General features: G+C 48.8%; 61 protein-coding genes (2 of these 61 cut by a window edge). 41 read left to right on the top strand and 20 right to left on the bottom strand.

Going from position 1 to position 57,010, the window contains the following annotated elements; genetic code table 11:
- On the top strand, positions 1-850 hold the 3' portion of the coding sequence (gene lpxB / locus ACJJI4_RS13900; protein WP_444925541.1) for a lipid-A-disaccharide synthase. It extends 320 nt beyond the left edge of the window; the window shows 850 of its 1,170 coding nt (coding positions 321-1,170); its start codon lies beyond the left edge, outside the window; its stop codon occupies positions 848-850.
- A gap of 6 nt (positions 851-856) precedes the next feature.
- Entirely contained in the window at positions 857-1,474 is a 618-nt protein-coding gene (rnhB, locus tag ACJJI4_RS13895; RefSeq protein WP_444925540.1) for a ribonuclease HII, read from the top strand.
- 15 nt (positions 1,475-1,489) lie between these two features.
- Here the strand turns inward: rnhB and ACJJI4_RS13890 are convergent, their stop codons facing one another.
- Positions 1,490-2,752, bottom strand: coding sequence for an HlyC/CorC family transporter (locus ACJJI4_RS13890; RefSeq protein WP_413662809.1), 1,263 nt, complete (start codon positions 2,750-2,752; stop codon positions 1,490-1,492).
- Positions 2,753-2,831: 79 nt separating this feature from the next.
- Positions 2,832-3,632 (bottom strand): cytochrome C assembly family protein, encoded by an 801-nt coding sequence (locus ACJJI4_RS13885; RefSeq protein ID WP_444896543.1) that lies wholly within the window; start codon positions 3,630-3,632, stop codon positions 2,832-2,834.
- Between the two features lie 205 nt (positions 3,633-3,837).
- Here ACJJI4_RS13885 and ffh point away from each other — a divergent pair, with 205 nt between their 5' ends.
- The 6 genes from ffh (at position 3,838) to ACJJI4_RS13855 (ending at position 8,480) form a co-directional block, all read left to right on the top strand.
- Complete coding sequence (gene ffh / locus ACJJI4_RS13880) at positions 3,838-5,247, top strand: signal recognition particle protein (protein WP_444896544.1); 1,410 nt, start codon at positions 3,838-3,840, stop codon at positions 5,245-5,247.
- Between the two features lie 155 nt (positions 5,248-5,402).
- On the top strand, positions 5,403-5,642 hold the full coding sequence (gene rpsP, locus ACJJI4_RS13875; RefSeq protein WP_108733998.1) for a 30S ribosomal protein S16: 240 nt from the start codon (positions 5,403-5,405) through the stop codon (positions 5,640-5,642).
- 22 nt (positions 5,643-5,664) lie between these two features.
- Positions 5,665-6,204, top strand: coding sequence for a ribosome maturation factor RimM (gene rimM / locus ACJJI4_RS13870; protein WP_444925539.1), 540 nt, complete (start codon positions 5,665-5,667; stop codon positions 6,202-6,204).
- 12 nt (positions 6,205-6,216) lie between these two features.
- Complete coding sequence (trmD, locus tag ACJJI4_RS13865; RefSeq protein ID WP_444925538.1) at positions 6,217-6,981, top strand: tRNA (guanosine(37)-N1)-methyltransferase TrmD; 765 nt, start codon at positions 6,217-6,219, stop codon at positions 6,979-6,981.
- 73 nt (positions 6,982-7,054) lie between these two features.
- Positions 7,055-7,411 carry a 50S ribosomal protein L19 gene (rplS, locus tag ACJJI4_RS13860; RefSeq protein ID WP_282934563.1) on the top strand — a complete coding sequence of 119 codons (357 nt, stop codon included), beginning with the start codon at positions 7,055-7,057 and terminating at the stop codon, positions 7,409-7,411.
- A gap of 319 nt (positions 7,412-7,730) precedes the next feature.
- Entirely contained in the window at positions 7,731-8,480 is a 750-nt protein-coding gene (locus ACJJI4_RS13855; RefSeq protein ID WP_444925537.1) for a DsbC family protein, read from the top strand.
- Between the two features lie 53 nt (positions 8,481-8,533).
- Here the strand turns inward: ACJJI4_RS13855 and aspA are convergent, their stop codons facing one another.
- From aspA to ACJJI4_RS13840, 3 genes are all read right to left on the bottom strand, one after another.
- A complete protein-coding gene (aspA, locus tag ACJJI4_RS13850) occupies positions 8,534-10,000 on the bottom strand; it encodes an aspartate ammonia-lyase (RefSeq protein ID WP_444907653.1) in 1,467 nt (488 codons plus the stop codon).
- Between the two features lie 106 nt (positions 10,001-10,106).
- Positions 10,107-10,922, bottom strand: a complete 816-nt coding sequence (locus ACJJI4_RS13845) for a helix-turn-helix domain-containing protein (protein ID WP_413662803.1) — start codon at positions 10,920-10,922, stop codon at positions 10,107-10,109.
- A 105-nt stretch (positions 10,923-11,027) separates the two neighbouring features.
- A complete protein-coding gene (locus tag ACJJI4_RS13840; protein WP_444914359.1) occupies positions 11,028-12,041 on the bottom strand; it encodes an asparaginase in 1,014 nt (337 codons plus the stop codon).
- Positions 12,042-12,445: 404 nt separating this feature from the next.
- On the opposite strand from ACJJI4_RS13840, the gene ACJJI4_RS13835 reads away from it, so the two are divergent.
- The 17 genes from ACJJI4_RS13835 to ACJJI4_RS13755 all read left to right on the top strand — a co-directional run bounded on the left by ACJJI4_RS13835 (position 12,446) and on the right by ACJJI4_RS13755 (position 28,280).
- Positions 12,446-13,768 carry a homoserine dehydrogenase gene (locus tag ACJJI4_RS13835; protein WP_444928233.1) on the top strand — a complete coding sequence of 441 codons (1,323 nt, stop codon included), beginning with the start codon at positions 12,446-12,448 and terminating at the stop codon, positions 13,766-13,768.
- Between the two features lie 86 nt (positions 13,769-13,854).
- Positions 13,855-15,255, top strand: coding sequence for a threonine synthase (gene thrC / locus ACJJI4_RS13830; RefSeq protein WP_444925536.1), 1,401 nt, complete (start codon positions 13,855-13,857; stop codon positions 15,253-15,255).
- Between the two features lie 60 nt (positions 15,256-15,315).
- The gene (gene recJ / locus ACJJI4_RS13825) at positions 15,316-17,043 is read left to right on the top strand and encodes a single-stranded-DNA-specific exonuclease RecJ (protein ID WP_444925535.1); all 1,728 of its coding nucleotides are present in this window, start codon (positions 15,316-15,318) and stop codon (positions 17,041-17,043) included.
- A 79-nt stretch (positions 17,044-17,122) separates the two neighbouring features.
- Positions 17,123-18,034 carry a DMT family transporter gene (locus ACJJI4_RS13820; RefSeq protein ID WP_444893194.1) on the top strand — a complete coding sequence of 304 codons (912 nt, stop codon included), beginning with the start codon at positions 17,123-17,125 and terminating at the stop codon, positions 18,032-18,034.
- An 8-nt stretch (positions 18,035-18,042) separates the two neighbouring features.
- Positions 18,043-18,669 carry a LysE family translocator gene (locus tag ACJJI4_RS13815; protein WP_444925534.1) on the top strand — a complete coding sequence of 209 codons (627 nt, stop codon included), beginning with the start codon at positions 18,043-18,045 and terminating at the stop codon, positions 18,667-18,669.
- A gap of 33 nt (positions 18,670-18,702) precedes the next feature.
- Positions 18,703-19,161, top strand: a complete 459-nt coding sequence (locus tag ACJJI4_RS13810) for a hypothetical protein (protein ID WP_444925533.1) — start codon at positions 18,703-18,705, stop codon at positions 19,159-19,161.
- A gap of 24 nt (positions 19,162-19,185) precedes the next feature.
- On the top strand, positions 19,186-19,578 hold the full coding sequence (locus ACJJI4_RS13805; protein WP_444893197.1) for a MerR family transcriptional regulator: 393 nt from the start codon (positions 19,186-19,188) through the stop codon (positions 19,576-19,578).
- A gap of 103 nt (positions 19,579-19,681) precedes the next feature.
- Positions 19,682-20,777 (top strand): peptide chain release factor 2 gene (gene prfB / locus ACJJI4_RS13800; RefSeq protein WP_413662795.1). Its coding sequence is split into 2 segments (ribosomal slippage): positions 19,682-19,753 and positions 19,755-20,777, totalling 1,095 coding nucleotides; the frame shifts between segments, so codons are not numbered across the junction.
- Between the two features lie 72 nt (positions 20,778-20,849).
- On the top strand, positions 20,850-22,334 hold the full coding sequence (gene lysS / locus ACJJI4_RS13795; RefSeq protein ID WP_108733981.1) for a lysine--tRNA ligase: 1,485 nt from the start codon (positions 20,850-20,852) through the stop codon (positions 22,332-22,334).
- 151 nt (positions 22,335-22,485) lie between these two features.
- Positions 22,486-23,376, top strand: a complete 891-nt coding sequence (locus ACJJI4_RS13790; RefSeq protein WP_444925532.1) for a hypothetical protein — start codon at positions 22,486-22,488, stop codon at positions 23,374-23,376.
- A gap of 663 nt (positions 23,377-24,039) precedes the next feature.
- Positions 24,040-24,399, top strand: coding sequence for a hypothetical protein (locus tag ACJJI4_RS13785; protein WP_444925531.1), 360 nt, complete (start codon positions 24,040-24,042; stop codon positions 24,397-24,399).
- A gap of 107 nt (positions 24,400-24,506) precedes the next feature.
- Positions 24,507-24,740: a hypothetical protein gene (locus tag ACJJI4_RS13780; RefSeq protein WP_444925530.1), complete on the top strand. Its 234-nt coding sequence runs from the start codon at positions 24,507-24,509 to the stop codon at positions 24,738-24,740.
- A 405-nt stretch (positions 24,741-25,145) separates the two neighbouring features.
- On the top strand, positions 25,146-25,463 hold the full coding sequence (locus tag ACJJI4_RS13775) for a hypothetical protein (RefSeq protein ID WP_444925529.1): 318 nt from the start codon (positions 25,146-25,148) through the stop codon (positions 25,461-25,463).
- A 98-nt stretch (positions 25,464-25,561) separates the two neighbouring features.
- On the top strand, positions 25,562-25,849 hold the full coding sequence (locus ACJJI4_RS13770) for a hypothetical protein (RefSeq protein ID WP_444925528.1): 288 nt from the start codon (positions 25,562-25,564) through the stop codon (positions 25,847-25,849).
- 531 nt (positions 25,850-26,380) lie between these two features.
- The gene (locus tag ACJJI4_RS13765) at positions 26,381-26,971 is read left to right on the top strand and encodes a TrmH family RNA methyltransferase (RefSeq protein WP_444925527.1); all 591 of its coding nucleotides are present in this window, start codon (positions 26,381-26,383) and stop codon (positions 26,969-26,971) included.
- Between the two features lie 234 nt (positions 26,972-27,205).
- The gene (locus ACJJI4_RS13760) at positions 27,206-27,643 is read left to right on the top strand and encodes a GNAT family N-acetyltransferase (RefSeq protein ID WP_444925526.1); all 438 of its coding nucleotides are present in this window, start codon (positions 27,206-27,208) and stop codon (positions 27,641-27,643) included.
- 58 nt (positions 27,644-27,701) lie between these two features.
- A complete protein-coding gene (locus tag ACJJI4_RS13755) occupies positions 27,702-28,280 on the top strand; it encodes a dienelactone hydrolase family protein (protein ID WP_444925525.1) in 579 nt (192 codons plus the stop codon).
- Between the two features lie 166 nt (positions 28,281-28,446).
- Here ACJJI4_RS13755 and csrA read toward each other — a convergent pair whose 3' ends face one another.
- Positions 28,447-28,611, bottom strand: coding sequence for a carbon storage regulator CsrA (gene csrA, locus ACJJI4_RS13750; RefSeq protein WP_282933640.1), 165 nt, complete (start codon positions 28,609-28,611; stop codon positions 28,447-28,449).
- 633 nt (positions 28,612-29,244) lie between these two features.
- Positions 29,245-30,126: a LysR family transcriptional regulator gene (locus tag ACJJI4_RS13745; RefSeq protein ID WP_444925524.1), complete on the bottom strand. Its 882-nt coding sequence runs from the start codon at positions 30,124-30,126 to the stop codon at positions 29,245-29,247.
- Positions 30,127-30,602: 476 nt separating this feature from the next.
- Between ACJJI4_RS13745 and ACJJI4_RS13740 the strand changes: the two genes are divergently transcribed.
- The 4 genes from ACJJI4_RS13740 to ACJJI4_RS13725 all read left to right on the top strand — a co-directional run bounded on the left by ACJJI4_RS13740 (position 30,603) and on the right by ACJJI4_RS13725 (position 33,487).
- On the top strand, positions 30,603-31,685 hold the full coding sequence (locus ACJJI4_RS13740) for an NAD(P)/FAD-dependent oxidoreductase (RefSeq protein ID WP_444925523.1): 1,083 nt from the start codon (positions 30,603-30,605) through the stop codon (positions 31,683-31,685).
- Between the two features lie 451 nt (positions 31,686-32,136).
- Positions 32,137-32,514, top strand: a complete 378-nt coding sequence (locus ACJJI4_RS13735; RefSeq protein ID WP_282931931.1) for a MerR family transcriptional regulator — start codon at positions 32,137-32,139, stop codon at positions 32,512-32,514.
- 36 nt (positions 32,515-32,550) lie between these two features.
- Entirely contained in the window at positions 32,551-33,123 is a 573-nt protein-coding gene (locus ACJJI4_RS13730) for an NAD(P)H-dependent oxidoreductase (protein ID WP_444925522.1), read from the top strand.
- A 142-nt stretch (positions 33,124-33,265) separates the two neighbouring features.
- A complete protein-coding gene (locus tag ACJJI4_RS13725) occupies positions 33,266-33,487 on the top strand; it encodes an MOSC domain-containing protein (protein ID WP_444925521.1) in 222 nt (73 codons plus the stop codon).
- Positions 33,488-33,894: 407 nt separating this feature from the next.
- Here the strand turns inward: ACJJI4_RS13725 and ACJJI4_RS13720 are convergent, their stop codons facing one another.
- The 3 genes from ACJJI4_RS13720 to ACJJI4_RS13710 are packed head-to-tail and all read right to left on the bottom strand — an operon-like array spanning position 33,895 to position 37,252.
- Positions 33,895-35,157, bottom strand: coding sequence for a sensor histidine kinase (locus tag ACJJI4_RS13720; protein WP_413662778.1), 1,263 nt, complete (start codon positions 35,155-35,157; stop codon positions 33,895-33,897).
- On the bottom strand, positions 35,150-35,833 hold the full coding sequence (locus ACJJI4_RS13715; RefSeq protein ID WP_444925520.1) for a response regulator transcription factor: 684 nt from the start codon (positions 35,831-35,833) through the stop codon (positions 35,150-35,152). Before ACJJI4_RS13715 ends, ACJJI4_RS13720 begins: the two co-directional genes overlap by 8 nt.
- 9 nt (positions 35,834-35,842) lie before the next feature.
- Positions 35,843-37,252 carry a S41 family peptidase gene (locus tag ACJJI4_RS13710; protein ID WP_444925519.1) on the bottom strand — a complete coding sequence of 470 codons (1,410 nt, stop codon included), beginning with the start codon at positions 37,250-37,252 and terminating at the stop codon, positions 35,843-35,845.
- A gap of 894 nt (positions 37,253-38,146) precedes the next feature.
- On the opposite strand from ACJJI4_RS13710, the gene ACJJI4_RS13705 reads away from it, so the two are divergent.
- Complete coding sequence (locus ACJJI4_RS13705) at positions 38,147-39,016, top strand: TolB-like translocation protein (protein ID WP_444925518.1); 870 nt, start codon at positions 38,147-38,149, stop codon at positions 39,014-39,016.
- Positions 39,017-39,550: 534 nt separating this feature from the next.
- Positions 39,551-39,952 carry a GFA family protein gene (locus ACJJI4_RS13700; protein ID WP_444925517.1) on the top strand — a complete coding sequence of 134 codons (402 nt, stop codon included), beginning with the start codon at positions 39,551-39,553 and terminating at the stop codon, positions 39,950-39,952.
- Between the two features lie 171 nt (positions 39,953-40,123).
- Here the strand turns inward: ACJJI4_RS13700 and ACJJI4_RS13695 are convergent, their stop codons facing one another.
- From ACJJI4_RS13695 to ACJJI4_RS13670, 6 genes are all read right to left on the bottom strand, one after another.
- Positions 40,124-41,422, bottom strand: coding sequence for a HupE/UreJ family protein (locus tag ACJJI4_RS13695; RefSeq protein WP_444925516.1), 1,299 nt, complete (start codon positions 41,420-41,422; stop codon positions 40,124-40,126).
- 27 nt (positions 41,423-41,449) lie between these two features.
- A complete protein-coding gene (locus ACJJI4_RS13690; RefSeq protein ID WP_444925515.1) occupies positions 41,450-43,177 on the bottom strand; it encodes a hypothetical protein in 1,728 nt (575 codons plus the stop codon).
- Between the two features lie 115 nt (positions 43,178-43,292).
- Complete coding sequence (locus ACJJI4_RS13685; RefSeq protein WP_444925514.1) at positions 43,293-43,778, bottom strand: hypothetical protein; 486 nt, start codon at positions 43,776-43,778, stop codon at positions 43,293-43,295.
- Between the two features lie 151 nt (positions 43,779-43,929).
- Positions 43,930-44,541 carry a TPM domain-containing protein gene (locus ACJJI4_RS13680; protein ID WP_444911226.1) on the bottom strand — a complete coding sequence of 204 codons (612 nt, stop codon included), beginning with the start codon at positions 44,539-44,541 and terminating at the stop codon, positions 43,930-43,932.
- Positions 44,541-45,287, bottom strand: a complete 747-nt coding sequence (locus tag ACJJI4_RS13675) for a TPM domain-containing protein (RefSeq protein WP_444925513.1) — start codon at positions 45,285-45,287, stop codon at positions 44,541-44,543. Before ACJJI4_RS13675 ends, ACJJI4_RS13680 begins: the two co-directional genes overlap by 1 nt.
- Positions 45,288-45,329: 42 nt before the next feature.
- Entirely contained in the window at positions 45,330-46,190 is an 861-nt protein-coding gene (locus ACJJI4_RS13670; RefSeq protein ID WP_444925512.1) for a LemA family protein, read from the bottom strand.
- Between the two features lie 86 nt (positions 46,191-46,276).
- On the opposite strand from ACJJI4_RS13670, the gene ACJJI4_RS13665 reads away from it, so the two are divergent.
- The 8 genes from ACJJI4_RS13665 to ACJJI4_RS13630 all read left to right on the top strand — a co-directional run bounded on the left by ACJJI4_RS13665 (position 46,277) and on the right by ACJJI4_RS13630 (position 52,292).
- Positions 46,277-46,813 carry a YaeQ family protein gene (locus ACJJI4_RS13665; protein WP_282931942.1) on the top strand — a complete coding sequence of 179 codons (537 nt, stop codon included), beginning with the start codon at positions 46,277-46,279 and terminating at the stop codon, positions 46,811-46,813.
- A 14-nt stretch (positions 46,814-46,827) separates the two neighbouring features.
- Positions 46,828-47,310, top strand: a complete 483-nt coding sequence (locus ACJJI4_RS13660) for a YajQ family cyclic di-GMP-binding protein (RefSeq protein ID WP_108733959.1) — start codon at positions 46,828-46,830, stop codon at positions 47,308-47,310.
- An 11-nt stretch (positions 47,311-47,321) separates the two neighbouring features.
- Positions 47,322-48,266, top strand: a complete 945-nt coding sequence (locus ACJJI4_RS13655; RefSeq protein WP_444925511.1) for an esterase-like activity of phytase family protein — start codon at positions 47,322-47,324, stop codon at positions 48,264-48,266.
- A 246-nt stretch (positions 48,267-48,512) separates the two neighbouring features.
- Positions 48,513-49,451 carry a hypothetical protein gene (locus tag ACJJI4_RS13650; RefSeq protein WP_444898016.1) on the top strand — a complete coding sequence of 313 codons (939 nt, stop codon included), beginning with the start codon at positions 48,513-48,515 and terminating at the stop codon, positions 49,449-49,451.
- Positions 49,452-49,515: 64 nt separating this feature from the next.
- Complete coding sequence (locus tag ACJJI4_RS13645) at positions 49,516-50,451, top strand: SdiA-regulated/phytase-like domain-containing protein (protein ID WP_444925510.1); 936 nt, start codon at positions 49,516-49,518, stop codon at positions 50,449-50,451.
- Between the two features lie 13 nt (positions 50,452-50,464).
- Positions 50,465-51,055 carry a uracil-DNA glycosylase family protein gene (locus ACJJI4_RS13640; protein ID WP_444925509.1) on the top strand — a complete coding sequence of 197 codons (591 nt, stop codon included), beginning with the start codon at positions 50,465-50,467 and terminating at the stop codon, positions 51,053-51,055.
- A gap of 2 nt (positions 51,056-51,057) precedes the next feature.
- On the top strand, positions 51,058-51,780 hold the full coding sequence (gene ung / locus ACJJI4_RS13635; protein WP_444925508.1) for a uracil-DNA glycosylase: 723 nt from the start codon (positions 51,058-51,060) through the stop codon (positions 51,778-51,780).
- 272 nt (positions 51,781-52,052) lie between these two features.
- Positions 52,053-52,292: a DUF1059 domain-containing protein gene (locus ACJJI4_RS13630; RefSeq protein ID WP_444925507.1), complete on the top strand. Its 240-nt coding sequence runs from the start codon at positions 52,053-52,055 to the stop codon at positions 52,290-52,292.
- A 143-nt stretch (positions 52,293-52,435) separates the two neighbouring features.
- Here the strand turns inward: ACJJI4_RS13630 and ACJJI4_RS13625 are convergent, their stop codons facing one another.
- The 3 genes from ACJJI4_RS13625 to ygfZ all read right to left on the bottom strand — a co-directional run bounded on the left by ACJJI4_RS13625 (position 52,436) and on the right by ygfZ (position 54,962).
- Positions 52,436-52,987, bottom strand: coding sequence for a hypothetical protein (locus ACJJI4_RS13625; protein WP_413662757.1), 552 nt, complete (start codon positions 52,985-52,987; stop codon positions 52,436-52,438).
- Positions 52,988-53,173: 186 nt separating this feature from the next.
- Positions 53,174-53,725, bottom strand: coding sequence for a hypothetical protein (locus ACJJI4_RS13620; RefSeq protein WP_282931950.1), 552 nt, complete (start codon positions 53,723-53,725; stop codon positions 53,174-53,176).
- 196 nt (positions 53,726-53,921) lie between these two features.
- Positions 53,922-54,962: a CAF17-like 4Fe-4S cluster assembly/insertion protein YgfZ gene (gene ygfZ, locus ACJJI4_RS13615; protein ID WP_444925506.1), complete on the bottom strand. Its 1,041-nt coding sequence runs from the start codon at positions 54,960-54,962 to the stop codon at positions 53,922-53,924.
- 112 nt (positions 54,963-55,074) lie between these two features.
- Here ygfZ and ACJJI4_RS13610 point away from each other — a divergent pair, with 112 nt between their 5' ends.
- Entirely contained in the window at positions 55,075-55,320 is a 246-nt protein-coding gene (locus ACJJI4_RS13610; protein WP_444925505.1) for an FAD assembly factor SdhE, read from the top strand.
- Positions 55,295-55,747 (top strand): protein YgfX, encoded by a 453-nt coding sequence (locus tag ACJJI4_RS13605; protein WP_444925504.1) that lies wholly within the window; start codon positions 55,295-55,297, stop codon positions 55,745-55,747. Before ACJJI4_RS13610 ends, ACJJI4_RS13605 begins: the two co-directional genes overlap by 26 nt.
- Before the next feature lie 46 nt (positions 55,748-55,793).
- Here ACJJI4_RS13605 and nadB read toward each other — a convergent pair whose 3' ends face one another.
- Positions 55,794-57,010, bottom strand: partial view of an L-aspartate oxidase gene (gene nadB, locus ACJJI4_RS13600; protein WP_444925503.1) — the 3' portion only. It continues 391 nt past the right edge of the window; 1,217 of the gene's 1,608 nt are visible here — the last part of the coding sequence; its start codon lies off the right edge, out of view — the gene reads right to left on this strand; it ends in the stop codon at positions 55,794-55,796.

Here is a 57,010-nt window from a genome sequence, read left to right as displayed (position 1 = left end):
TGAGGCTGCGCTCAAGGCTGAGGGTATCCCCACCGTCCATTATGTCAGTCCTTCGGTTTGGGCCTGGCGGCAGGGTCGAATTAAAAAGATTGCGCGGGCTGTCGACCACATGTTGACCCTGCTTCCATTTGAAGCGAATTTCTACCGAGATAACCAAGTACCGGTGACCTTTGTTGGCCATCCTTTGGCTGATGAAATTCCCCTGCAAGTGGATGTCGCCGGCGAGCGCAAAGCATTGGGCTTTGAGAAAGACGAGCGGGTAATTGCGCTTTTGCCGGGCAGCCGTGGGGGCGAAGTTCGCATGTTGGGGCCGTTGTTTCTGCAGACGGCCCGATGGTGCCACCAGCGTCACTCGGATGTTAAATTTGTTATTCCCGCTGCCAACAAGCAGCGTATGGGTGAGATTCAAGAGCAGCTAAAAGATTACCCGGAGCTCCCTATTACTTTACTTGAGGGGCAATCGAGACGGGCCGTTTCAGCGGCAGACTGTGTGCTTATTGCATCGGGTACAGCAACCCTTGAAACAATGCTCCTTAAAAAGCCCATGGTCGTTACCTACAAGCTGGGCAGATTGACGTCTATGATCGTCTCGCGGATGTTGCATACCCCATGGGTTTCGCTACCAAATTTACTAGCCCAAAAAGAACTGGTGCCGGAAATTTTGCAGAATGATGCTATTCCGGAGAATCTTGGTGCGGCGGTGATGCAGTACTTTGAAGATCCGCTTCTTGGGGATCATTTAGAGCGCGAGTTTTTCGAAATGCATCAACAGTTGAGACGCAATGCTTCTGAGCGGGCTGCCGATGCCGTGGTGGGGCTGCTGGAAGCTAAGCCTGAATCTGCCGAGTAGTAAGTTATGAGTAGTAAAACAGAATTGCCCCCCTATGTTTGCCCTTTCAAGGGTGATTTGATTGCAGGTGTCGATGAGGTTGGGCGCGGCCCCTTAGCTGGTGATGTGGTTGCCGCAGCCGTGATTCTTGATCCTAACAAGCCAATTGCCGGGCTTGCCGACTCTAAAAAGCTGACTGAAAAAAAGCGCGAGCAGTTATTTGATGAGATTTGTGAGCAAGCACTCAGTTACTCCATAGCTCGTGCAACAGTTGAGGAAATTGACCAGCTAAACATTTTGCAGGCAAGTTTACTGGCGATGCATCGTGCAGTTGCACAGCTACCCGTGCAGCCTGAATTTGTGTTGGTGGATGGCAATAAAAAACCGAACTGGGATTACCCTTGCGATACCGTAGTAAAGGGCGATGGTCGTGTCGCTGCAATTGGGGCGGCATCTATTTTGGCTAAGGTGACCCGTGATAGGGAAATGGTGGTGCTGGACTCTGAATATCCCGGTTACGGCCTTGCAGGTCATAAAGGGTATCCCACCAAGGCGCATATGGAAGCTTTACAGTTGCAGGGTCCCACTCCAATACACCGCACCAGCTTTGCACCGGTAAGGCGCTTGCTAGAAGAGGTTGAGTGATAAACGGTTGTAGCGCTATTTATCGATTCGCTTGATTCTGGCCCGGGTAATCATCTTGTCTGAGACCTCCTCAATTTCCACCAGGTAATTGAGGATGTACAGGCTGATATTGCCGTCGGGGATGCTCTCCAGGTGTTCCATTGCCAGGCCGTTAAAAGTTTTTGGCCCGTCAGTGGGCAGCTCCCAGCCCAGGGTACGATTAATATCGCGAATAGAAGTGCCGCCCTCGATCATGTACCAGCCATCTTCTATGGCGACTATCTCCTCGTCATCGCTGGGTACTGGACTTGCAGTGAAGTCGCCGACAATTTCCTCCAGCAGATCTTCCAGGGTAACGATACCCATTACCTCTCCGTACTCATCAACTACCAGCCCCATACGGCGCTTGGTTTTCTGGAAGTTCATCAGCAGTGTGGGGAGTGGTGTTGCCTCGGGTACGAAGTAAGGCTCATCGGTGAAGGAGTTGAGTCGCTCTGCCGTTAAATTTTCCGGTCCGTCGCGCAGTATTTGCGCCGCTTTTCGCAGGTGAAGTATGCCTACTACTCGATTGATGTCACCGCGATATACGGGGAGGCGAGTGTAGGAACTTTCCGCTAGCTGCTGCAGGATCTCTTCGGCGCTGTTTTCCAGGTCAACGCCCATGACTTCATTGCGCGGAATCATGATGTCTTCAACGGTTGCCTGGTCCAGGTCCAGCACGTTGAGCAACATGCCTTTGTGCTTGCTGGGAAGCAGGGCGCCTGATTCGAATACAACGGTTCGGAGTTCTTCGGGGGCCAGGTGTTCCGCTTCGCTATTCGCTTTTGTTTCGACTCCCAACATACGCGCCAGGCCGTTGGATATGCCACCAATCAACAGCACCAGGGGAGTGAGCAGCCATTGCAGTGGGCGCAAAATAAATGAGGCGGGGAAAGCAATTTTTTCCGGGTGTAGAGCGGCAATAGTCTTTGGTGTGACCTCAGCAAAAATCAGTAGGGCAAGAGTCAAGACTATGGTGGTGAGTATTTCTCCGTAAATTTGCGCGAATACCGAGCCGGCGATTACGGATACAAGAACGTTAACGAGATTGTTGCCGATTAGAATTGAGCCGATCAGCTTGTCCGGGCGTGCGAGTAGCTCGGTGGCGCGCTTTGCCCCGCGGTGCCCGCTTTTGGCTTGGTGCCGCAGACGATAGCGGTTAAGCGCCATCATGCTGGTTTCGGAGCTGGAGAAGAAGGCGGATATCAGTATCAATAGGGCCAGCAAACCGAATAGCAGGCCCGTGGGCATCTCGTTCAAGGGAGAACTCTTTTTATTTCCAAGCGGAGATATTGGAACATATTGCCGACCTCCGCAAGCTTTGCAGTCGTATATTCGATTACCCGCGCTGGAGAATGACTTCCATAACCAGCTTACTACCAAAATAGGCAAGTAGTAGGGCGGCGAAAGCGCTTAAGGTCCAACGCACAGCGGTATTGCCTCTCCAGCCCAACCTCCAGTGTCCCCATAGGAGTATGGTGTAGAGAACCCAGGCGACCATAGAGAGGATGGTTTTGTGTATTGGCCCCTCTTCAAACAAATTGCCAACAAAGACGAAACCGGTCAGCAGGGAGGCGGTGAGCAGTAGTTGCCCGAAAGTGATCAGGCCAAACAGCAGTGACTCCATGCTCTGCAATGGTGGCAGAAGACGGGTGGCGCCTACCGGCCTGTGGTTGTGCAGTTGCTGGTTAAGGTAATAGAGATAGATCGCCTGAAGGGTAGCCAGGGTCAGCAGCGAATAGGCAGAAATAGACAGTAGAGCGTGTACCGCAATGCCGGCAGAGATCTGTTGATGTGGCGTTACGGTGCCCCAAATATGGGATGCGGCAAATTCAGTGGCGGCTCCCACTGGTGCGAAAATAAGAATAAGTAGCGTAAGTGGCCGGCCAACGGCCAGGATCAATAATAGAAAGTTAACTACCCAGGCAATCAGCGAGAGCATTGCCAGCAGGTCAAAGCGATAGCCTTCGGGTGAAAAGAGAACGTGTCCCAGGGATATTCCGTGGGTGACAAGTGCACCCGCCAAAAGGCTGAGAAGCAGTTTGGAATTCGGCTGTTGTTTTCGGGCCAGAGCCGCACCTGCAACTATGGTTGTGGCCAGGTAGAGAGCGATAGCTGTCCAGTGGGCGAAAGCCGCCATGGGTAAATCCGTGTCTTCATTATTGCGTTAGGGCAGGAGTGTGTCATAGCCAGTTGAAACAAGGAAGACTTGCGATATTTCGGCTGTGGCGAGACCTGGGCTATACTGCCGCGCCTCAGAGAGGGAGTTGCAGTTTGCTCCCCCCTAATTTCGCGCCCCTCCGCACTGGGGTTGAGTCCGTAAACGGAGAGATCGAGACGAATTTATGTTCGATAACCTGAGTGACCGCTTATCGGCGGCCTTAAAGAAAGTTACCGGTAAAGCGCGCCTTACGGATGACAATATCCGCGATACTTTGCGCGAAGTGCGCAAGGCGCTGTTGGAGGCGGATGTCGCTCTGCCAGTGGTTAAGGCATTTGTTCAGCAAGTGCGCACCGCTGCGGTAGGACAGAAGGTTAGCAAGGCTCTCAACCCGGGCCAGCAGTTCGTCAAGATTGTTCAGGATGAGCTGGTTAAGGTGATGGGTGCGGCTGCAGAGCCTCTCAACCTCGCCGTGCAACCTCCGGCGGTAATCCTGATGGCGGGCCTCCAGGGTGCTGGTAAAACCACCAGTGTGGCCAAGCTGGCCAAATACCTGCAGGAGCGTGAAAAGAAAAAAGTCATGGTGGTGAGTGCGGACGTCTACCGCCCTGCCGCTATTAAACAGCTGGAGACCTTGGCCGGTGAAGTGGGGGCACAGTTTTACCCCTCTACAGCTGAGCAGAAACCGCTGGATATTGCCAAGGGTGCTGTGGACGCTGCCCGCAAACAATTTGCCGATGTGCTGATTGTGGATACTGCTGGTCGACTGCATGTGGACTCCGAGTTGATGGATGAAATCCGTGAGCTGCACAGCGAGTTGGACCCGGCGGAAACCCTGTTCGTGATCGACGCAATGATCGGTCAGGATGCGGTAAATACCGCAAGTGCCTTTAATGATGCACTGCCGCTGACCGGTGTGATTCTCACCAAGGCCGATGGCGATGCCCGTGGTGGTGCCGCTCTCTCCGTGCGTCACGTCACCGGTAAGCCAATCAAGTTTATCGGTGTTGGTGAAAAGACCGACGCTCTGGAAACCTTCCACCCGGATCGTATCGCCTCCCGTATCCTGGGTATGGGTGACATTCTGTCTCTGATTGAAGAAGCAGAGCAGAAGATTGATAAAGAGAAAGCCGAAAAGCTGGTTAAGAAGGTCCAGAAGGGTAAAGGCTTTGACCTGGAAGACCTGCGCGATCAGTTGCAGCAAATGCAAAACATGGGTGGCTTTGGCTCCCTGTTGGAGAAAATGCCCGGCATGGGCGGTGTAGCGCAGGCTGCACAACAGGCCGATATGGGCAAAGAATTTAAGCGTATGGATGCCCTGATTTCCTCCATGACGCCGGCCGAGCGCCGCAATCCTGACCTTCTTAACGGTTCGCGCAAGCGCCGTATCGTTGCCGGTTCCGGCACCCAGCTGCAGGACTTGAATCGCCTGCTCAAGCAGCACAAGCAGATGGGCAAGATGATGAAGAAGCTCAAAGGCGGCGGCATGGGCAAAATGATGCGCGGACTCGGCGGCCTGCCCGGTATGGGCGGTGGTATGGGCGGCATGGGTGGTATGCCTGGAGGCCTGCCACCGGGCCTCAAAAAGAAGTAGAGAACCGCGGTTCTCCGGGCGGCTTGGCGACCCTATACAAATCTGGGGTGGTACATTAGAATACGCCGCCTTTCTGCCGGCCCTGCTGCCGGTAAAAAGTTGTTGTGGTGACTGCTTAGTGCGGTTGCCTAGTGTTGAACCTATAGGAAAGTTACATGGTAACCATTCGTTTGGCCCGTGGTGGTGCTAAAAAGCGCCCATTTTATCATCTGACCGTTACCGACAGCCGCAAATCTCGCGACGGTCGTTTTATTGAGCGTGTTGGTTTCTTCAACCCGGTTGCCCGTGGTCAGGAAGAGCGTCTGCGTGTTGATCGCGAGCGTGTTGATTTCTGGCTGGGTCGTGGCGCTCAGGTTTCTGACCGCGTCGGCAAGCTTCTGAAAGAATCTGCTTAATTTGCGCGTAAGTGGTGCTCCTGTGACAGATAACGGAAAACCTTCCGAAGAGTTGGTCACGGTTGGGCGCGTTACTACCGTTTATGGTGTGCGCGGCTGGGTCAAGGTTCACTCCTATACCGAGCCGATGGACAACATCCTGCAGTTCCCTAATTGGCGCTTGCAGGGGCCGAAAGGTTGGGAAGCTCTCGAAATTGACGCTGGTAAGCGTCACGGCAAGGGCTTGATCGTACATGTGAAAGGCATTGATGACCGCGATTTGGCGGCTCGACTTTGCCAGCGCGATATTGCTGTAGCTCGTGAACTGATGCCTGAGCTTGAGAATGGTGAGTATTACTGGCACCAGCTCGAAGGGTTAAAGGTTGTCAGCCATTTCGATGGCGAAGATCACGACTTTGGTACCGTCGCTCGCATGATGGAAACTGGCGCCAACGATGTAATGGTGGTGCGCGGTGGAGCGGATAAGCGCGAGCGCTTGATTCCCTATCTACCTGATCAGTTTATTACCAATATTGACCTGGAAGTCGGTGTAATAACCGTCGACTGGGACCCGGCTTTTTAAGGCGTAGGAGCGATGACAAAACGAATCGCTCTGGTAAGCATTTTTCCGGAAATGTTTGCCGCATTGACCGAGTATGGCGTCAGTGGACGGGCTGTGAAAGATGGCCTTTTAGAAGTTCGCTGTTGGAATCCTCGGGACTTTACCAGTGACAGGCACCGGACTGTGGACGATCGCCCTTACGGCGGCGGACCGGGAATGGTGATGTTAGCTGAGCCTCTTTACCAGGCTCTCGAGGCTGCTCGAGCTTGGGCTGGTGAAGATGGTGAATCTGTACGCAGTATCTACATGTCTCCCCAGGGTCGACAGCTCGATCAGGGTGGAGTGGAGCAGCTGTCTGCAGCTGGCAACCTGGTGTTGTTGGCGGGGCGCTACGAAGGTGTGGATGAGCGTATCGTCGAATCTATGATCGACGAGGAGTGGTCCATTGGTGACTATGTCCTCAGCGGTGGCGAACTGGCTGCTATGGTGATGGTGGATGCTATTACCCGCTTGATTCCCGGCGCACTTGGACACAACCAATCGGCGGTTGAGGACTCTTTCTCCTCTGGCCTGCTGGACTGCCCACACTACACCCGACCGGAACAATATCGGGGAGTAGCGGTACCGGAAGTTTTGCTTTCCGGCAACCATGAAAGAATACGCCGCTGGCGCCTGAAGCAGGCATTGGCGCGCACGCAACAGCGACGCCCAGACTTATTGCATGGGTTGGAGCTGAGCGATGAGCAGAAGTTGTTGCTGGATGAGATCCAGCGGGAACAGAAGCTCGAAGAAAATTGAGGCCGAATTCGCCGGGAGGCGCGAGTAGTTCGGTGAACTAGCTGAGAAGCTACACAATCTGTATTTGGGAGCGATCCAAATGACTAACAAAATTATCCAGCAGCTGGAGCAGGAACAGCTGAAGAGCGAAGTACCTCCCTTCGCACCGGGCGACACTGTAATCGTTCAGGTAAAAGTAAAAGAGGGCAACCGTGAGCGTCTGCAGGCGTTCGAAGGCGTGGTTATCGGTAAGCGCAACCGTGGTCTGAACTCCTCCTTCACCGTGCGTAAAATTTCCCACGGTGTTGGCGTTGAGCGTACTTTCCAGACTCACAGCCCGATGGTTGACAGCCTCAAGGTTAAGCGTCGCGGTGACGTGCGTCAGGCCAAGCTGTACTACCTCCGCAGCCTGACTGGTAAAGCTGCACGTATCAAAGAGAAGCTCAACTAAGCTCTCCTTGATCGCAGAAAAAGGCCGAAGCGTACGCTTCGGCCTTTTTTGTATGTGGGTTACGAGCAGCTTGTTTGGTGTCCCAGATGGGGTCTGCTTGCCTTAACTGATATAAATGGACACGGGCTTGCCCTGGCGCGGGGATACAGTCAATTTCGCTAAAGCGCTCACGTCTTGCGGTGTTTTGCGTAGTCCAAGGTGACTGGATATGTTAAAACGTGCCAATTAGGTTCGCAGCGGCAAAGAGCTGCCATACTGGCTGGAACTGAAGGCCGATGATTAAGTCGAAGCCCAATGAGAATTTAAGGAGCAATTGGTAATGACGCTTATCAAGAAGCCGCTGGCAATCGCTGGCGCGCTACTCAGTCTGGTGGGCTCTGCAGCGTTGGCAGAAGTCGATACTGACGTTGTTAAAACCATCAAGACACGCCTTGAGGCGAGTAATCCCAAAGCAACCTATGGAGAGGTACGGGAGAGTCCAATTGAAGGGCTTTACGAAGTGGATGTCGATGACGGCAACACGACCCTGTTCGTCTCTGCTGATGGCAATCACTTTGTTTACGGCGATCTCTACCAGGTGAAGGCTGGCGGTGTTGCCAACCTTTCCGAGCAGCGTAGAGCGACGCGCCGCGCTGCGGTCATGGGCGCCCTTGATACAGAAGATATGATTGTCTTCTCCCCGAAAGGTGAAACCAAGGCAAGCGTTTATGTATTTACCGATGTGGACTGCGGTTATTGCCGTAAGCTGCACCAGGATGTGCCCGAGTTGAACAAGCGCGGTATCGAAGTGCGCTACCTGGCGTTCCCGCGCGGTGGTCTTAACTCCCTGGGATATCGCAAACTGGCAACTGCATGGTGTGCGGAAGATAGCAACAAGACGCTGACTGCACTTAAGAACCGTGAAAACGTGCCTTTGGATGTCTGTAAGACAAACCCGGTGGCAGCTCAATACAAGTTGGGCAACGAGGCTATCGATGTGCGCGGTACGCCGACTATCGTGATGGAAGATGGCCGGGTTGTTCCCGGTTACTTACCACCGGATCGCCTGCTTAAAGAGCTGGGAATCTAAGCCCGGCTGATAGCTAAAAAAACCGGCAGCCGAGAGGCCGCCGGTTTTTGTTTTTAAGCAGGATTTTTAATTTCTACTTTTCTCGGCTGGGTCATATTCTCCGGCGCGAGGATATCGTTCAGTTCCTCCTCACTCAGTAACCCCTCATCAAGGATTAACTGCTTCACACTGGCACCGGTAATTAGTGCCTGCTTGGCGATGCGGGTGGCATTTTCATAGCCAATAAACGGGTTTACCGCAGTAATCAGGCCGATGCTGTTCTCAACCAGTTGCAGGCAGTGCTCTTCGTTGGCAGTGATGCCGCTCACACAACGATCCGCAAGCGTGGTCATGGCTTGGGTCATCAGGCGCATGGACTGTAGCAGGTTAAAGGCGATCACTGGCTCCATTACATTGAGCTGCAACTGGCCGGATTCAGCAGCCAGGGTAATCGTGAGGTCGTTGCCGATCACCTGGTAGGCAACCTGGTTAACGACTTCGGGAATAACCGGGTTGACCTTGCCGGGCATAATGGATGAGCCGGGTTGCATCGGCGGCAGGTTAATTTCATTGAGGCCAGCGCGAGGGCCGCTGGAAATCAGGCGTAAATCGCTGCAAATTTTCGAGATCTTAACGGCGATGCGTTTCATGACACCGGAGAACATCACGAAGGCGCCCATGTCGGAAGTGGCTTCCACCAGGTTTTCTGCGCAGACAAAATCGATGCCGGAAATTTCTGACAGCGCGTTAACAACCAGCTGGCGATATTCCGGGTCCGTATTAATGCCGGTGCCGATTGCGGTACCACCCATGTTGATCTCTTTGAATAGAGCGACCAGCTCCTTAACTCTGTCGACATCTTCGCGCACAGTGGCGGCGAAGGCGGCAAACTCCTGGCCCAGGGTCATAGGTACCGCATCTTGCAGCTGGGTGCGCCCCATTTTAATTACTGAGGCAAACTCTTTGGCCTTCTTGTCGAACTCAACGCACAAGCTCTCCATGGATTGAACCAGGTCGCTGTAGCTGAGCAGAATGGCCAGGTTTATCGAGGTTGGATAAACATCATTGGTAGATTGCGAGAGGTTTACATGGTTGTTGGGGTGTACTTTTTTGTACTCGGCTTTGTTGTGACCGAGTAATTCCAGCGCGCGGTTGGCAATCACCTCATTGGCATTCATATTGGTAGAAGTGCCGGCGCCGCCCTGAATCATATCTACCAAAAATTGGTCGTGCAGTTTGCCATCGATAATCTCGTCACAAGCAGTGGCAATGGCATCTTGCAGTTTGGGCTCCAGGTAGCCGAGCTGTCCATTGGCGCTGGCTGCAGCTTTTTTTACCATCGCCAGTGCTTTTACCAGATTGGGGAAGTGATTCAGGGTAATTCCGGTAATCTGGAAGTTTTCCAAAGCGCGCAAAGTTTGAATGCCAAAATAGACATCGGCCGGTACTTCGCGCTCACCCAATAGATCTTTCTCCAAGCGGGTTTCAGCACCTGCACTAAAAACCGGCATTGGTTTGAGTGTGTGGAAATCGTTGGTCATCAGTTTCTCTTCTCTTCATCGTATGGGCCTGTGTGGGGTGGGGTAATATCCCCACCTCCCGCAAGCCTCGTGTTGGGGTAATTTAGTAATTAATTGGAGAGTATTTTTAGAGTGGTGTCGCAAAGAAACTCTGCGGCCCCTCTGTAGAGGTTGCGCGAATATTCTCGCGAATATTTTTGTTGATCTCTTCGGACTCAGGACCAAAAACACCACATAATTTCAGTGCATTTTTAATGCTGATGTTGCGACCGAGAGATTCGAGAACTACTTTTGTGCAGACTGGCTCACGCCTGTCACTGGCGGATGCTCCCAGCTTTAATCCGGATAGATAGCTGACCCGGCTTTTATAGGTGGGGTATAAAATAGTTTGTGCGATTTCATTGTGAGTCAAGGATTCATAGCCAACCAAAAAAATACGATCGGCAAGAAAGAGCAGCATGCCTTTATAGCGGGATTTATACCACTCATCCCTGTCTGGGTAGCGCATTCGTTCGAAGCGCTGAAAATAATATCCATCACCATCCGACTCAATATGCAGCAGGCTGCGAATAATATGGTCGGAGAAGGTCATGGAGTAGTGGTACTCGAAATAGAAGCCTAAATATTTATCGGCCCGCCCCTGGGACTCCCGCATCAGAATATCAATATCGCGATTGTAGGGCCTGGCGGGGAGGCTGTCGGAGACGGGTGCGCTGCGCACGCGAACAATTTGGCTGAATTGCTCGTGGGGCATCACGATTTCATGGGGCTCTACGCCAAAAAAATGACATATCTTTCCCAGGGTATACTGGGAGGGTTGAGTGTTACCGTTGAGATATTTATTGAACTGGGCACGGTTCACCCCAATTCGCCGGCACACCTCGGCTATGGATGGGTAGAAGCTGCACAGAAGGCGGAGGTTTTGCGAAAAATCGTTGCTCATCGGTATTTTGCTTCTGGATAGAGGTTATCCCTTCAATCCCTGTTAATCACTCGATCCCTTTTTAAAGGCGAAGCCATATAGCCTCGCCAATAGTTTCAGTTTTTATCAGTTGGGGTGATTGCACTCACCGCACAGCGGGCGCTGTAATAGGGTTTTAATTTCCGTATCGGAATGGCCCATTGCCAACAGGTGGTTGAGCTTTACAAAACAGGCTTCGCTGGTCATATCCAGACCACCTATAACGCCGGCATCAAGCAGTGCGGAGCCCGCAGCGTATTTACCCAGATCCACCTGGTGCTCCAAACACTGGGACACTGCTACACAAATAGTGCCGAGCTTTGAGGCCTTCTCAAGCTGCTCGGTAAATGCGCTGTCGTCAGTCGGCGCATTGCCGGTGCCGTATGTTTCAATAATCAGGCCCTTGGGGCGGCTCTCTAAAATTTTCTCAATCAGTGAGGGAGATATACCGGGAAATAGTTTCAGTAAAATCACTCCGCCATTGGCATTGGTGGGAATCTGAAACTGCGGTTCACCGGTGGGCACCAGCAGGGCGTTGTGGTCGATATTGACCTGGATACCCACTTCCCCGAGACAGGGGTAATTGGGGCTGCTAAAAGCATCCAGTGAGCCAGAACTGACCTTCACTGCACGGTTGCCGCGTAGAAGCTTGCCGTTGAAGTAGAGGCAAACCTCCCTGATATCGTCGGAGCCGCTTAATAATAGCGCCGCAATTAAGTTGTTATAGGCGTCGCTACGCATCTCCCGCAAGGGAATCTGGGAACCGGTGACGACCACGGGCTTTTCAATGCCTTGTAGGGCAAAGGACAGTGCTGAGGCGGTGTAGGCCATGGTGTCGGTGCCGTGCAACACCAAAAAGCCTGAGTACTGGCTATAGTTGTCGCGTATCAGGCTGGCAATGTGATACCAGTCCTTTGGTCGCATATTGGCGCTATCCAGCAGTGGGTCGAGTGCTTGGAAATCGTATTGTGGAAGCTGGCCGATAACATCTTGTAAGAGGCGGCCCAGAGCGCCTTCCAGGTCGGCGTCAGGCACATAGCCCGATTCGCTTCGGCGCATTCCCAGGGTTCCGCCTGTATAAAGGATTAGGGTTTTCTTCATTACTCGACCACTATCTGAGTCCGGATTCAGTACGCCCCTATTTTGTGCAAAGGCGCGGTGGATGCAATTTCGCAGGTTGCTGTTACCTGATGCTAGTAGATGCTTCTATAGCATCTACTGAGGACGCTGTTGGTTTCAAGAGGTGATTTTGGGTGACAGAAGTTTCGACTCTACTCTAGCCGGAAGCGGTGCCTTTATGGCGCAATTATATTGACTTTTTTACGTTCCGCTCGGTAAGGTTGATGATCTTTTGTCAATTTTATTTGCATTTATTGCGCGGCTTCCTGTGGTGGCACTTTCTATGTAATCGGGGGTAGATCCCGGTCTGGTTCGCTGCCCCTATAGTTGCGCGGAGGAACATTGTGAGCGCAACAGTGGAAGAGACTGCGGAGGCGGAGGCTCAGGTGGTTGTAAAAAAGGCACCCCGTGCCGTGCGGATCGGTATCTGTGGCCTGGGTACTGTCGGCAGTGGAACGGTGAATGTATTGGCGCGCAATGGGCGGGAAATTGCAGCCCGTTGCGGTCGCGCCCTGGTCATTGAGCAAATAGGTGCGCGCCGCGATAACGCACACTGTGATACCAGCCAGATAAACGTTACCCGGGAAATTTTCGATGTCGCCAATAATCCCAACGTGGATATTTTGGTGGAGCTTATCGGTGGTACTACAGTAGCGAAGGAGCTGGTGCGCACAGCGATTGAAAATGGCAAGCATGTTGTCACCGCTAACAAGGCGTTGATTGCCGAACACGGCAACGAGCTGTTTGAGCTGGCCGCAAAGCACAATGTCACCATTGCCTATGAGGCGGCAGTAGCTGGCGGTATTCCTATTATTAAATCCCTGCGCGAAGGATTGGTGGGCAATCAGGTGCAGTGGCTCGCCGGGATTATTAATGGCACCGGCAATTACATTCTCACTGAGATGCGGGAAAAAGGGCGGAGTTTCGATGAAGCCCTGGCCCAAGCCCAAGCTTTAGGATATGCGGAAGCGGACCCCACTTTTGATGTGGAAGGTATCGATGCTGCTCACAAGCTGGTGATTATGGCTTCCCTGGCATTTGCTATGCCCCTTGCTTTTGACAAGGTGTACACCGAAGGCATCAGCCGGATCTGTAGTGAAGATATTCGCTACGCTGATGAGCTGGGATACCGTATCAAGCACCTGGGGATTGCGCGTCGCACCGACAAGGGTGTGGAGTTGCGGGTGCACCCGACTTTAATCCCCCAGCGCCGCCTGATCGCCAACGTAAACGGCGTTATGAATGCGGTGTTGGTCAGCGGCGATGCTGTGGGACCAACCCTGTATTACGGCGCTGGTGCGGGCGATGAAGCCACGGCATCGGCAGTGATCGCCGATCTTGTTGACGTGGCCCGCACTCTTGAGGCCAAGCCGGAGCACAGAGTGCCGGCAGCGGGTGTCGCCCTTGCGGATCAAGGGGGAACCCAGGTTCTGCCGGAAGAAGATGTTATTACCAGTTATTACCTGCGTATCGCCGCCCACGACAAGCCCGGTGTTATGTCTCAGGTGGCCACCATTTGCAGTGATCAGGGCATCAGCATCGAGGCTCTGATCCAGCACGAACCGGTTGAAGGTGAAGCACTTGTCCCGGTGGTGATTTTGACCAGCCGAGCCGATGAAGCCAGCCTCCGCCAAGCGGTTGCACAAATAGAGGCTTTGGAAACGGTCGAAGGTGAAGTCGTCAGGATTCGTGTCGAGAGCCTCGGATAAACCCCGCGGGCGCCGAGTGACATAACCCCGGGCTCGGTGCCCCAATCAATTAACTCCCCAGCCAGCGATAAGAGCCAAGAAATACTGTGAAATTTGTCAGCACACGCGGCAGCGCGCCGTCTCTCTCCTTCGCCGATACCGTACTAACAGGCCTTGCCAGCGATGGAGGCCTCTATGTTCCCGAGACTTTGCCGAAGTTTTCTCGCGAGGAAATTGCCTCTATGGCGGGGCTCGATTACGAGCAGCTGGCCTTTCGCATTATCCAGCCGTTTGTGGGGGATGATCTCAGTGATGAAGAGCTGAGCGGTATTATCGGGCGTTCCTACAAGCACTTCCGCCACAAGGCTATTGCCCCGCTGGTGCAGACAGACACCAATGAGTGGGTGCTCGAGTTGTTTCACGGGCCCACCCTGGCATTTAAAGATTTTGCCTTGCAGTTCCTCGGCCAGCTCTTTGATCACCTGCTGAAAAAGCGCGGTGAGAGAGTGGTGGTTATGGGGGCAACTTCTGGTGATACCGGTTCGGCCGCGATCGAAGGTTGCCGCCATTGCGACAATATCGATATTTTTATTCTGCACCCCCATAACCGTGTGTCTGAAGTCCAGCGACGCCAGATGACCTCGGTGCAGTCGGGCAACGTATTTAATATCGCACTCGAAGGTAATTTCGACGATTGCCAGAATATGGTGAAAGCGAGTTTTGCCGATCAATCATTCCTGCCCGATGGACGCCGCCTGGTAGCGGTTAATTCCATTAACTGGGCGCGGATTATGGCGCAGATCGTCTATTACTTTTATGCCGCCCTGCGCCTGGGGGCGCCGGATAAAACAGTTAATTTCTCCGTACCCACCGGTAATTTTGGCGATATTTTTGCCGGTTACCTGGCGAGGCAGATGGGATTGCCTATCGACCAATTGGTAATTGCGACCAATGCCAACGATATTCTGCATCGCTGCATCAGCGGCAATGACCACACTCCCAAACCACTGGTGCACAGCTTGTCTCCCAGTATGGATATTATGGTGTCGAGCAACTTTGAGCGATTGCTGTTTGATCTCTACGGTCGCGATGGTGCGACGGTTGCTGAATTGCTCGCGGATCGCAGTCAGCCCATGCATTTGAGTGAATCGGCCCTGGGCAAAGCGAGAGAAGTTTTCTCCTCCAGTCGGGTGGATGACAAGCGCACGGTTGAAGTGATTGGTGAGACCTTCAGCTCCTGCGAATATCTACTTGATCCGCATACAGCTATCGGGGTTGAAGCCGCACGACAGGTACGTCACTCTACCGAACAGCCCATGGTTTGCTTATCTACCGCACACCCGGCAAAATTCCCCGATGCCGTGGCCCAGGCCCTGCCAGAAAAAGAGATTCCCCTGCCGAGTCATATGCAGGATCTCTGGCAGCGGGAGGAGCGCTTCAAGGTATTGCCCAATAACTTGTCCCAAGTACACGACTATATGGCGACGATGCTGTCAGAAGGCAGTTAATTGGCACACTGTCGTGCAATAAGCGGCAACCGATTAGCTATTAGTTTGCTGAGAAATACATTGAGTACAAAAATTCAGCGACGGCCAGTGGATATGTCTACTGGCCGTTTTGCTTCTGAAACACCAAAAATATTGCAGCGTGTCCTGTTGGGGCGGGGGATTGTCAGCGAAGAAGCGCTGGATCACAGTCTCTCTCAATTACAGAGCCCGCAGAGTATGCGAGGGCTGGAGGCTGCCGTTGCCTTGCTGGTGGATGCTATCCACGGGCAAAAGAAAATCCTTATCGTGGGGGATTTCGATGCGGATGGAGCCACCAGCAGCACCTTGGGGGTGTTGGCCCTGGGTGCAATGGGCGCGCCGGGAGTGGAGTACCTGGTGCCGAACCGCTTTGACTTCGGCTACGGGCTGACTCCAGAAATTGTCGAGGTAGCCAAAGATTATCAGCCCGATCTGCTGATCACCGTAGATAACGGTATTAGCAGTATCGAGGGCGTGGCAGCGGCAAAAGCTGCTGGTATGAAAGTGATTGTGACGGATCACCACCTGCCCGGCAGTGAGCTGCCGCAGGCGGATGCCATCGTAAACCCGAACCAGCCGGACTGTGACTTTCCCAGCAAGAACCTCGCTGGGGTGGGGGTGATCTTTTATCTGCTCAGCCGTTTGCGCACAGCCCTACAGCAGAGTGGGTGGTTTGAGCAGAGCGGTATCGCCCCGCCCAATATGGCCGAATACCTGGATTTGGTCGCCTTGGGTACTGTGGCCGACCTGGTCCCGCTGGATCACAACAACCGGATTCTGGTTCACCAGGGCATCGCCCGTATCCGTGCTGGCCGCTGCCGGCCCGGTATTGCCGCCCTGATGGAGGTTGCCGGGCGCGACCAGCGCAGGCTCTCTACCACAGATATTGGTTTTATTTTGGGGCCGCGAATTAATGCGGCTGGTCGTCTCGACGATATCGGCACCGGTATCTGCTGCCTGCTCACCCGCGATCCCAGTGAAGCGCGGGAGCTGGCCGGCGAGCTGGATGCCCTGAACCGGGATCGCAAAGCGATCGAGCAGGGGATGCAGCGGGAGGCAATGGCGGTCCTGGATGAGTTGCGCCTGGAGGGCGAAATTCCCTGGAGTTTGTGTCTGTACGATGCCAACTGGCATCAAGGTGTGGTGGGTATTTTGGCCAGCCGCATCAAAGAGAAATTCCACCGCCCGGTGATCGCATTTGCTGAGGGTGATAACGGCCTGGTGAAGGGCTCTGCGCGTTCGATTCCCGGGCTGCATATTCGCGATGCCCTGAGTGACGTAGCCGCCTCTCACCCGGACCTGATCAGCAAGTTCGGTGGCCACGCCATGGCGGCGGGGCTGAGCTTACCCCAGGAAAACCTGGAGGCTTTCCGTAAGGCTTTTGAGCAGGTGGTGCGCAACCGCCTGAATGAAAACCAGCTGCACGCGGTTATCGACTCTGACGGTGAGTTGGAATCTGGGGATTACACTTTGCACACGGCAGCCATGTTGCGCGCTTGTGCGCCCTGGGGACAGGCGTTTCCAGAGCCGGTATTCGACGGTGAATTCCTGTTGCTGCAACAGCGCATCGTCGGCGAGCGCCATTTAAAAATGGTGGTGGCGCCGCCCCAGGCGCCGCAACTGGCGCTGGATGCTATTGCTTTTAATGTGGACACCGAGCAGTGGCCGCAGCCCACGGAAAGAGTGCGCTTGGCTTTTAAGCTCGATGTTAATGAATTTCGCGGGCGGGAATCCCTGCAATTAATGGTGAGCCTGTTAGAAGCGGTATAGGGCGCACTTTGTATTTGGCTGTTGGGAAAAACACGGAGTTTTTTGCAACAGCTCCTAAGTTGTTTGGAAGTAAAAAGTAGTGAAACGTAAACAAGTCCAGGCCGAAGTCCTACTGTTATTAGCCGCTCTCTTCTGGGGCGTTGCCTTTGTGCCACAAAAGATTGCCATGGCGGATATTGAGCCGCTGGCATTTAACGCATGGCGTTTTATTCTCGGCGGTTTAATCCTGATCCCCATCGTTTACTGGTTGTCCTCCCGTCGCGATGCCCAGCCCGGTGAAGCCGAAGGGCAATCGGTGAATCACACCTGGCGGGCCTGCCTGCCCGGTGGCGCACTGTTGGGTTTTTGGCTGTTTCTAGGCGCGGCACTGCAACAGGTGAGCCTGCTGTATACCACTGCCGGCCGCGCCGGATTTATTACCGGTTTTTATTTACTGCTGGTGCCTGTAATCGGTTTGTCCCTGGGGCATAAAACCAATCGCTGGACCTGGATGGGAATTGGTCTCGCTTTGTTCGGTCTCTATTGGTTGGCGGACTTCAGTGAAGAATCCCAGCTGGTGGGCGACTTAATGGTATTTGCCAGTGCCTTTGTTTTTGCCATCCAGGTATTGACGGCAGATCGACTGGTAAAACGCTACGACGCTTTGCGACTCGCCTGTATCCAGTTCCTGGTGTGTGGCCTTTTGTCCGCCGTAGCTTCGCTATTTACCGAAGAGGCGACACTGCAATCGGCGATCGATGCGGCTTGGCCTATCGCCTATATGATGATTTTCTCCACGGCACTGGCGTTTACTTTCCAGCTCTTGGCCCAACGCTACGCCGCGCCTTCTCACGCTACCGTAATTATGAGCCTGGAGGCAGTTTTTGCCCTGGCGGCGGGCTGGCTATTCCTCAATGAAATGCTCAATACCACGGAGTTAATTGGTTGTGGTTTGATGCTGGCGGGGATGCTGGTCAGTCATTACGGCAACCACAGCGGTACTCACCACTAGGAATATCAATGGAATTATCGACACTGGCACTCTTTGTTCCCGCAAGCTTCTTTGCCTCGGTCACACCGGGGCTCTGCATGATGCTATCGCTCAGCCTGGGAATTACCCTGGGCGTGCGCCAGACTCTGTGGATGATGGTGGGAGAGTTGATCGGTGTTGCGTCGGTGGCGATTACCTCTGCACTCGGTGCTGCGGTATTGATGGTTCAGTATCCGACTTTATTTCAGCTGTTTAAATACTGCGGGGCCGCCTATTTGGCCTGGATAGGCGTGCAGATGTGGCGCTCCCGGGGGCAGCTGGCTCTGATGGATCAGGGTGATACGGTCGATGCTAGCCGACCATCGCGAAGAGCGCTGGCACTACAGGGTTTTGTTACAGCTGTGGCCAATCCCAAGGGTTGGGCGTTTTTTATTGCGTTATTACCGCCATTTATTAACGATACCAAACCCCTGGTACCCCAGCTCTCAGTCTTGCTGGCGATATTGCTGCTTTTGGAGGCGTTGTGCCTGCTGATTTATGCCAGTGGCGGCCAGGCCCTGAGTCGTTTACTGGAGCGGTCTGAAAATGTGCGTTTGGTTAATCGGATTTCTGGTACTTTGATGCTATCGGTGGGAGTCTGGTTGGCGTTATCCTGACACGGCTATTTATCGCTTTATGGAGGATGTTCTGTGCTGAAAAAATGGTTGTCATTCTTATGGGTATGGGCCCTGATTATCTCGGTGGCGGCTTGCGGCCAGTCGAGGGAGGAGAAAGCGATGGAGAACGAGGTTGAGAACACACCCGGCGCGGCGGAACCCGAAGTTGCACCCACGCCTCCTGCAGCGACTATGAGGCCAGGGGAAATGGTGTGGATTTACCGCGGCAGTGGCAGCAAGCAGTGCGAAGGGGGTGGTATGACCCTTCAGCAGAGTCAGGCGAAGTTGAGTGACAATGGGGTGAAGGTGCAGGAGTCCCGCTGTGGAGTCCGCACCGATAGGATGTTCCCCGCCGTATGTGGCGCACCCACAGGAGATATCCTGATGCACCTGATCGGTATGGATGCCCTGGATGCCTCAATTGAGCTGGGATATAGCCCCGCCGAGAAAGTGCAGTATCAGTTTGCTGCCTGTCGGGACAACAGTGCCTGAGTTGAAACCTTAAGTGGGGTAATCGTGAACATTTCCCAGGCCGCAGAGAATTCGGGCCTCAGTGCAAAAGCCCTGCGGCATTACGAAAATATTGGCCTGGTGGTGCCCGGCCGCTCTGCTAATGGCTATCGGGATTACTCCACTGCCGATGTTGAAACCCTCTGCTTCGTGCGCCGCGCGCGGGCCTGTGGCTTTACCACTGAGGAGGTCCGGGCGCTGCTGGGGTTGCGGGATAACCCGGAGCGTCACAGCCGTGAGACCAAAGACCTGGTCAATCACAAGCTCGGGCAGCTCGAAGAGCAGTTGCAGACCCTGCTGGGGATGCGCGCAACCTTGCGGGCCTTTGCCGATAGCTGCGCCGGCAATGAGTCCCCAGACTGCGCAATTCTGGAAAAGCTCTCGGGACAGACCGCCTAGTAGAGGATTTGCCGCCATATCAGCCCCTATCTGACTGGAAGGACCCCCGCGCGCTGCGGTAGAATGCGCGCCGCTTTTTATTTTGTCCGGACACCGAAAGTTCATGGAAATCAATCCCCTCATCAATCAATTGAAAGACCTCGAAGAGCGCACCGACGTTCTTAGGGGGTATCTTTGACTACGCCAGCAAGAAAGAACGCCTTACCGAAGTAGAGCTGGAGCTGGCTGAGCCGAGCGTTTGGGACGACCCCAGCCGCGCACAGGAACTGGGGCGCGAGCGCTCCTCCCTGGAAACGGTGGTTAATACCATCGAAAACCTCGACTCCGGCATCGCCGATTGCCGCGAGCTGCTGGAAATGGCAGTCGAGGAAAATGATGAGGACTCCGTAGGGGAGGTCTCCACTGAGATCGAAGGCCTCCAGCAGCAGCTGGGGATTCTGGAATTCCGCCGTATGTTCTCTGGCGAGAACGATGAGAACAACGCCTACCTGGATATCCAGGCCGGCTCCGGTGGTACCGAGGCCCAGGACTGGGCGGAAATGATCCTGCGTATGTACCTGCGCTGGGGTGAGGCCCACGGCTTCAAGACCACCCTGGAAGAGGTCTCTGCGGGGGAAGTGGCCGGTATCAAAAGTGCCACTGTGCATTTCGCCGGCGACCACGCGTTCGGATGGCTGCGCACAGAAACCGGTGTACACCGCCTGGTGCGCAAATCGCCGTTTGATTCCGGCAACCGCCGTCACACTTCTTTTAGCTCGGTATTTGTGTCACCGGAAATCGATGACAATATCGAGATTGAAATCGACAAGTCCCAGGTGCGTGAAGACACCTACCGCGCGTCCGGCGCCGGTGGTCAGCACGTGAACAAAACTGATTCTGCGGTGCGTTTGACCCACACAGAATCCGGTATTGTCGTGCAGTGCCAGAGCGAGCGCTCCCAGCACCAGAACCGCGATAAAGCCTGGAAAATGCTGCGCGCAAAAATGTACGAGCAGGAAATGCTCAAGCGCAACGCAGAGAAGCAGGCCATGGAAGACAGCAAGGCCGACATCGGTTGGGGCAGCCAGATCCGCTCTTACGTGTTGGACGACCAGCGTATCAAGGACCTGCGCACCAATGTCCAGACCAGCAACTGCCAGGCAGTACTGGACGGAGACCTGGACCAATTTATCGAAGCCAGCCTAAAAGCCGGCCTCTGATTTAAAGTCTCCACTCTCACCGCGCCCCTCGTCGATGAGGGGCAATATCAATCACAAAACTGATAGATCACCATGACTGATATCCAGCAAGACGAAAACAAACTGATCGCCGAGCGCCGCACCAAGCTTTCCGCTCTGCGCGAGAAGGGCAATGCTTTCCCCAACAGTTTTCGCCGCGAGAACCTCGCTGCCGACCTGCAAGCTGAGTTCGGCGATAAACAGAAAGAGGAGCTGGAAGAACTGGGTAAACGGGCGTGCGTAGCAGGGCGAATCCTGGCTAAACGCGGACCCTTTATGGTGATCCAGGATGTGTCTGACCGCATCCAGCTATACGCCGATAAAGCGGCACAGAAAGATATTAAAGAGCGCTTCGGTGCCTGGGATATCGGCGATATTGTCGGCGTAAAAGGCACACTGCACAAATCCGGCAAGGGCGACCTCTACGTCAACTGTGAAGAGTACAGCCTGCTAACCAAAGCACTGCGCCCACTGCCGGAAAAATTCCACGGCATCGCCGATCAGGAAATGCGTTATCGCCAGCGCTACGTGGACCTGATCGCCACGCCGGAAGCCCGCGAAGTGTTCCGCGTGCGCTCCAAGGTGATCGAGTACATCCGCGATTTCCTCAACGCCCAGCAGTTTATGGAAGTGGAAACGCCCATGCTGCAAGTTATTCCTGGCGGTGCCAGCGCGCGTCCGTTCGTTACCCACCACAATGCGCTGGATATCGATATGTACCTGCGTATTGCCCCGGAGCTGTACCTGAAGCGTCTGGTCGTGGGTGGTTTTGAGCGGGTTTACGAGATCAACCGCAACTTCCGCAACGAGGGCCTATCCACGCGCCACAACCCCGAATTCACCATGCTTGAGTTCTACCAGGCGTACGCGGACTACAACGACCTGATGGACCTCACCGAGAAGATGCTGCGCGGTATCTGTGAAGATGTACTGGGCTCCACCACTGTGGAATACCAGGACAGCAGCTACGACTTCTCCAAGCCGTTCGCGCGTTTGTCTGTGTTCGACTCCATCCTGCACTACAACCCGGAACTGACTGCGGCCGATATCGACAATATCGAATCCGCCCGCGCGGTAGCTGAGAAGCTGGAAATCCCGCTGAAAGACAGCTGGGGCCTGGGTAAGGTACAGATCGAGATTTTCGAAAAGACTGTAGAGCATCGTCTCGACCAGCCGACCTTTATCACTGAGTACCCAACCGAAGTGTCTCCGTTGGCTCGCCGTAACGATGACAATCCGTTTGTCACCGACCGCTTTGAATTCTTCGTAGGCGGCCGCGAGATTGCCAATGGTTTCTCCGAGTTGAACGACGCGGAAGATCAGGCTGAACGCTTCAAAGCCCAGGTTGCGGAGAAAGATGCCGGTGACGACGAAGCCATGCACTACGACGCCGACTATATCCGCGCGCTGGAATACGGCCTGCCGCCCACCGCTGGTGAGGGCATCGGTATCGACCGTCTGGTAATGCTGTTTACCAACTCTCCGTCGATTCGCGACGTACTGCTGTTCCCGCATATGCGCCCTGAAGCGAACGACTAATCGCTTCTCACTGCCGGGTAGTTTTACCTGCCCGGCAGTATTTCCTCCCCCTATGCCGCAGATTTCCTCACTCTGAAACTTCCCTCAGCTCTATCTATCCTTATTCATTGGTGCTCTATCGGGCCTCGAATGATTTGGAGCGGTTGCTGCTATGAAACAGGGACAGGCGAAAGAGAAAAGCGCAAGGCAAATATTGGCGCTAACGCTCTGTAGCTTTATCTCCTGTACCGCCGCTGCGCAAAGTTCGGAGCCTGCAACAGCTGCCAGCCTAACTTCCAAAGAGCCCGATGACTGGCGCTTCCTCGCCACTCCTTATCTTTTCCTCCCGCTTCGCACTAAAGGGACTTCTACTGTCGCTGACACCAGTGTCGATATTGATCTGGATTTAAGTAAAACCCTGGAGCTCCTCAACGCTGCATTTTCTGTGCGCCTGGAAGCCTGGAAAGGGCGCTTTGGGGTAGTGGCGGATCTCTACTATGTGCACCTCAGATTGGATAAGGGAGCAACCATAACCCCGCCGCGAAACCCACAGCTGGATATCGATGTAGATATTGATGTTGAGGTGGATGCTCGCCAGGGCTGGATAAATGCCCTAGCCGGTTACCGGATTTTAGAAGGGAATCTGGCTGATAGTGGGCGAAAGTACTTTGTAGATGTGGGAGCGGGTTTGCGCTGGAACCGATTAAAGCAGGAAGTGAAAGCACGAGCGGGAATTAATATAGGCCCCAGACCCGAGTTCAGGAATCGCCTCGGAGGCAAACAGAGTTGGTGGGAACCTACACTATCTGCGCGAGGTGCAATCGGAATTACTGAATGCCTAACCATTGCTGTACGCACGGAACTGGGAGGCTTTGGCGCTGGGGGTGATGACTTACAGTGGAATCTATTAGCCGGATTCGACTGGCGTGCCTGGAAAACCACTTCACTGCGTTTTGGGTATCAGTATTACAGTATTGATTATTCCGATCGACTTTCTGATGGGCGTTTTGCTTATGATATTACTCAGCATGGGCCGTATATAGCGGCGACTTGGCGGTGGTAGCTGAGCTAGTTATATTGGTGATCAGGGTGTGTGGTTCTGCTCACAGATCTTGTTGGTGACTGTTATTTTTGAAGAAACTAAGATTTTTGGCGTAATAATTTTAATATCACAGAGTTGGTTGTTTATCTTGGATTTGCAATAGTGGTTATATGGATCATTTTATACTTGGTTCTATGGTCTAGTTTATATGTATCTAATTGATTTGATACTGAAAAGTAAATGTGAAGAGCGAATTTACATTTGAAATAGTCGTCAAGTTAATAGTGGCCTGCGGGTGATCATATACATAGCTAAATTTCACTGATACATGAGTCAGGAAGTGAAAGTAGAGTATATCGTTGATGGAAAACCAGTTGGTATATTTATACGAATACTCAATGATGTTAAGTTTGAACTCGGTGACTACCCGAATTTAGCCGGTTGTTTAATCAAGCGATTGGTCACTCAGTCGAGGATATTAAAGGAGGGTAGTAGTCCTGACCTTAGTATTTGTTGCCTTTGTTTTGAAAATGGTAATCAAAAAAGCAAATTCAACGCTGGTGAGGTAGTAGCTTTTGTGCCATAAAAAATTTAATGGAACCAGGTGGTTTTGTACGCCGCTTGTGTAGGATCTCGCAGCGCCCGACCGTTATTGGTGGCGTTAAGTATAAGTAGGAAGTTGTCATGAGTAAGGTTCGAATAATATTTGGTTTAGCTTGGTTTCTTCTGTCGTTATTGTGCGTAGTTATTTGGTATTCATTAACTTTCGGTGGGTCAACTATATCGGCAAGTGGGGCTGATAAAACAAGCCCCGCCGGTTATCTCTATCTGGGCGCTGGAATAGTATTTGCTATAGTGGCGGGTGGAGTGTATTTGCAAAGAAAGCTAAGCCTATTGGTAGTCTTTCCTGTATTGGTCTTCTCGCTTATATGGTTTTTGGATGTACTAACCGATGAACATTTTTGGCTTAAATATGCTTTAGCTTCGAGTGCTATATTGATTGTATGTTTTGGTTCGGTATTTTCAGTTTGTCGACGCACTTAACAAGTTGCCCAAGTGCATTCTGGTCCGTTGGACCTCCATGGGGCAGCCTAGATTCCATTTTGGCTGTCTTTATTAAAGTCTTAAATGTTGCGGGGAATTACAAATATATGTTGTGGATAATAAATATTGTAGGGTTGCTCACTTCGTGGCACTTTATGGACCTCAATTCTGATTCTTCCTTTAAAAGCGAAGTTTGCCCAACACTATTGGTTATATTTGCAATTTGTCTACTTACGGATGTGGTGTGTACACTTAGTTCTGGTGGTAGCGGTGGGGGTCGTGGAGGTGGCTTCTTTGGTGGCGGTGACGGAGGTTGTGGTGGCGATGGTGGAGGCTGTTAAGTGTATGATATATTCAACAAAGCCATCAATTGAGAGGTGAATTAAAAAGCCTATATGTGGTTTACTCATCACTCGCGATTATACTTGGCTCACTGTTTCTAATTAGTGAGATGGGTTTTCCAAAGAGCTGGATTGTTTTTGTTGTAATTGTAACTCTTTATATTGCTTGGTTATTGGCCCGATCATTCACTAGGGCTATAGAATGCGATTTTTGTAACTGTGAACTTGGGGCAGCGTTAATGCAATTGGGTAAAAATTCAAATCAAGGCTTTTGCCCAAAGTGTGGCAGTGAAATTGAATAACAAAATTGGGTAGCCTCGCCCGCAATAAATGCTCGCAGGACACTCTGTACGTGGCTCCGGTTGCCACAGCCAAAGGCGTGAAGTATTGAATTGGAATCAAAGTATGAAAGGATTTTACGGGCAAGCGAAGTTATCGACGGTTTTTCTGGGTTACCTTTTGTTGCCATTATTTACGTTGTGCTTACTTTATTTAAGTATTCCTGTTTCACCGTATTCAGAGCTGATGCTGGACTCAACTGTTGCTATTTGGTGTGTTGCAGGAGCGGTCGCAATATGGCGCTGTGCATTCAATTCACCATTTCAAGTTCTGGGGTATTTCGCTCGTATGATTTCAGTTCTATTAGTGGTGGTGCTATTTGCCAGCTTATCCAGCTTTATTGTAACGGTCATGGGGTTGGCCATATTTGGTGCTCCCCAGTGAACACACTTAAATACCCAATTAACTAAGTTTCTTTGGCGCTCGGCAGTTTGCACTCCGCTTCGCAACATTTCGACTGCGGGTTATCGGGGCGTTAAAATGTGAGTGTATACATCGTGCAATATCCAGATGGGTGCGAGATAGAACTGGGAGATACAGTCTCTCTGGCTATGCCAAACGGCTGGGCTGAGGCTCGCGTAGTAATGCTTGGTAGTACGAGAGAGCACCTAAATATGACCGCAGAGGATCTGGACTGGTATAGTGGCGAGGGCTTGGAGCCTACATCGATACTCGTAGAGTGGCTCAAGGATGGCAAACCAAAACGAGGTGCTTATATGTCAATCCATGTAGATTGTTGTATAGAATTAATTTCTAGAGACCAGTCGTAATTTTCATACGATAATTAATGCGTCAATTAACTCCGCGCCTCGCCCCACCTGCCGGTTATTAAGGCGCTAAATGCTTTGATAGGGCGTATGAGCAATTAAGTACCCTTTAGCTGTTTAGCTGAATTAATACTAATAAAAATTTTATACGCAGCGCTGAACGTATTTTCTATCTATGTACGGTTCATTCCTAAATTAGCCATATGGATTTTCTGGGAGCTGTTGGCCCGTTGATTGTTGTCGGAGTTTTATGATTTTTTTATTGCAAAGCATTGAGTGGCAGGAAGTATTTGGTAAAACTGTCCATGAGGTTTCCATATGTTCTTTGTTGTGGCCTTTGATATCTTTTCTCTATATGGGTAATTTATGGGCGTCGGTGTAGCTAAGTAGCTAACTAAGAGATGAAACTGACGGTACAATTTCGTGTGTCTTTTATGCTGTCACTACTCTCATTATCGTATCGAATTTATATAGTCTGGTCCGTATCTGACTACAGTGTTAGCAGTAAATCAATTATCTGAGATCTTTGGGGCTATGGAAGTTGATAAAAGTGACGTTCGGAAAAGAGCCGATGAAATAAAGCCGTATCGCTGCAAAAATCTGATAGCTGTTCTCGAATACCCAATGGATATGAAGAATATTGGAGCAGTTATTAGAAACGTTAATGCGTTAGGCGTTGAAAAAACGTATATTGTTGATCCGCGTAACTCTTTACCCGATGATTGGCAGGAAATGAGAGAAAGGAGGTCACTCTCAAAATTGTCTGTCTCTGCGATCAAATGGAGTTTTGTAAAGCGTTTTGGTAGTACTGAGGAATGCCTGGATCATTTGACGAAAAACAGATTTATCTCGATTGTCACCTCTCCCCATGTAAAAGGAAAAGATAACTTTATATTGCATGAGGCAGATTACACTCAGCCAAAGCTGGCTGTTTGGTTTGGTAATGAATCTAGAGGTATAAGTGATCTCGCAGTCGAACATAGCGCCTTCTGCGTATCCATTCCAATGTTTGGCATGATTGAAAGCCTGAATCTCGGCACAACGTCTGGAATTGTATTGTATGAAGTTACTAAACAGCGCCGTGAGTATCAGGAAAAGTACAAGAGAGCAAATCGTAGCGACTAATAGAATGATGGAGTTGATGTCCTATTTTTGTGTTTTTTACACTGTGGCTGTATTCTTTTCCTCAAATAAACAAAGAAACTTTCCCCATTGAATAGGCGCCTACCTTTCGGTCGCAATTACTCTTGGGTAACTTATAAAGCAGGCAAAAACTATTTCGTCTTTAAAGCCACCCCAAAACGAGAAGGTCAAAATTACTTTAATATGAGCAGAATCGAGTTTAAGGAGCTAACCCAAGTGAAGCGAAATAAGCTGTTAGCTGTACTCAATGAGGATTCACTTAGGGAGCACTTAATTAAACATGAATACTTTGATGTCCAGAGTATTAATGAGTGGATCAAGTTTAAGTTAGAAGTAGACTCCCTGCCTGGGTGCCGTGTTCGACTAATTTATATCGGTGGAGTATTAGCTGGGTGGTGTGGTATTCAACCTGACGATAGCGGCTTTGAGATGGCTGTTGTCATATCTCAACAGTTTTGGGGTTCTGGACTCTCAGTATTCAAAACAATGATCGGTTGGGCTAAGGAGTTAGGGCATAAGGAAATAGTGTGTCATTTGCTTGACAGTAGGCCAGAATACAGAGCTTTGAAAAGAATATCCAAAACAGTACATAAAACCGAGCTGTTGGGTCGATGTTTTACGACATACTGTATCGAGCTCGATAAATATGCATAGATTAAACTATAACTGGTCGGTGTATCGTTTCTTTCTTGTTATATGAAAAAAATAAACTATGGCTTGGATTTTGGTTTCAGATATTTTTGGTCGTACAAAAGCGTTAGAGCGATTTGCAGCTGATCTTCCTGGTAGTGTAGAGATAGTTGACCCGTATAATTCAGAATTGATGAATTTCGATTGTGAAGTTGAGGCGTATTCACACTTTACATCAAAGGTTGGGCTCGATAAATACGTTGAAAAATTATCAGAGAGAATCAGCGCATCATTTGGTCATGTGAGTTTAGTAGGTTTTAGTATTGGTGCATCGGCCATATGGAGATTATCTGATCATCAAGCTTTGAGTAATATTTCAGGGGCAATTTTATTTTATAGTTCACAAGTTCGCCATTACGTCAAAATTGATCCTATATTTCCTACGCGCTTGATATTCCCGGCGATGGAGCCTCACTTTTCTGTATCAGAGGTCATACAGACTTTGAAGCAGAAAGAGCAAGTGGAGGTTCATCATTCCACTTACCTTCATGGCTTTATGAATCCCCATTCCAGAAAATATAATGCAGAAGCTTATGCTAAATACAAGCAGATAGTATGTAATACGCCCTTCAATGACCCCATCTGTAAAGGTTTCAGTTGAGTGTAGTTCGTATTGGAGTTTGACAAATATCACATAGAGACAGTTGTTATTGGTTAGTTTGTGCAAGTATTTAGCTAACCGAGGCCTTTCCAAAGGTCATAAACTAATTGGAAAGCCGCTGGGAAGACCGAACACTTGCTTCTCAACGGCTTCGGCAGTTCACCATCTATTCCTTTTGGATGCGCCTATATATTTCTTCTCGATGAACGGGTACGGACTTGGGGGCATGTATCCCCATCTTCACTTGATTGCCTTTAACCTCTAATACCTTAACCGAAACTTTGGTGCCGATTCGTAGGTTTTCACCTATTCGGCGTTTCAATATCAACATATTCATTTCCTACTGATATAGGCTACAAGAAAGAGCGTTCTCTTGGGTGAGTATTGAAAGAAGCGGCTAGAAGAGGGGGAGCACGAGAACGATAAGCATAGAAGAAGAAAAGGCGAGCGCAACGCTCCCAGAGCTTGGGGACACGCCTCAAGCTGCTGAATGTACACCACTTTATTGAAGACGAGCGGGTATCTAGCGTATGATGCATATAGCCATTTTGATAATGAAGGTATCAATTTGGTTAGCTGGCCCCGGGTGTTGGTAGCACCTTGGGTCAGCGCCTTTTACTTATTCTTATATCTCGCTACCGTTCTCCTCTTGAAGGAATAGATCGTTTAGGAAATTCTGGTACTTCTCTTTAGGAGAGAGCCGAAACAAGCCCAACTAAAAATAACAAAATACTAATAGAGATCTATCGATTTTACGCATCTTTGATATGGAAACAAACTTAATTGTTTCTAACAGGATAATTTAAGCGCCTTTTATTTACCTATGCGCTAGTGTGATGAAGCTCAACCAAAGAGTTTCTCTCGTAAAATACAAACACCTGGTGGGCCAGCTTCAAACTCTTAGAATCTATGTATTAAACATAAAGAATCTGAAAAATTTTGGTAGAAATATCGTAAGTGTTTTCTAATGAAAACCCTGAAGGTTTAGGAATAATTGCCAAAGGTAACTTGCTACGGGGCCCATTGGATTAGAAGCTTGTCTTGCCACGCGTACTTCCAGTTCTTGCGGTTTTGGGATCCCTTCCACTGCAATGGGAGATAATAAGCCCTGTTTAAGCTCCGCTTCTATCATATGTTCTGGTAGCGTACCCCAACCCATACCTTGAAGAATAATTTCTTTTTTAGTCGGAAAATCGTTGACTCTCCATTGATCGCCCCCTTGAAGCACCCCGTAGGTTTTAGTGGATGACTTCCTACCACTGATGATCACCTGGGGATGGTGTAGCATAATCTGCCTTGGGACTTCATCGTATTGGGTAAGCAGGGGAGAGTCGCCAGCGATCACAGAAATGAATTTCATATTCATTAGATGAATGGATTCAAGCTGGTCGTAAGTTTCAGTCCACGGAATAATAGCTATGGAAACCTGGCCTCCCTTCAATAAGTCCAGTGGCCCAAGGCCATTTTCGGAATAGACCTCCAAGCGTGTTTTTGGGTACTCAATTTTGCACTGACGGATTGCGCTGAGTATTGGGCCGACTGGTATGGCGGAAGTAAACGCAATACCTACTTCCAGTTCTTCTCCTGCGACTAGCTGTTTAGCTAAGCTCTCAAACGAGTGGGCTTCAGCTAGTACATGTTTGGATTGTTCATACAGGGCTTTGCCGTCAGCTGTGAGTGTGCTCCTGTATTGGTCCCGATCAAATAGTTGTAGATTGAGGTCCGCCTCTAATTTCTTGATGGCGGCGCTTATAGTGGGCTGTGTTCGGTGAAGTGTCTGGGCAGCAGCTTTTAGCGAGCCACCTTCAACTATCGCCTTAAAATATCGTAATTGTTCCAAAGTCATAGTGGCGTGAGCTTAGAGAAAATATAGGTAAGTTTCTGATGCAGCATATTTGAGGATCTTAAACTGAAAATAGCCATTAACTGGCTTACTTTTATGAAGTATCTTTTCTGTTGTGCTGACAACATGAGTAATCTGCACTCGATACCATTTGCCAGAGCTTGCAAACTGGACAGCATCAACACCGCTGATCATTTTGATTGAGTAGCTTTTTACGTAAACCAGCTATTTGTTTTTCTTCTGCCAGCAGAAGCTGGGAGTCTGCGTGCACCTTTTCACTTCATACCTGCGCGGTATCATCACCCGATATTAGCTGAATCAACATGTTAGTCAAAAGCTAACAAGAGGTTAGATTATAGTTAATATCATTAGCTTAAGTCTAACTTTATCCTTGTCTCCCTATCAAGAAGTGACCTGTTCGTGAGGCATTGCGAACGGCCGCGCTTTATCCGAACAGTTGAACGATATTGAGGCGAGTTATGATCAAGCGGACAGACGTGTTAATCGTTGGTGGAGGCTTTGCTGGTGTTTCTGTGGCCCAAAAGTTAGCTAAGCAGGGTATGCAGGTGGTATTGGTTGACCGAAAGGACCATTTTGAAGTGACCTTTGCCACATTACGTAATGCGATAGCGCCTAACTTACTGACTGCTAATCCACGTAAATATTATCGTGACTTTATTCAGAGCGATTTTGTTCAAGCAGATGTGGTTTCCATGGATGACCGGATAGCAAAGTCATCGAATGGATTAGAGATCCACTTTAAGCAGGCAGTTATCGCGACAGGCAGTCGCTACCCAACCTTGCCGATAGCTAAATCTACATCAGCTTATACAATTTCCGAGCGTGAGCAAGAAATGCGGAATGAGCAAAAAATACTGGCGAAATCTCAGTCAGTTTTGATTGTAGGAGGCGGTACCGTTGGCGTGGAGCTGGCCGGGGAAATTAGCAGCGCTTTTCCCAATAAAACCGTGACGTTAGTCCATTCTAAAGATGTACTACTTGGCCATCTTAAGCCTAAAGCTCAGAACAAGGCGCTAGAACAGCTTACGGCTAAGGGTGTTAGCGTACATCTCAATACCCGGTTAGTTAAAGAAGGTGCAATTTACCGTTCTATGAATACTCAAGAAACTTTCAAGGCAGACTTGGTTTATGAATGTGTAGGTATGTCGCCAAATACCGAGTTTCTAAAAACAGAATTACCCGGTGTGTTAGATAAGATGGGATTAATTAAAGTGGACGAATATATGCGGGTTAGGGGTTATTCTAACCTTTATGCGATAGGTGATTGCTCTACTCTGGATGAAAATAAGCACGGCTATATAGCAAACGTTCAAGGAGGCATCTTAGCGAGCGTTATCATTAATCAAGCCAAAGGTAAAAAGGTTAAGCCTTATAAAACACCTAGTTATGCCATTGTTACGCCGACCGGTACAGAGACAGGTGTAGCTCAAATGCCCTTTGGTGTATTTACCTCAAAGCTATTTGTTAACCTGAAACAAAAAGACATGGGGATAGGCCATATGCTTAAAGCGAGCGGTACAACCCCAGACTTACTTAGCTAGAGCTTTTTGGTATACAGTAGAGTACCTCTAATTAAAATCTACCAGTCTCTAAGGTTCCTCTGAGTAGACATTCTCACTGGCCATTGAAAATTAAGTAAGAGGTAGTCCAGATAACAGCCATACCTGCCAGATGCGTGTGAGGGGGCATAGGCGGCATCACTGCCATTGATTGTATTTTATTTACGTAGTTAGGTTCCCCGTCTGAATTTATTACAGGAAATTAGAGGGCCTTTTCTTCTTAATTTGCGGTATTGCGTATTTACGTTCTTCAACGTAATGTTTGTGCCGAAAGCATGAGAATGTAAGAAGTGAGTCCCGGCTCTTATGGGTTTCTACTAGTACCCGTAAGAGCTGCGAAGGTCCCAAACTCATGGAAGGCTCCTTTCATGTGATGAATATTTTTCATAGGCTGTAATCTCAATGGGAAATTGAGCATAGGTAGGAGGTCTGTATGTTTATAGGAGAGGTGTCAAGAAGGACGAATCTCACTGTAAAAGCGATAAGATTTTATGAGGAAAAAGGCCTCATTGCCGTTCCTAAAAGGCAGGGCAGATATAGAGTCTATACGGCAGAAGATGTTGAAATTCTTACTTTGATCTCAGAAGCCAAAGTACTTGGGGTGACTTTGGCTGAGTTGAAGGATGTTATTCGGTACCATAATGGAGAGGTTGATTGGGCTCGAATCAGAGTTTTCCTGAAGAAAGTAAAAAGAAAAATTGAGGCTGAATTGAAATCACTTTCTAATAAAGCTGAAAAGGTTGATCAATGTATTGCGTCTATAGATTCCTGTCATAAAAGCCTTGACTCTCCCCTTAAGGGGAGACGGTAGACTTTTCATCATGTCTTTAAGCAATAGTATGAAGTGATGAAAAATATCCTACTTTTAAATGGCAATCCAAAGAAGAACAGTTTTGTTAAGCAGTTGAGCGATGTCTATGAGTCTGAAGCAAAGAAACAGGCAAATGTTCGGCGATATAACCTGTCGGAAATGGACTTCAATTCGAATTTAGAGTTTGGGTACGATGACCATCAAGTATTGGAGGATTGTCTATCTGAATTTCAAGAGGCTCTTAAATGGGCACAGCATATTGTTGTGGTGTCGCCTATTTGGTGGGGCGGACTGCCAGGAAAGCTCAAAGGCTTGATTGATCGATCTTTTCTTCCCGGAATTACCTTTAAATTTGAGAGTGGTAGTGCAGAGCCCATAAAGCTTCTTAAAGGCAAAACATCAAGAATAATTTTGACAATGGATGCGCCTACGGAATATTTTGAAGAACAAGCAAAGCCAGTATTAGAGCAGCTTGATCGATTTACTCTTCAATACTGTGGTTTTTCAAAAGCAGAGGTTAATTTATTTGGTTCAATGATTTTGTCTGATAAGAATCAACAGGGCTCCTGGTTGAAAACTGTTAAAGCACTTGGTGCTAGATGTATCTAGCCTAGAACAAATCAATCTATGCTAGTTATGACTTCCTAACGACAACCAATAAACTTGACGATACCTTAACTTCAATAGTTAGGATTATTGGCAACAAATCCTGTATAAAAGCCATTTACCCTATGGAACTTTCGGGGAAAATTTGACAGTCTCTGGGCTTATCGAAGATGAAGTCTTTATCGGCGACCAATTTAGCATAGGCGATTGTCTCCTCGAGGTAAGTCAGCCAAGAATTCCATGTTTTAAACTCAATATGGCTTTAGATAATGATAATACCGTTAAATTATTTAAAGATTACTTCAACACTGGTGTGTATTTTAGGGTGCTTGAGGAAGGTTATATAGGACAAGAAAAAACTAAGTAAAGTTGCTGCACCTGGTTCTGTCAGTGTAAATGCCATGTTTAGAGCCTTATTTGATAAGCAGTATGCTTTTAGCAAACAAGTACTTGAGGCCGTCCATCAATTGCGGCCCCTCTCCCAAGAGTGGCGAGAAAAAGTGGAAAGACGCCTGAAGAGGATTGATTAGATAAGCAGTTTTGTGATGGCTCGTAAGACCTTCCTGTTTGTATCTTTGGTCAATGGCGCTAAAGCACTATGCCTGCACTTCAGATTGATTCGCACTGCCAAGATGCACAGCCTTGCCCCCTAAATGTATTACGTCAAGTTGCTTGAGCAGATTCCTCACTGTCAATCCGTTGAGGGTTATGAGCCACTGCTACCTTGGGGTATCCAACTTGAGAGAGTGGAGTGGCCATTAATAGTTAACGCCTTTAAGTTCTGATAATTATTTCAAATCTGCTTTGAGCGCATTGATACCGTGCTTGCCAAGAACACATTTCACAAATACGCTTTACTAAATACAGCCCTTGCCCCAAGCCGGAACTATGTTTGTTTTTTGCACTTTCAGTAAAAGGATCTTTTATCAACTTCTGCTGAATCTCATCAATATTATTCGAAAAATGTAAATTTCCTTGTGAAAATTTAATGCTCAATTTATGGTCGCTGGCGTAATGATCTGCATTTTCTATGAGGTTAGTAAAAAGGTGCAGCAACAAATTTTCATTAGCTCGCACCTTTTCTTCAGCAGAAACCTGAAGTTCAAAAGTTAAAAGGCTATCAGGGCTTGCTTGTACATGATTTAATATCGATTTTTCAAGTACAAACAATAAGCTTACCTCCTGGCGTTCCAGTGACTCCTGCCTTGCCAGAGCCAGCAGAGTTGATATAGTTCTTTGCATCTCTGATGAAGATTTTTGTAGCCTCTCAATCTCCATTAAAGATATTCTGCCAGTACCAGCTACCTTGCTAATAATATTACGTAATACACTCAATGGAGTTCTGAGTTCATGACTAATGTCCCGAGTAAAGTCGGACTCACGCTTTAAGATGACTTGTTTATACAATAAGGTATCTTCAAAAGTCTTTGCCAAATAACCTATTTCATCTTTAGGGTAAGCTCTGGCGAAGCCCGGCGAAATGGGCTGCTGCTTACTTCTTGAGATTGCATAAGCAAGAGATTGTAGAGGCTTTAAAGTATAACTTGATACCCAGAAGGCCAGCAATAAACCTAAAACTACGAGTAACACAAGCATCAATGATAGCCATATCGTTACTTCTGGTAGAAAATCAGTACTAACTTCGTAAGCGGAAATGTCTGCAACTAATACCATTTCCAGCTCCCCCAGAATTACTGGTTTGATATGGAGAGTTGGGCCTCGATCTAATACAAATTCAACTCTTTCTGGATCTTGCTCTAGCAAAACAGGAATATTACCTGGCAAAGCACTTCTACTTCCATACAACTGAATAAACTGCAATCTTGGAGTTGTAATTTCTCCCGATGATTTATAGACTTCCTTGAGATATACGGCCTCATTATTGACTAATCTATTAAAAATATTATCTTCTACTACCCAAGCATAAGCCACTATTACAAGACTATAAAGCAAACCCAAAAAAATTGAGTAAATTGCAATTAAATACAAGGTGCGCTGCTGTATGCCTTTCTTTGGCCACTGAGCTGGGTTATTCATATGGCACATCTAATTTATATCCAACCCCATGAATATTTTTTAGCATGTTATATGAAAAAGGCTTATCCAATATACTTCTCAATATATAGATATGTGATCGTAATACATCACTATCAGGAAAATTGTCTCCCCAAATTTTACTTAATAGTTCAGAGCGGGTCATAGCTTGAGGGAACGCCTTGGCGAGTAACAGTAGTAGTTTGAAGTCTGTACGACTGAGCTTTAGAGTCTGCCCTCGGCGGGTAGCTTTATGCTGGCGTATATCAATACACAATTCTCCAATATTAAGGATTTGAGATCGATAAAGGTTATGTCGACGATATAAGGCCTTACACCGCATAGCCACCTCTTCCAATGAAAATGGCTTGGTTAGATAATCATCAGCACCAGCTTCAAAACCAATCCCTTTGTCATAAATACTATCTCTAGCGGTGAGCATCAACACCGGGGTATTCACTTCATAATTAGTTTTGATCTGTCGGCATAACTTAATACCATCAATATCAGGCAACATTAAGTCCAGCAATACTACATCATATTGATGTTGTTGAAACAGGCTATACCCCATCTTGCCACTACTGGCATAGTCTACCTGGAACAGTTGTTGCTCTAAAAAGTCGCACACCTGGCAAGCGATGTCTGTATTGTCTTCAATTAATAAAGCTGTCAGGTTCATGATTACCTCTTAGTCAGCACTATTTCGTAAAGATAACACTTTGTTGATGGCCAAGTCATATCCGGCAGCGATAGCTTCTGCATTCGGAGTTACTGGGATATCTGGTATTACACCGCTAACTTTATTGTCCCCATTGGGCCTTACCAGCTTGCGTGTAGTGATATAAGCCCTCAATTGTGAATGTGGCAAATTAAACAAGTTACCTTGCGCAGTTTGGTTAGAGTAGCCTTCCGTTTTCTGACCAATCAATGTAGCAAATCGATGATCTTGAGCCGCACTAGAAAATACGATAGCAGCAGAATAAGTAACCGGGCTAATCAGTATATAAACTTCTCCTTCAAATAAGTTATTATTATCTATGGGGCGGTGCCATTCATCCCAGTCGTATTGAATCAATTCTCCAGCTTTTCCCTTATAGTTAAAAAGCCCTCGATTTTGTTGGTTCAATTTTTCTGTCATATAAGAAATCATACGAAACTCTTTGTGGGCAATATAGCTTAATAAATAGGTGGCACTATCAGTATTACCCCCTAAGTTTTCGCGCAAATCGATAATCAAGCATGTAATTTTTCTATTTTTGATATCAGTAAAAGCTTGATCGATAAACTCGCTAAACCAGTCCAATCCTACATCAAAGCTGCCTATATGAAGATAAGCAGTGTCATCTGATATGACTTTAAAATAGAAGTCCTGCCTGCCATTGATAATTTCATCTTGAAGGTGCCAGTTTTGTTTAGAAAGTAACTGGGTAGTATGATTGGATCGGCTCACAGGCTCCTGCCATTTCAATTCAAAATCGTCAATAAACCCAAAGACAGCCCATAACATTACACCAAACCGTTTAGTAATAATTTGCTCTCTTAGAAAGCGAGACTCCCCACCTGCAAACTTCTGCATATGATCCATCAAGGTTTGAATACTTTGACCATTAATCCCTGTAATTCTTGCCCCTGCCGGCACTGATTGCCTACCATTTATATACGTATTCTTTGTTACGATACTACCATCAGGAGTTAAAGTAACAGCCAATGGAAAGGGCTTTTTGCCACTGGCTATAAGTTTTTCATACTCCTGATAAGGCCATATCAGAAAAGAATGACCATCATTAAACTTGTGCGCCAGTTGCCCTACAATTCGATAGAAATGGAGTCGATTCATAGAATCAGAGATTTGTAGCTGTAATTCTCTCACCGCTTCTTCCAGCTCCTGTAAATCGGTATAATGATCTAGTGCCGGATGTCTTTCTAAAGCCCCCAAGTAGAATGCCTCCACATCTTCTCGCATTTCAGCAACAGTTAATTTTTTTTCCAACAAAGAGCTGTCTGTTAACTCAGGAAAAATCTCTAGATGTGATGACCTACAAGCAATAACCAATACTGAACTTACCAGAAAAAAACAAATTTGATATAACCTTTTCATTTCGAAAACTCAAGTTTGAAATGAGCAGCTTAACAATGGGGTTGTGAAGATTCTGTCAAGCTACGTAATAGCAAAGCTAGAAGCTATTCCATTAACTCAACAGGCCTAGTTAAACACCCAGTTCAACTTGCGTCAGCTAAAGGCAGGTAGTTTGTTTGGCATTGCATCTCTGTTATTTGGGTAAGTTACAACCCCAGGAGCAGTTCTGGAAACCCAGCAAATAGAGTATTGACACCGGAGCTGATAAAATGTTGTAAATTCAATAGCTTATCTAGTTCTAGGAACCTAACGCCCAGGGTTCTTTCTCCCAATCCAACCTCTAGACATCACTTACCAAGCCTCCCACCAAGGAAAGCGCTCTCACTTCAATAGGTAGAGATCTAAGAAAGTGTGTTTCATGCAATGTATCTAATTGAGTGTATTTTCTACCAGGTTTATGTCTATCTGGTAGAAAGTGCAGTAGCTATTGGGGCTATAGTATCGCTCAATCTTAATCCTGCAGAATAAAAATTGATCATTCGATTGATATTAGAAAATAGTGCTCGTTACTCCATAGTTTCCATCATCATCTATTCTTTTGGACAGACTTGTGGATTTACTTACAGCGAATAGGTGGATATCTGAGGGTGTATCTATAAATTTAAGATCGTCGTGTCCCGATAACTCTCTCTGTAACTGAGTACTCAGTGTGGATTGGCAATACTAAATGAGCCGCAAGGTCAGTATATATGGAGGGCAAAAGGGAGGTCCGAACCTTCGCTATAGAGTCGCTTTTGTGTATATTTCATACAAATAGTCGGCGGATCACACCTCTTCTCACAAGAATCAGACAAAATTCATATGGACGTCAGGTGTTATAAAGCCTGAATAGATACATTGGTTGCTTATTACTTCATGTTTAAGCAAGGATATGTCATGAGGCACCTTTGTATTTCAATTGCTCTACTCTCACTCCTAACTTTGAGTGTTAACAGTTATAGTCAGGATACACTGACAGCTCTTGAAGGGCCCTATCTTGGACAGAAACCTCCTGGGTTAACTCCAAAGTTATTCGCTCCTAATCCCTCGAAAGAGTATCGGGATTGGGGTGGTTACTTCACGCCTGATATGAAGGAGTACTACGTTACAAGAAGATATCACCAAAGTGGCGAGTCTTCGAAAGTTGCATTCAAGCTTGAGGGTAATCGTTGGTATGAATCGGAAGTGGCCTGGGGTGGCTCTATCTCACCTGATGGTCAAACAATGTATTCTAGAAATCGATATAGAGAGCGCACTGATAATGGTTGGTCTGAACCTAAAAGCCTGGGGCCACTATTTGAAGACTTTCGTATCATGCGCCTTACGGCTTCTGCAAAAGGAACGTTTGTATTTGATGAAGTAGGTTCAAATGGAGATGGTATTCTTCGATATTCGCGTCTGTTAGATGGTAAGCGTGAAGCGCCAAAACCTTTTGGAGAGCAGATAAATACAGGCAAGTGGACTGCTCATCCGTTTATTGCTCCTGATGAGTCCTACATTATCTGGGATAGTGAAAGAGAGGGTGGATATGGTGATAGCGATATGTACATCAGTTTTCGCCAACAAGATGGCTCATGGGGCGCGGCTATTAACTTCGGTGATAATATCAATACAGAAGGGGAAGATGGTGGTGGATATGTAACGCCCGATAGGAAATACCTTTTCTACTGTCGGCGTTGTACTCCACCGAATTTTGAAATTATGTGGGTAGATGCGGAGTTTATTGAGGCCCTTAGGCCTAAATAAAATTTACACTAAGCTACGCCTAGTTCTCTGTATCTATCATCATGTTGCTAAATTTAAATTCTTTAATGATATTTCCGGTCTTCACGATACATGAAGCCCCGGTTGATCCCGCAGTAACCTGTTAAGTTGTATAGAATCCTTTCACCAAGTGAGAAAGTGAGCACCACACTAAGTGTGCGGGTGCTCACTTTTATATATTGCTCAACTCAGCCTCTATTAGCCACTTGCTACCGAAAACTTGAATCAATGATGAGAGAAATCAGGTTAGATAAAGGTTTGTGCAAATAGATATGCGCACCACAAAAGCCAGTTCTTTCTGATAACCTTTTATCTCTTTGGAGCGGAAGTTCAGCCTGAGACATTTGTTGTAGAACATATAGCTATTGCCGGACTTAAAATTAGCTGGGGAGATTGTTCAGTGCGAGTAGATGCTCTTTTGGGACTCTATGATCGGTTAAAATCTATACAAGGTGATATAGATGTCTCAGATATGTGGGCTTTGTATCTTTATATTATTAAAAAAGGAGTGTCTTTTTGACTAAAGGTGAATGCAATTGTGGAGAGATAGCTTATGAGATACAAGAATCCCTCACAGATTTATATATGTGCCACTGCTCAATCTGCCGTCGCTCCACAGGGAGTGGCGCTATTACTGTAGCTATCGTGCCTACCGAGAAGTTTAGTTGGATTAAAGGTAAGGAGAACCTTAAGTATTGGTCTAAGCCTGGGCATGATTGGCATACAAATTTTTGCGCTACTTGCGGTTCGACTCTGCCCGGAGAGAATGATTCTTTAAATACTTACATTCCTGCGGGAAGCTTGGTGGATGGTAACGAAAACCTAAAAGTGGTTCATCATTTATGGGTTGACTCAAAGGCTTCTTGGGAAGTAATAGGTGACGCCGGGAAGCAGCATCCCAAGGGGTTTGGATCTTAAATTATTTAACGTCCTGATTTATTGCGCTTTGTATTTTTACTCACTATTACGTGTGTAGTGACAGGGAGGTTAATTTTGGAGTGAGTTTTGTCTCTGGAGCTTGAGAATACAAGGCATTTTTAGGTGTATTATCTCGGCTGTAATAGCCAGAGAGATAACTCATTCTCCTGTTCAGAAAATTGCCGAAACAAGCTCATATCCTCTATCTAATGTCCAAATAAAAGCAATTGCGCTGCAGAGTCCAGCAACAGAATAACGTATCCGGATTTCCCATTCCTTTTTCCACAGCCTGGCTAAATAGGCAAGGGGCCATATGGCAAGAATTATGAGTACTTGCCCGGCTTCTACCCCCAGGTTGAAGGCCAAGAGGCTTTGCCAGATATTCGGGGAATCAACTTGGAGTATTTCATGTAATACAAATGAAAAACCCAGGCCGTGGAGTAGGCCGAGCATACAGGTGCCGATAAAAATTGTACTTTCGCTGCCTGTGATCTTAGTGTCTTCCCTGTGTAGTGATATCCAGGCCATATAGATTATGGATAGGGCGATACCGGTTTCTACCATAGGTACGAACCAGCTGACTGTGGGAACAAAGCCAAAGAATCCGGCTGAGAGGGTGATACTGTGACCGATGGTAAAGCCGGTAGCGCGCCATAAGAGTAGCGGTAGGCTGAGTGCACCGAGGCTTAGGCAGAGTACAAACAACACGTGGTCCAACCCCTTCAGGATATGGGCGATGCCCTCCGCCAGAAAAGTCTTCACAGCGTCTATTGAGGAGTGGGTAATCAGTAGTGGATCTTGCATAAGACCGCGTGAGCGAAAGACCTGGGTCCTACCTGGATTGTAATCCAGTACCAGGTTGGCGGTGTCTTCCTGGTTGGGGAGGCCTGGGTTAAGAGAGCTGGATAGTTGATATTCCCCAAGGGGAGCTTCCAGAGGGTAGTAGATCTGAATATCAACCAAGGTGTCACCCACATACAACCTTTGATTGGTATCTTCAGGTAAATATTGCTTTAAAAATGCCTGCTGTGCCTCCTCCAGCGTTGCAAAGTCCGGTTCACTTCCTATCCGATACAAGCGCACGGCTTTTACATCGCCTTTTATTTGCATGTCAGTATTGCGGAGAAAAATGGCGCTCTCTGCAATATTACCGAGTCCTAGAGGCGCTAGCTCCAGCTGTTGAAAGTCAACATAGTGGACCAAGTCACCTTGATTCAAGGAGTTTTTGGTATATGGGGCGGGTTGTGGGAGTTTGCCTGTATAGGGGTCGCGCCCCAGTGCTGTTTTATCTGCCAGTAAATAGGGCATAGGCACTCTCATATATAGGTTGGCACCACTGGCTGTGTGCTCTATATGGAAAATCCGTACATTGAGGTTGAGAAGGAAATGCGCTTGTGCTTGCCCGCTGATGCTGGATATGAGGAGATATAGAACAATCATCGCGGGCAACTTGAGTGTGCTGTTTTTCATGGCTCTAGCTATTTCTCTATTTTATTCTTACCGTACGGATAGGGGAGTAAATCCAGCGATTTTCCAGTGGTTATCAGACTGGATAATTGCGATATTGGCCCGGGTCTCTTGCGGTCTTTGTTCAAAGTGTCCCCAGCTTCGGTCCTCTACTACCGCCTGCCAACTTGTAATCAACCGGAATCCTTTGTTGCCATTCAGGTTAATTTGGCTGGAGTACTCGACTTTAAGATTTGTAATAGTACTGATTGATCCCAAGCCACCACTCGTTGTTTGGGGGCGATAAATTTGTGCCAGATTTGAATAGGTACTTTCGAATCCATCCTTGGTAATCAGGTTTTTTAGCTTTAATTCCAGATTGATCGGTAGAGGCTCTTTAAATGCGGCAGCAACTTTTAACAGTAGCTGTTCTGTTACTTGGCCCAAGTCTCGCTTTTTAGCGGTTCCAGGGAGGTTTACCCGGTATTCTTCTGGAAGATTGAGGTACAAAGCGACAGCTGAGATTATTATGGCGGTATAGATAATAGTTGAACCCTTGCGGCCTAAAATTGAGTGTTTGGTGGATAGCGTCAATACAATTATCGTAATAATAAGAAATGAAAATAGGATGGCCATAGGGACCGCTAGGCTAGGGGTTTCTATTACGAGTGGATCGCTATTTGGAGGGCGGTAATCGTATAGGTAGTTGTGCCACTGAATATCAGGAAATGAAGGAATTACATGGGTGGGGAATGGACCTGTGGGGTCCTGAATAAGGGTGGGAACGGAGTTGATCGTATCGGTGAATAGATTCCAGTCTACGGTAACACTCTGGGGCAGTGCATCAATGGAAAATTTTTCCCGGTAGCCAATCATCACTGAGCCCATTTCAATAGTGTCATTCTCCGAAATCTGTGAGTACCCGCTGTTATTTGCGCGAAGAAAAACAGTCTCAATGCTATTCGGCTGTGAGGGCGACTGATCAATAGAAGTTGGATTTTTATTATTTAGATAGCTGCGTACTGTGTGGTGCAGGAAGGCCTTACTTTCTGGTGTTAATGGTTGCCAGGCATCAAAAGGGTGATTAGTCCACTCCAGTAAGTCCTTGGTGCGCACGAGTATCTCATGGCGTATCTGGCGGGGCTCTACGTAGAGGAAAGACATTAGAGGGTAGCGATTATGCCGACTAATATCGGTGTTCTTAAAATGTGTATTCCATGGGTCTTTCCAGTCGATAATGAGTGGTTCAGGTTGGGATAGGTAGTGAAAGCCGCTGATAGGTGTTTGCCCGTGGCGACTGGTAAAGCCAATTGTCACGGATGCCAGCTCATCACTACCCATGGGTGGTTTTAGTTGCAGGTCTGAAAGTCCACCGATTGGATATTTCAGCTGAGTTAAAAGAATCTTTTTATCTGCCGGGAAATCCGGCATTTTTATGCCGGTGCGGGGATCGGTTTGCCCAGCAAAAGGGGAAATTCTAGGTTTCCTCTGGGCTACTCGAATTGAGATGACTTTGGGCTTAATGCTCTTATTTCCAGAGAGTACTTGAAAATCGAAAGATTGTTGGGTTTTTGCCGATTGGGCCAGTCGATAAATGTCTGGTGTATCTTCAATTCCTGGCCAAAATAGTTTGGCATCGCTTGCTGATATCTCGAATCTAATGTTTAGGATATTTTTTTGTATATCAATTTCCGCAATATTGTTGGCGGTCTCAGCGCCACTTAAACTGATGAAATCAGCCTTGCTGGTTGTTGATAATACACAGATGAATAATATCAAGGCCAGGCTGATAAGTATCTTGTTGAATGATAAATAAAATTTCGTTTTGGGAGTCATGTGTTGTTTGGGCAGAGTTTATCAGTTGCACCTTATTCATTTTTGAAGAGGGGTTAATTTAGTCTGGTGCTTCAAGATCAGTACCGAAGGCTGCATTGACTTCCCCGTAGATGTTCTTAATCAGCTTTTTATAAATTACTTTTCCGCCATAAATGGTAGGTATGAATACAACCTCAGTAGGGGCAGCTGGTAACTTTTCGGACTCCGCCTTTGTACTGCTGGGGTCCCAGGTCGGAAATTTCACTTGCCGGTTACTGATGGCCCATTCCATTCTGAGGGCGTCGAGATCGCCAATGTGGTTGCTCCGCAAATGCTCGACATGAAAAGTTAATTTGTCGCTGTTACTCAATGCTGGCAGGAAGTAGGTGGTGGCTTGCTTTTGGCGAGGGGAGGCTATACGAGTGCCGCGCAAGTAAGCGTCCCCGATTGCCGAAGTCGTATTTTTCTTTTGTAGTTCTTGAGACCAGAGAGCGGCACTGAATCCGGATGCCAGTAACAGAAGAGTAATACTGAAAAGCTGCAATAGGGTTTTAGTCGGAATCATCTTCTTGTATAGAGTTTACTTATGGGTTTTATGTCTTTAGGCAGCTTAGTTGATGATTCAGGTCACAATAGGAGGGTAGATTGGTATGGCGTGGAGTTTCGTTTGGAAACTTGAGTAAGTTGGTGTTGCCAGTTTTGGGGGATACGGGGATTTAATTGATGACGACTAGATGATTCGGCAGTTCATCTTTAATGGTGCTGGTGGGTATCGCTTCGTGAAGTAGATCTCCGCATTGCTCAATACATGCCAGTAATGCCTCTCCAGCTTTTCCCCGCTTGATTTGTTGCACAAAATTTTCAACTACTCTCTGCCAGTTGTCATTGGTGATGTGTTGGGCAATGCCTCTGTCGGCCAGTATTTCTACATAGTGTTCGGCTTCTGAAACAAATATCAGTAGCCCGAGTCGGTCCTTGGTTGCGTGTAAATCCTGCTCCAGAAATTGCCTGCGGGCTAAATTTGAAGCTCGCCAGAATTTTATTTTCTTTGGTACCAGGCGCATGGTGATGGGGCGCCAGCGGAATATTACTGCCAGGACAATAAATAAAATCCACTGAAGCGTCACCGCCTGTTGGAGGTTGATCCAGAACGGCAGGAATTCGATCAGAGGGGAGACTAACAGTGTTAGGAATGCGGCCCATAGGGTAGAGATATAAAGGTAGTTGTCGGCTTCCTTAGCGACCACAGCCATGACTTCAGCGTCGGTGCGGGACTCTACTTCCTTGATTGCCTCTGCTACCTGGCGTTGATAAGTATTGGTGAGCATTACCATCCTCCCGATGCGCCCCCTCCGCCAAAACCTCCGCCGCCCCCGCTAAACCCGCCCCCAGAGCTGCCGCCGGATAGACCTCCGCCAAATCCACCTCCACCATAGTAGCCGCCGTAGCGCCCCCGCTTAAAAATGCGGCTCTGTGCAGGTGAACCCAGTGCGGCACTGCCGAAGAGGTGTAGCATGACCAGCAGAAGGAACAGGCCGACCAGTACAGCAATTCGACGCCCCTCTTTGGTTTCTACGGGTTCAGCGACATATTCATTTTTCGTCGCGGCGATAATTGATCGAACCCCTGCATTGATTCCGCCGCTAAAATCGCCATTGCGAAACTCTGGCAGTACTTTGGTTTGGATAATATTTGCCGCCAGTGCATCGGTTAGGGCTCCTTCCAGGCCGTAGCCTACTTCGATACGGACCTTTCTATCATTGGGCGCAATCAGGAAAAGCACTCCATTGTCTTTGTCTTTTTTTCCTAGCTTCCACTTGCGTGCCAGTTGGTTGGCATACTCCTCTATAGTGATGCCCTGAAGCTCGGGGATGGTGGCGACAACCAGCTGATTGTCGCTGTCGCGCTCATACTGCTGTATCAACTCAGTAAGTTGGTATCTCTCATCGGCCTTTAACAACTCTCCCTGATCTACTACCCGGCCGGACAGCGCTGGAAAGTGTACATCGGCCCAGGCTGTTAAGGCACAGACCAGAGCGATCAGGGTGGTTATGGTAAGACTGGGGCGGTTCATTTTGGGGTCGATGGCGCCTGTCTATTGGAAGTTGAGGAGCCTCTAAATAACTCCGTAATACCTCTGCGGGTCTTGAAGGCTGCAGATGTTAGGCGCAGCTCGCCGCGAATGGCCGTAGCCCTTTGCAAGAGCTGCAACGCAGCAGCTGTGGCCTTCAAGGCCCGCCCTTCGGGGCTTGCAGAGCGATTCACACTCCGCGTTGCGACTTCTTGAAAGGTCTAGACATTCCTGCGAAGCCGCGCCTTGATTGTGAACCGCTCTGCATGCCAGAGGTATCATGGAGTTATTCAGAGACTCCTTAACCTCAGGTGCCTTATCGGCATCTTCACTGGTGGCTTCGAAAGTTTCTCGAAGCGGCATATCCCTGTAGAGCACGGCATGCCAGATTCTTCCTGGAAAAGTGCGAATCTCGCGGTTGTAGCGCTCTACAGCCTGGATATAATCCCGGCGCGCGACACTGATGCGGTTTTCGGTGCCCTCTAACTGAGATTGCAGTGTGAGGAAGTTCTGGTTGGCTTTGAGGTCGGGGTATCGCTCTACCACCAACATAAGGCGGGATAGCGCGCTGGTTAACTGGCCTTGTGCTGCTTCGAACTGTTGCAGCTTGGCTGGGTCATTGAGAAGGTTGCCGTCAACCTGGAGAGAGCTGACTTTGGCCCTGGCCTCAGTGACGGCTTGTAGGGTTTCCCGCTCGTGGGATGCGTAAGCTTTTACGGTTTGCACCAGATTGGGAACCAGATCGGCACGGCGCTGGTATTGGTTTTGAACCTGGGCCCAGGTGGCTTTAACCTGCTCGTCATAGGTTGGGATATTGTTGACACCACAGCCGCTGAGGGTGGTTGCCAGCAGCAGTAGCAGTGAGCTCTGCCAAAAGGGCCAGCCGCAGGGGAGCGCAGAGGTCATGCGGAATATCCTTATTCTCACGTGAACCCATCAAGAATAGTCCGCCTGACTCCCGGCGCTGGAGAAGGCATCACCATGGAGCCAAAATGGCGTTAAAAGCAACAATATTTAAGGCCAAAGTCCAGATATCCGATATGGACAGGGATTATTACGCCGAACATCCGCTCACTTTGGCGCGACATCCCTCGGAAACAGATGAGCGTATGATGGTGCGCCTACTGGCTTTTGCTCACAATGCGGCGGAAACGCTGGAGTTTACCCGGGGATTGTCCTCCGATGAGGAAGCGGATCTCTGGCAAAAAAACCTGAGCGGGGAAATCGATCTCTGGATCGAGGTGGGGCTGCCCACTGAGGAACGAATTCGCAAAGCCTGCAACCGCTCGAAGCGCGTTATCGTATACAGTTACGGGCGCCGTGCAGCACCAATCTGGTGGCAAAAACAGGCCAGCCAATTGGAGCGCTTTGATAACCTTACCGTCTACCATTTAGCCGCTGATGCCACTGAGCAATTGGCGGCTATGGCTGAGCGCAATATGGACCTGAGTGCAACCATTCAGGATGGCCATATCTGGCTCGCTGATAGTGACAACAACGCGGAGATTACTCCGGAAACCTGGAAATAGGAGCAGACAACTTAATGCCTTCTTTTGACATTGTATCTGAAGTGGATAAGCACCAACTCACCAACGCTGTGGATCAGGTGAATCGCACTATTACCAACCGCTTCGACTTTAAAGGTGTGGATGCGGAAGTGGAGATGAGTGAGTTCTCCCTGGTAGTTCGCGCTGAAGTGGACATGCAGGTAGACCAGATGGTGGATATGCTGCGCGGCGCACTGATCAAATGCGATATCGATCCACTGGCGATGGATGTAGGTGATAAAGAGCAGTCCGGCAAGCAGGTCAAATTGGACGTGACCCTGAAAAATGGCCTTGACAAAGAACTGTCAAAAAAGATTGTTAAGCTGATCAAAGATGAAAAGCTCAAGGTGCAGGCTGCCATTCAGGGTGAGCAGGTGCGTGTTACTGGCAAGAAGCGCGATGACTTGCAGCAGGTGATCGCCTTGTTACGCGGTAAGGAGCTGGAACAGCCATTGCAGTTTAATAACTTCCGCGATTAATTGGTTTTGCAGTGATCAAGCGTACTCTCTTCAGTGTTCTATCCGTGCTGTTGTCGCCACTGGCGATAGCCGCAGAAATTACCCCGGCTAGGTTGCTGGCCAGCTATTGGGTTGATAGTAGTGCAGGCCTGGATATTTCCGGCTTAAGTTTTTGTTCTGGATACCTGCTGGCAGTCTCCGATAAGAATTCTGAAGAGATCTACACGCTTGAACTTCGCGATGGCAGTGCCGACCTGGTATCACATCTTCGCTTAATCGGCCTTGGGATACCGGAGCAGGATGAGCCTGTCAGCGCTTGGGAAGGCTTCAAGGAGTTGTTCCGCCCGGCAGAAGATCTGGACTTTGAAGGTGTTACCTGTAGCGATGGCCAGGTCTATCTGGTCAGTGAGCATTACAACCGTATTGCCATCGTAGATATCGAGGGAAATGCACGCTGGCAGGAGCATAGTTGGTCGGCATTAGCCAGGTCCCAGGGGTTTCTACAGAAGACCAATGCTTCCAGCGAGGGGTTGGTGAAAGCCGACGATACTTTCTGGGTAGCCATGGAGCGCGAACCCCGTGGTTTGTTGAGGCTTAATGCAGATGGCGAGGCCAGCACACTGACTCTGCCTCAAGTAGATGGTCTGGACTTTGCTGGCCGTTCAGAGGACTTGGCGGGATTGGATTACCACGACGGCGCACTCTTTACCTTGGAGCGCAACGCCCACGCCGTGTGCCGCAGGGCACTTCCTAGCCTGGAAGCAGAGTGGTGCCTGGATTATCGCGCCCTTGAAGAATCTCCCGAGCGGGTTTATGAAGAAACCCGCTATGGAAAGGGCGAGGGGCTGGCAGTCGGAGAGCAGGGTATTTTCGTTATCCTCGACAACAATAATGTTGGCCGTGCCCAGGCGCCTGACGACAAGCGCGCGCTGCTGTTGCATCTGGCAATGCCAGATGAGGTCAGTAGGCTGCAATAATTGACTCTGTCTGGCGCCGTACTTTCCGGGAGTCGGCGCTAATCCCATCCCTTTAGTTCTTTCCCGTTCAACAAGTCCCTCCATTTTTAAAATATCTTCTAGTCACTAGCGCTAAAATTGTTTAGAGCAATTGGGGTAACTATGCTGTGTACCAATAGCTATTGGGACCTTACAGCTTGGTAGTGTCTGTTGGCCGCAGGGAATCTCCCGGTTCTTAAATCACTTTGGCGATAAATTGGAAGGATCGTGATTAAGCGTATTTTTTTAACTATCGTATGTGCGCTCTTGTCATCCTTGGGGCTGGCAGCTGAAATTATTCCCGCCAAAAAAATAGCTCATTATTGGGTGGATGATAGTGCCGGGTTAAGCATATCTGGACTGAGTTTTTGCGATGGAAAAATGGTTACGGTGTCGGATAAGCAATCCAGGGAGATCTACCAGATAGTATTGGGAGATAGGAGTGCAACCTTGGAGCCTTATATCAAGCTGGCTGGGCTCCGGGTTCCGAAAAAAGATAGGCCTACTAATTTATGGTATTTTCTACTGGAACTTACTCGCCCAGCTGCAGCGATGGATTTTGAAGCCATCACCTGTGCCGATGATAAATTCTATTTGTTGAGTGAACGTTACAACCGCATAGCCGAAATAAATATGGAGGGAAAGGGGCATTGGTTAGAAAATATGTGGTCGGCCACGGCTAAAGCCCAAGGCTATATGCACGGGTACAATCTCTCCGGTGTAGGGCTGCAGAAGGTGGGCGATGACTTTTGGATGGCTATAGAGCGGGATCCCCGTGCCCTGGTAAAACTCGGCCCCAAGGGAAGTGTACAGATTTTTACACCGCCGCCAGTAAAAGGGCTGGATTTTCGTGATGAGTCGGAAAATATGGCAGGCCTCTATTACTATGATGGGGCTTTGTGGACCCTGGAACCTAATGCCTATGCAGTTTGTCGCAGGGAATTACCCAGCTTGAAAGCTGAGTGGTGCCTGGATTACTGGGAACATGAAAACTCCTCTGAACTCGGCTACGAGGTATCGCGGACCGGTGGCAAGGGAGATGGTTTGGCTATTGGAGAGCGGGGCGTTTTTATTGTGTTTGACAATGATAATATCAGCCGTATTCACGACCCTCAGGATCGCAGAGCACTCTTATTACATCTGGCTCTGCCAGATCAATCTGACTAAATACCAATAGAGACTTTCTGTTATTGGGGTTCGAATAGTTGGGTTGTGTTTAATGGGGAATGTAATGATCAAGACAGTTTTCCTCGCAATTAATTTCATATTTTTAGCATCCGTGGGAATGGTTGCTGAGATTTTTTTTGCTAAAGATATTGCTGATTACTGGATAGATAATAGCTCGGGTGTAGGTCTATCTGGTTTGAGTTTTTGTGGTCAATTAATAACGATCTCTCCTAAAGAATCGGAAAAAATATATAGAATCAATTTACACGGTCAGAGTGCGACATTAGAAAAATACCTGAAAGTTAGCGGCCTGCCTCCGCCCAAAAGGGGAGTAGCCGATAATGTTTCTCACTTTGTTATGGATTTATTGCGGCCTAAAACCGCAATGCGTTTTGGTGGAATATGTTGTAGAGACGACGGTACATTTTTATTGAGTGAACGCCACAATCGAATAGCAGAAGTGGACACAGATGGGAGTTCACGCTGGATTAATAACAAGTGGTCATCAGCAATAGAACACCTGGGTTATTCGCTGAGATACAATAATGGCGGGGAGGGAATAGTTGAGGTTGGCGATGACTTGTGGGTAGCTTTAGAGCGGGAACCCAGGGGATTGTTAAAGGTGGGAAATAAAGGAGAGTTTCAAGTTTTCTCCTTGCCTTCTGTAGTGGGGCTGGATTTTGGAAACCACCCGGAGAATCTGAGAGGACTTGATTATCATGACGGCGCTCTTTTTACTCTTGAAAGCAACGCATATGCGGTATGTAGAAGAGCTCTGCCGAGCTTGCAAGCTGAATGGTGCTTGGTTTACCGTGAGATTGAAGAATCCCCGGAGCACGCTTATGAAGTGTCGCGGTTGGGGGGGATGGGGTCTGGAGTTGCTGTAAATAACCAGGGGGTATTTGTGGTTTTCAATAACAATAATATCAGTCGTGTCCGTGATCCCCAGGATCGCCGCGCGCGGTTGTTACATTTAGCTTTCCCCGACGGTAAACAATAGGGACATATAGTAGGTGGTAGTTGAGAAGTTACCGGCACTGCTGGAGGAAATACGGGCTTGTCGCCTCTGTGAAGAACAGCTTCCTCTAGGGCCGAATCCAGTCTTGAGGGCTGCAGCGTCTGCACGCTTACTGATCGTAGGCCAGGCCCCGGGCACCAGGGTCCACGCTACCAGTATCCCCTGGAATGATCCCTCAGGAGATCGCCTGAGAGATTGGCTGGCGATTGATCGGGACACCTTTTACGACGAATCCCAGATTGCCATTATTCCCATGGGCTTCTGTTACCCTGGGCGCGGCAAGGGCGGTGACCTGCCGCCGCGACCCGAGTGTGCCGCCACTTGGCACCAGCGCCTAATGGCACAACTACCCAACTTGCAACTGTCGCTGTTGGTGGGACAATACGCCCAGCGCCATTACCTCCCGCACTGGTATGGCAGTATTACCGAGAATGTTCGCCATTACCGCGATGCTCTGCCAGCGGGATACTTTCCCTTGCCGCATCCCAGCCCGCGCAATACCTTGTGGTTGCGTCGCAGGCCCTGGTTTGAGGAGGAAGTTGTGCCCGAGTTGCAACACCATGTTAAAAAGATATTGAAGGTTTAAAAATGCCGGTTCCGGACAAAATAAAGATCAACCCCTCTTGGTACGATGTTTTGGGCGGGGAGTTTGACCAACCCTATATGGCCCAATTGCGTCAGTTTTTAAAGGGGGAGAAGGCTGCCGGCAAGAAGATCTACCCAGCTGGTGGCCAGATCTTTAATGCCTTTAACTCCACACCTTTTGATCAGGTAAAAGTCGTTATCCTGGGTCAGGACCCATACCATGGCGTTGGCCAAGCCCATGGCCTGTGTTTTTCTGTGATGCCCGGAGTACGCATTCCCCCATCGCTGCAAAATATTTTTAAAGAGTTGCACTCCGATATAGGTATTCCTCCTGCACACCACGGTTGCCTGCAACCATGGGCAGAGCAGGGCGTGCTTTTGCTAAATGCCACCCTTACTGTCGAGGACAGCAAGGCCGGCGCCCACCAGGGGCAGGGTTGGGAGCAATTTACGGATGCGGCGATTCACAAGCTAGCGGAACAGCGTGAGGGGCTAGTCTTTGTTCTTTGGGGGAGCTATGCCCAAAAGAAGGGAGGCTTTATCGACCGCAATAAGCATTTAGTGTTGCGTGCTCCACATCCCTCTCCTCTATCTGCGCACCGGGGTTTCTTTGGAACCCGTCCTTTTTCCCAGGCAAATCACTGGTTGCAACAGCGTGGAGAAAAGCCTATTGAGTGGGCTTTGCCAGAGGCGGATCAATTGAAGCGGATTGCTGTGGAGATTTAGTGGCTTGCCCCGGATAGGTATTATCTATCCGGGTTTGTATTTATCCAGAGAGCCAAAAATTCTATTCCTGTTATCCTTCTCTTGGCTTCCAGATAAAGAATCTTTCTATTTTTTAGTGGTTATATGCGTCAATTCTCTGCTTTGGCAGTGTTTTGCGATGGAAATCTATCGAGGCTTGAAAGCCAATCAGAGCTATTATCTATTTTTGGCTCTTTTGAAGTTATTTATCTGTCCGATAAAGTATCACTTGTGAAATCTAAGGTGGAATTGCTATGAAAATGATGACCTGCAAGGAGTTGGGGGGCGCCTGCGATGTGGAGTTTCGTGGGAATAACTTTGAAGAGGTGGCGGAGCTTAGCAAGATGCACGGAATCGAGATGTATCGAAAAAATGATGCACAGCACTTGCAAGCTATGAAAAAAATGCAGGATTTGATGAAAGATCCTGAATCAATGCAGAAGTGGTATGAGTCAAAGAAGGCGGAATTTTCAGCTCTCCCGGATTGTAAATAGAAAAATTAGTATTTTATGGGTGGAGATTGATTTGGCCTAATAAGCTTGGTGGCTAAAGTTTGATTAATAATATATGGATTGAGTAATTCGAAAAGGGTTTCCACTTGGGTGGTATATATTGCTTGGCTAATAATCCTATCTAATTAAGATTGGCGGCCCTTCACAGGGTGCCTCTTTTTGGTTTCAACGGCCTTCCAAAGAGGCCGCATTAACAACCGGGCAAACGCGAAGCCGACAAAAAATAAGTTACAGATATAGGCTAAAAAATAAGGGCCAAACTCTCTTTCGAAAAATATGCCAGTAGCGTTGAGGGTGCTGACGATAACTACCGATGAAGCGATACTGAAAAGCCCATAGTAGGTAACTTTCATTACAATAGACACAAATTTGAAGTGTCTTTTTTTCCACAGATAGACAATAAAGCCTGTGGTGGCTATTCCCATCAAGGAGCTGCTTGTAGACCAAACATAGCCAGCATCGATACGGAAGTTCAAAAGTGCCAAAGAAAAGGCGGCGAGCAGTGCGCTGAATAGGCTGATATAGACAATCATGGCCAGGGACACCACATGCCCTCTAGATATACTCTCTATTCTCCTTGACTGAAAAGTGGCAACCATTGCCGCAAACCCTGCCAGCACTATGGATATTTCAATAATGACAAGTAATTGATCGATTTGTACCGACAGTTTTTCCATCTTCCGCTATTGTCCCAAGCAGAAAGGTTAAATAGGAAAGCTGATAACAGTATATGAGTGAAATGGAGAGCTGGTAAGTTGTTTCCCGTCTCACAATTAGCTTTATTTTAACCCGCTTGCTATATGGTTAATAATTGTTGTTAGGTGTAGGTGTCCAATGGTTGACGCCACACTTTTAGCTGAAAATCAACCGGACGCCGCCGTTTTCTCCTTGTCGGTTCGGCCTAGTTCATTTTCTTTAACAGCTACCCATAATGGGCGCATAAGCAGTCTTGAAAATGCATAACCGACGACAAATAGGTTGCAAACAAAGGATAAAAAATACGGTCCATACTCCCTGTTGAAAACGATCCCTAGCGCATTCATGATATTGATAATAACTACTGAGCCGGCAATGCCGAAAAGAAGGAAATAGGTAACCTTGGCAACAATTGAAACAGATTTGAGTCGTTTCTTTATCCATAGGTAGCCGATAGAAAACGACGTAGCCACACTCATGGCAAAACTGCTTACTGACCACAGGGTGCGATCAGCGAGATCAAAATTGGATAGAGTCAGGGTGAAGGCAGCCAGTAATGCGTTGATCAAACTGATATAAATAATCATCGCGAGGGATACAATTCTTCCTTTGCCAAGATTTCTGCCTTTTCTGGGTTGGAGCGTGCCAACTATTGCAGCAAAGCCTGCCAGAATAATACAGCATTCAAGAACGACAATTAGTTGGTCTAACTCCTTCAATATTGCCTCCCTCTACTGCTTTATTTAGCTGGAATTTTGAAGCCCAGGGAAATATCCATAAATATAGTAGCGGTAGTAAGCTGCGTTTTGAGTGGTGCAAACCTTTTTGCTTTCCAGGGGTTTTTTCTGGTTGTTAACTCATAAACAAAAAAGGCGACTAAAAAGCCGCCTTTTTGATTAAAAGTAATTTTCCTGTTTAGGCTAGCGGATCGGCGTCTGCATCGTAGGGGAGTTCCTCGATATCCAAAGTGCGGCCATCTTTCAGGTGTAAGGTTTCACCTGCGGCCACTTTGGATATGGTGAGTACGGCGAGTAGCTGAATGCCTTCTTTGCTATGGCAGGCTTCCACCAGATTACCAATACTTTGCTTTCCATCTCCAAAGATCTCCATGCCCGATTCAGGGAGATCCCCCGAAGCGCAGCTGGCCCGGTAAAGGCGACGTTTGGCAGCGCCGCGGAATTGCATTCGGGCAATTACTTCCTGGCCGGTATAGCAGCCTTTTTTAAAGCTCACGCCACCGAGCAGGTGCAGGTTGGTCATCTGCGGGATAAACATCTCTGTCGTGGCGGCGTCCACCTGGGGGATACCGGCTTCAATTTGACGCATTTGCCAGCAGTCATAGCCGGTAGCTTCACACTCTGGTGATAGCTTTTGCCACAGTTGCTGGACCTTGCTGGTGGGTACCAGGATGGCTAGTTGCAGGTCGGTAATACATTGGGCAATGCAGCGCTCCCCTTCGAAGTCAAATAGCTTCACCTCGCCGACAGAGGGTTGCTCGAAGCCCAGCAATTTGGAGGTGCGCTCTGCCACATTGCGCCCCTGCAGGCCTAACCAGTGGGTTTCATCACTGATGTCGCGCAGCTCTGTTTTGAAAAAGACGGCGTACTTGGCCAGCGCTTGCTGGGCGATGGGGGCCAAATCCTTTGGCAACCGGAAGATGAACTCACTTTGCGAAAGCTTCAGTGCACTAAAAGCACTGATCATACGCCCCTTAGGGTTGCAGTGAGCTCCCAGGGTGCTGTGTTCATCGGGAAGGTTGATCAAGTCACAGGTGAGCTGCCCCTGTAAGAACTTCTGGCTGTCGGGTCCGGTAATGGAAATAGCTCCGATTGGGCCCAGGTCCAGCAGGTGCAAACTCTGAGGGTCTTCGCGACTGGTGAGGGGGAAGTGAGCTTTGCTGCCCTCCCAAATGGCGCCCTCGTTGCTGAGAAAATCCTGCCACTGTTGCTGATCCATAATCCTGCCACCTGCATTTGTATTCGGGGCATAATTTGGGGGTCATTCGCGCCCTTTTCAAGTTTGGTGGGGCAGGGGGTATACTGCGCTTTTTATCTGGTTGGAAAGAAGTATGGATCGCAACCGCCTGTTTTGGGCCAGTCGCCGTGGCATGTTGGAATTGGATCTGGTTTTGCTGCCGTTTCTGGATAATGTTTACGAGACCCTGGAGCCAGAGGATCAGCAGCGCTATATCCGCCTGCTCGATGAGCAGGATCAGGATCTGTTCGCCTGGTTCTTGCGTCGAGAAGATCCGGCTGACTCGGACTTGAAGCGTATAGTGCAGATCATCCGTGACAACACCGGACTCCAGGAATAGCTCGACACCCCCGCTTTATGAGCGCAGCGCCCGCTTAAGTTGCGTCGTTGCGCCTTCCTTGCTTTTGCATTTGCTCCTTTTACTGATCACCCTTCTGGCGATCTTACTCGTCTGGTTGTGTAACTTGCCTTCAGTATTATCTGGGCTGGCGAGCCTTTTTGTTGTGGTTTACGCCAGAATAGAGTGGCGCAAGGTAAAAGCTGTGAGAGGCCATTTATCGACCCGCGAGCGAAGGTGGTTTTGGCACCCTGATGGCGCAGATCGTCGCGAATTTCAGTTTGTAAATGAGCTGGTGTTGTGGTCTTGGTTGGTGGTGATTAATGGTCGGGACAGGGCTGGGCGCCGGCTCCGTTTGGTGTTGGCCAAGGATATGCTGGCGCCGCAGGATTGGCGCAGGCTACAGGTGGCACTGCGCTATTCCCGCTAGTTAGCTGGGTTGCCGTGGCGGGCCCAGTTGGCTAAAAACTGGTCGGTTAAATAAATTGGCGTTGGCCGGCAAAGTTCTCTGGCACCAAAATCGTGTCCATAGCAAGTTCACGCAGTTGGGGGTAGTCGAGGGAGTAGTGCAGCCCCCGGCTCTCGCGGCGATCCAGGGCCGAACGAATAATTAGTTCCGATACCAGGGAGAGATTGCGCAGTTCAACCAGGTCACTGCTGATGCGGTAATTGGCGTAGAACTCGCGAATTTCTTTCTGCAGCAACGTTACTCGGTGTTGCGCGCGCAAGAGTCGCTTGCGGGTGCGCACAATGCCTACGTAGTCCCACATAAACCGGCGCAGCTCATCCCAGTTATGGGAAATCACTACATCTTCATCAGAATCGGTGACTCGCGATGCATCCCAGTCTGGAGATGGGCGGGGCGCCTGTACCATACCCAGGTGCTCATCGATATGCAGGGCTGCTGAGCGAGCGTAAACCAGACACTCTAACAGCGAGTTACTGGCAAGGCGGTTGGCGCCGTGTAAGCCGGTAAATGTCGTTTCGCCAATGGCGTAGAGCTGGTCCAGATCTGTACGCCCATGGCGATCGACCATAATGCCGCCACAGGTATAGTGAGCTGCAGGCACCACTGGAATAGGCTCTCGGGTGATATCAATGCCATATCGAAGGCAATTGTTATAAACCGTTGGGAAGTGATCGCGTACAAACTGAGGATCTTTATGGGAAATGTCCAGATAGAGGCAATCTGCCCCCAGCCGCTTCATCTCGTGGTCGATAGCGCGGGCGACGATATCCCGTGGCGCCAACTCTCCTCGCTTGTCGAAGCGGTCCATAAACCGGCTGCCGTCGGGAAGCTTGAGTACAGCGCCTTCACCGCGCAAAGCCTCTGTTACCAGCAGGGCTTTGGCCTTGGGATGGTAAAGGCAAGTGGGGTGAAATTGATTGAACTCCATATTGGCCACGCGGCACCCGGAGCGCCAAGCCATTGCGATTCCATCGCCGCTGGCACCGTCCGGGTTACTGGTATAAAGGTAGGCCTTGCTGGCCCCCCCGGTGGCCAGGACGACGGCTTTAGCCTGGATCAGCTCGACCTCATCGTTGCTCTTGTTGAGTACATAGGCGCCGGCACAGCGAAATCGGCCTTTATCTGGATCCGGCTGGCGGATTAGATCGATGGCAACGTGGTGTTCGAAACAGTCGATATTGGGGCTGTTTAGCACCTTGGTGATCAGGGTGCTGTGTACCGCTT

Source organism: Microbulbifer maximicatervae (SeqCode), assembly GCF_052467305.1.
Note: the sequence above shows the minus strand (reverse complement) of the source record. Positions and strands in the feature narration are given on the sequence as shown.

Excerpts from the sequence above, each read along its gene's own strand:
- rnhB (WP_444925540.1), top strand. The coding sequence starts at position 857 with ATGAGTAGTAAAACAGAATTGCCCCCCTATGTTTGCCCTTTCAAGGGT.
- ACJJI4_RS13885 (WP_444896543.1), bottom strand. The coding sequence starts at position 3,632 with ATGGCGGCTTTCGCCCACTGGACAGCTATCGCTCTCTACCTGGCCACA.
- ffh (WP_444896544.1), top strand. The coding sequence starts at position 3,838 with ATGTTCGATAACCTGAGTGACCGCTTATCGGCGGCCTTAAAGAAAGTT.
- rpsP (WP_108733998.1), top strand. The coding sequence starts at position 5,403 with ATGGTAACCATTCGTTTGGCCCGTGGTGGTGCTAAAAAGCGCCCATTT.
- trmD (WP_444925538.1), top strand. The coding sequence starts at position 6,217 with ATGACAAAACGAATCGCTCTGGTAAGCATTTTTCCGGAAATGTTTGCC.
- ACJJI4_RS13855 (WP_444925537.1), top strand. The coding sequence starts at position 7,731 with ATGACGCTTATCAAGAAGCCGCTGGCAATCGCTGGCGCGCTACTCAGT.
- aspA (WP_444907653.1), bottom strand. The coding sequence starts at position 10,000 with ATGACCAACGATTTCCACACACTCAAACCAATGCCGGTTTTTAGTGCA.
- ACJJI4_RS13845 (WP_413662803.1), bottom strand. The coding sequence starts at position 10,922 with ATGAGCAACGATTTTTCGCAAAACCTCCGCCTTCTGTGCAGCTTCTAC.
- ACJJI4_RS13840 (WP_444914359.1), bottom strand. The coding sequence starts at position 12,041 with ATGAAGAAAACCCTAATCCTTTATACAGGCGGAACCCTGGGAATGCGC.
- ACJJI4_RS13815 (WP_444925534.1), top strand. The coding sequence starts at position 18,043 with ATGGAATTATCGACACTGGCACTCTTTGTTCCCGCAAGCTTCTTTGCC.
- lysS (WP_108733981.1), top strand. The coding sequence starts at position 20,850 with ATGACTGATATCCAGCAAGACGAAAACAAACTGATCGCCGAGCGCCGC.
- ACJJI4_RS13790 (WP_444925532.1), top strand. The coding sequence starts at position 22,486 with ATGAAACAGGGACAGGCGAAAGAGAAAAGCGCAAGGCAAATATTGGCG.
- ACJJI4_RS13785 (WP_444925531.1), top strand. The coding sequence starts at position 24,040 with ATGAGTAAGGTTCGAATAATATTTGGTTTAGCTTGGTTTCTTCTGTCG.
- ACJJI4_RS13780 (WP_444925530.1), top strand. The coding sequence starts at position 24,507 with ATGTTGTGGATAATAAATATTGTAGGGTTGCTCACTTCGTGGCACTTT.
- ACJJI4_RS13775 (WP_444925529.1), top strand. The coding sequence starts at position 25,146 with ATGAAAGGATTTTACGGGCAAGCGAAGTTATCGACGGTTTTTCTGGGT.
- ACJJI4_RS13765 (WP_444925527.1), top strand. The coding sequence starts at position 26,381 with ATGGAAGTTGATAAAAGTGACGTTCGGAAAAGAGCCGATGAAATAAAG.
- ACJJI4_RS13755 (WP_444925525.1), top strand. The coding sequence starts at position 27,702 with ATGGCTTGGATTTTGGTTTCAGATATTTTTGGTCGTACAAAAGCGTTA.
- csrA (WP_282933640.1), bottom strand. The coding sequence starts at position 28,611 with ATGTTGATATTGAAACGCCGAATAGGTGAAAACCTACGAATCGGCACC.
- ACJJI4_RS13745 (WP_444925524.1), bottom strand. The coding sequence starts at position 30,126 with ATGACTTTGGAACAATTACGATATTTTAAGGCGATAGTTGAAGGTGGC.
- ACJJI4_RS13740 (WP_444925523.1), top strand. The coding sequence starts at position 30,603 with ATGATCAAGCGGACAGACGTGTTAATCGTTGGTGGAGGCTTTGCTGGT.
- ACJJI4_RS13735 (WP_282931931.1), top strand. The coding sequence starts at position 32,137 with ATGTTTATAGGAGAGGTGTCAAGAAGGACGAATCTCACTGTAAAAGCG.
- ACJJI4_RS13730 (WP_444925522.1), top strand. The coding sequence starts at position 32,551 with ATGAAAAATATCCTACTTTTAAATGGCAATCCAAAGAAGAACAGTTTT.
- ACJJI4_RS13720 (WP_413662778.1), bottom strand. The coding sequence starts at position 35,157 with ATGAATAACCCAGCTCAGTGGCCAAAGAAAGGCATACAGCAGCGCACC.
- ACJJI4_RS13715 (WP_444925520.1), bottom strand. The coding sequence starts at position 35,833 with ATGAACCTGACAGCTTTATTAATTGAAGACAATACAGACATCGCTTGC.
- ACJJI4_RS13710 (WP_444925519.1), bottom strand. The coding sequence starts at position 37,252 with ATGAAAAGGTTATATCAAATTTGTTTTTTTCTGGTAAGTTCAGTATTG.
- ACJJI4_RS13705 (WP_444925518.1), top strand. The coding sequence starts at position 38,147 with ATGTTTAAGCAAGGATATGTCATGAGGCACCTTTGTATTTCAATTGCT.
- ACJJI4_RS13695 (WP_444925516.1), bottom strand. The coding sequence starts at position 41,422 with ATGAAAAACAGCACACTCAAGTTGCCCGCGATGATTGTTCTATATCTC.
- ACJJI4_RS13685 (WP_444925514.1), bottom strand. The coding sequence starts at position 43,778 with ATGATTCCGACTAAAACCCTATTGCAGCTTTTCAGTATTACTCTTCTG.
- ACJJI4_RS13680 (WP_444911226.1), bottom strand. The coding sequence starts at position 44,541 with ATGCTCACCAATACTTATCAACGCCAGGTAGCAGAGGCAATCAAGGAA.
- ACJJI4_RS13675 (WP_444925513.1), bottom strand. The coding sequence starts at position 45,287 with ATGAACCGCCCCAGTCTTACCATAACCACCCTGATCGCTCTGGTCTGT.
- ACJJI4_RS13670 (WP_444925512.1), bottom strand. The coding sequence starts at position 46,190 with ATGACCTCTGCGCTCCCCTGCGGCTGGCCCTTTTGGCAGAGCTCACTG.
- ACJJI4_RS13665 (WP_282931942.1), top strand. The coding sequence starts at position 46,277 with ATGGCGTTAAAAGCAACAATATTTAAGGCCAAAGTCCAGATATCCGAT.
- ACJJI4_RS13660 (WP_108733959.1), top strand. The coding sequence starts at position 46,828 with ATGCCTTCTTTTGACATTGTATCTGAAGTGGATAAGCACCAACTCACC.
- ACJJI4_RS13645 (WP_444925510.1), top strand. The coding sequence starts at position 49,516 with ATGATCAAGACAGTTTTCCTCGCAATTAATTTCATATTTTTAGCATCC.
- ung (WP_444925508.1), top strand. The coding sequence starts at position 51,058 with ATGCCGGTTCCGGACAAAATAAAGATCAACCCCTCTTGGTACGATGTT.
- ACJJI4_RS13630 (WP_444925507.1), top strand. The coding sequence starts at position 52,053 with ATGAAAATGATGACCTGCAAGGAGTTGGGGGGCGCCTGCGATGTGGAG.
- ACJJI4_RS13625 (WP_413662757.1), bottom strand. The coding sequence starts at position 52,987 with ATGGAAAAACTGTCGGTACAAATCGATCAATTACTTGTCATTATTGAA.
- ygfZ (WP_444925506.1), bottom strand. The coding sequence starts at position 54,962 with ATGGATCAGCAACAGTGGCAGGATTTTCTCAGCAACGAGGGCGCCATT.
- ACJJI4_RS13610 (WP_444925505.1), top strand. The coding sequence starts at position 55,075 with ATGGATCGCAACCGCCTGTTTTGGGCCAGTCGCCGTGGCATGTTGGAA.